54 protein-coding genes (2 of these 54 running past the window's edge) are annotated in these 55429 nt (G+C 65.2%); 21 read left to right on the forward strand and 33 right to left on the reverse strand.

The features are described 5' to 3' along the window. Nucleotides 1–171, forward strand: the 3' end of a protein-coding gene (locus QA639_RS38085) for a hypothetical protein (RefSeq protein WP_028334760.1). Its footprint begins 600 nt before the window's first position; 171 of the gene's 771 nt are visible here — the last part of the coding sequence; its start codon lies beyond the left edge, outside the window; the stop codon is at nucleotides 169–171. Nucleotides 172–177: 6 nt separating this feature from the next. Here QA639_RS38085 and QA639_RS38090 read toward each other — a convergent pair whose 3' ends face one another. The 4 genes from QA639_RS38090 to QA639_RS38105 form a co-directional block, all read right to left on the reverse strand. Further along, nucleotides 178–984: an SDR family NAD(P)-dependent oxidoreductase gene (locus QA639_RS38090; protein WP_028334759.1), complete on the reverse strand. Its 807-nt coding sequence runs from the start codon at nucleotides 982–984 to the stop codon at nucleotides 178–180. A gap of 94 nt (nucleotides 985–1078) precedes the next feature. Beyond that, the gene (locus tag QA639_RS38095) at nucleotides 1079–1492 is read right to left on the reverse strand and encodes a DUF1850 domain-containing protein (RefSeq protein WP_157345822.1); all 414 of its coding nucleotides are present in this window, start codon (nucleotides 1490–1492) and stop codon (nucleotides 1079–1081) included. Continuing rightward, complete coding sequence (locus QA639_RS38100) at nucleotides 1453–3561, reverse strand: TRAP transporter permease (RefSeq protein ID WP_283088684.1); 2109 nt, start codon at nucleotides 3559–3561, stop codon at nucleotides 1453–1455. Before QA639_RS38100 ends, QA639_RS38095 begins: the two co-directional genes overlap by 40 nt. A gap of 178 nt (nucleotides 3562–3739) precedes the next feature. Continuing rightward, a complete protein-coding gene (locus QA639_RS38105; protein WP_157345818.1) occupies nucleotides 3740–4687 on the reverse strand; it encodes a TAXI family TRAP transporter solute-binding subunit in 948 nt (315 codons plus the stop codon). A 147-nt stretch (nucleotides 4688–4834) separates the two neighbouring features. On the opposite strand from QA639_RS38105, the gene QA639_RS38110 reads away from it, so the two are divergent. Further along, nucleotides 4835–6121, forward strand: coding sequence for an MFS transporter (locus QA639_RS38110; RefSeq protein ID WP_283088685.1), 1287 nt, complete (start codon nucleotides 4835–4837; stop codon nucleotides 6119–6121). A 360-nt stretch (nucleotides 6122–6481) separates the two neighbouring features. Further along, nucleotides 6482–7696, forward strand: a complete 1215-nt coding sequence (locus QA639_RS38115; protein ID WP_283088686.1) for an EAL domain-containing response regulator — start codon at nucleotides 6482–6484, stop codon at nucleotides 7694–7696. Between the two features lie 12 nt (nucleotides 7697–7708). On the opposite strand, the gene QA639_RS38120 is transcribed toward QA639_RS38115, so the two are convergent. Continuing rightward, the gene (locus tag QA639_RS38120; RefSeq protein ID WP_283088687.1) at nucleotides 7709–8611 is read right to left on the reverse strand and encodes an HpcH/HpaI aldolase/citrate lyase family protein; all 903 of its coding nucleotides are present in this window, start codon (nucleotides 8609–8611) and stop codon (nucleotides 7709–7711) included. A 19-nt stretch (nucleotides 8612–8630) separates the two neighbouring features. Beyond that, nucleotides 8631–9110 (reverse strand): hypothetical protein, encoded by a 480-nt coding sequence (locus tag QA639_RS38125; RefSeq protein WP_028334752.1) that lies wholly within the window; start codon nucleotides 9108–9110, stop codon nucleotides 8631–8633. A 204-nt stretch (nucleotides 9111–9314) separates the two neighbouring features. Between QA639_RS38125 and QA639_RS38130 the strand changes: the two genes are divergently transcribed. Next, nucleotides 9315–9614 (forward strand): hypothetical protein, encoded by a 300-nt coding sequence (locus tag QA639_RS38130; protein ID WP_028334751.1) that lies wholly within the window; start codon nucleotides 9315–9317, stop codon nucleotides 9612–9614. A gap of 119 nt (nucleotides 9615–9733) precedes the next feature. Here QA639_RS38130 and QA639_RS38135 read toward each other — a convergent pair whose 3' ends face one another. Next, nucleotides 9734–10936 carry a hypothetical protein gene (locus QA639_RS38135; RefSeq protein ID WP_283088688.1) on the reverse strand — a complete coding sequence of 401 codons (1203 nt, stop codon included), beginning with the start codon at nucleotides 10934–10936 and terminating at the stop codon, nucleotides 9734–9736. 130 nt (nucleotides 10937–11066) lie between these two features. Here QA639_RS38135 and QA639_RS38140 point away from each other — a divergent pair, with 130 nt between their 5' ends. After that, the gene (locus QA639_RS38140) at nucleotides 11067–11300 is read left to right on the forward strand and encodes a hypothetical protein (protein ID WP_283088689.1); all 234 of its coding nucleotides are present in this window, start codon (nucleotides 11067–11069) and stop codon (nucleotides 11298–11300) included. A gap of 15 nt (nucleotides 11301–11315) precedes the next feature. Here the strand turns inward: QA639_RS38140 and QA639_RS38145 are convergent, their stop codons facing one another. Beyond that, nucleotides 11316–11945, reverse strand: a complete 630-nt coding sequence (locus QA639_RS38145) for an NUDIX hydrolase (RefSeq protein ID WP_028334749.1) — start codon at nucleotides 11943–11945, stop codon at nucleotides 11316–11318. Between the two features lie 92 nt (nucleotides 11946–12037). On the opposite strand from QA639_RS38145, the gene QA639_RS38150 reads away from it, so the two are divergent. The 3 genes from QA639_RS38150 to QA639_RS38160 all read left to right on the forward strand — a co-directional run bounded on the left by QA639_RS38150 (nucleotide 12038) and on the right by QA639_RS38160 (nucleotide 13896). Continuing rightward, the gene (locus QA639_RS38150; protein ID WP_028334748.1) at nucleotides 12038–12463 is read left to right on the forward strand and encodes a PaaI family thioesterase; all 426 of its coding nucleotides are present in this window, start codon (nucleotides 12038–12040) and stop codon (nucleotides 12461–12463) included. 102 nt (nucleotides 12464–12565) lie between these two features. Beyond that, nucleotides 12566–13576: an aldo/keto reductase gene (locus tag QA639_RS38155; RefSeq protein ID WP_050387233.1), complete on the forward strand. Its 1011-nt coding sequence runs from the start codon at nucleotides 12566–12568 to the stop codon at nucleotides 13574–13576. 119 nt (nucleotides 13577–13695) lie between these two features. Then, nucleotides 13696–13896: a hypothetical protein gene (locus QA639_RS38160; protein WP_050387232.1), complete on the forward strand. Its 201-nt coding sequence runs from the start codon at nucleotides 13696–13698 to the stop codon at nucleotides 13894–13896. A gap of 99 nt (nucleotides 13897–13995) precedes the next feature. Here the strand turns inward: QA639_RS38160 and katG are convergent, their stop codons facing one another. After that, nucleotides 13996–16161 carry a catalase/peroxidase HPI gene (katG, locus tag QA639_RS38165; RefSeq protein WP_283088690.1) on the reverse strand — a complete coding sequence of 722 codons (2166 nt, stop codon included), beginning with the start codon at nucleotides 16159–16161 and terminating at the stop codon, nucleotides 13996–13998. Nucleotides 16162–16279: 118 nt separating this feature from the next. Here katG and QA639_RS38170 point away from each other — a divergent pair, with 118 nt between their 5' ends. Beyond that, on the forward strand, nucleotides 16280–17236 hold the full coding sequence (locus tag QA639_RS38170; protein WP_050387230.1) for a hydrogen peroxide-inducible genes activator: 957 nt from the start codon (nucleotides 16280–16282) through the stop codon (nucleotides 17234–17236). A gap of 367 nt (nucleotides 17237–17603) precedes the next feature. Here QA639_RS38170 and galU read toward each other — a convergent pair whose 3' ends face one another. Next, complete coding sequence (galU, locus tag QA639_RS38175; RefSeq protein ID WP_028334743.1) at nucleotides 17604–18479, reverse strand: UTP--glucose-1-phosphate uridylyltransferase GalU; 876 nt, start codon at nucleotides 18477–18479, stop codon at nucleotides 17604–17606. 223 nt (nucleotides 18480–18702) lie between these two features. Here galU and QA639_RS38180 point away from each other — a divergent pair, with 223 nt between their 5' ends. Both QA639_RS38180 and QA639_RS38185 read left to right on the forward strand, forming a co-directional pair. After that, nucleotides 18703–20082: a lytic murein transglycosylase gene (locus QA639_RS38180; RefSeq protein ID WP_283088691.1), complete on the forward strand. Its 1380-nt coding sequence runs from the start codon at nucleotides 18703–18705 to the stop codon at nucleotides 20080–20082. 308 nt (nucleotides 20083–20390) lie between these two features. Beyond that, nucleotides 20391–22112, forward strand: coding sequence for an SGNH/GDSL hydrolase family protein (locus QA639_RS38185; protein WP_157345797.1), 1722 nt, complete (start codon nucleotides 20391–20393; stop codon nucleotides 22110–22112). Nucleotides 22113–22275: 163 nt separating this feature from the next. Here the strand turns inward: QA639_RS38185 and QA639_RS38190 are convergent, their stop codons facing one another. Next, on the reverse strand, nucleotides 22276–22653 hold the full coding sequence (locus tag QA639_RS38190) for a CsbD family protein (RefSeq protein WP_050387227.1): 378 nt from the start codon (nucleotides 22651–22653) through the stop codon (nucleotides 22276–22278). 59 nt (nucleotides 22654–22712) lie between these two features. Continuing rightward, nucleotides 22713–23447, reverse strand: coding sequence for an SDR family NAD(P)-dependent oxidoreductase (locus QA639_RS38195; RefSeq protein ID WP_050387296.1), 735 nt, complete (start codon nucleotides 23445–23447; stop codon nucleotides 22713–22715). A gap of 181 nt (nucleotides 23448–23628) precedes the next feature. Here QA639_RS38195 and QA639_RS38200 point away from each other — a divergent pair, with 181 nt between their 5' ends. Both QA639_RS38200 and QA639_RS38205 read left to right on the forward strand, forming a co-directional pair. Next, nucleotides 23629–24408 carry an SDR family NAD(P)-dependent oxidoreductase gene (locus tag QA639_RS38200; RefSeq protein WP_050387226.1) on the forward strand — a complete coding sequence of 260 codons (780 nt, stop codon included), beginning with the start codon at nucleotides 23629–23631 and terminating at the stop codon, nucleotides 24406–24408. A gap of 101 nt (nucleotides 24409–24509) precedes the next feature. Then, complete coding sequence (locus QA639_RS38205; protein ID WP_028334737.1) at nucleotides 24510–25397, forward strand: TauD/TfdA dioxygenase family protein; 888 nt, start codon at nucleotides 24510–24512, stop codon at nucleotides 25395–25397. 229 nt (nucleotides 25398–25626) lie between these two features. Here QA639_RS38205 and QA639_RS38210 read toward each other — a convergent pair whose 3' ends face one another. Then, complete coding sequence (locus tag QA639_RS38210) at nucleotides 25627–26286, reverse strand: YqgE/AlgH family protein (RefSeq protein ID WP_028334736.1); 660 nt, start codon at nucleotides 26284–26286, stop codon at nucleotides 25627–25629. 136 nt (nucleotides 26287–26422) lie between these two features. Here QA639_RS38210 and QA639_RS38215 point away from each other — a divergent pair, with 136 nt between their 5' ends. Both QA639_RS38215 and QA639_RS38220 read left to right on the forward strand, forming a co-directional pair. Beyond that, on the forward strand, nucleotides 26423–27262 hold the full coding sequence (locus QA639_RS38215) for a protein-disulfide reductase DsbD domain-containing protein (RefSeq protein WP_028334735.1): 840 nt from the start codon (nucleotides 26423–26425) through the stop codon (nucleotides 27260–27262). A gap of 179 nt (nucleotides 27263–27441) precedes the next feature. Further along, entirely contained in the window at nucleotides 27442–28833 is a 1392-nt protein-coding gene (locus QA639_RS38220; protein WP_028334734.1) for an oligosaccharide flippase family protein, read from the forward strand. Nucleotides 28834–28916: 83 nt separating this feature from the next. Here the strand turns inward: QA639_RS38220 and QA639_RS38225 are convergent, their stop codons facing one another. The 14 genes from QA639_RS38225 to cysG form a co-directional block, all read right to left on the reverse strand. Continuing rightward, nucleotides 28917–30098: an MFS transporter gene (locus tag QA639_RS38225; RefSeq protein WP_283088692.1), complete on the reverse strand. Its 1182-nt coding sequence runs from the start codon at nucleotides 30096–30098 to the stop codon at nucleotides 28917–28919. Nucleotides 30099–30122: 24 nt separating this feature from the next. Beyond that, nucleotides 30123–31514, reverse strand: a complete 1392-nt coding sequence (locus QA639_RS38230; RefSeq protein ID WP_283088693.1) for an FAD-binding oxidoreductase — start codon at nucleotides 31512–31514, stop codon at nucleotides 30123–30125. 276 nt (nucleotides 31515–31790) lie between these two features. After that, nucleotides 31791–32579, reverse strand: a complete 789-nt coding sequence (locus QA639_RS38235) for a 3-hydroxybutyrate dehydrogenase (RefSeq protein WP_283088694.1) — start codon at nucleotides 32577–32579, stop codon at nucleotides 31791–31793. A gap of 12 nt (nucleotides 32580–32591) precedes the next feature. After that, entirely contained in the window at nucleotides 32592–33761 is a 1170-nt protein-coding gene (locus tag QA639_RS38240) for a DUF3734 domain-containing protein (protein ID WP_283088695.1), read from the reverse strand. 164 nt (nucleotides 33762–33925) lie between these two features. Beyond that, a complete protein-coding gene (locus tag QA639_RS38245) occupies nucleotides 33926–34423 on the reverse strand; it encodes a CAP domain-containing protein (protein ID WP_028334729.1) in 498 nt (165 codons plus the stop codon). A 422-nt stretch (nucleotides 34424–34845) separates the two neighbouring features. Next, on the reverse strand, nucleotides 34846–35895 hold the full coding sequence (locus QA639_RS38250; protein ID WP_283088696.1) for a sulfate/molybdate ABC transporter ATP-binding protein: 1050 nt from the start codon (nucleotides 35893–35895) through the stop codon (nucleotides 34846–34848). Further along, nucleotides 35885–36847 (reverse strand): sulfate ABC transporter permease subunit CysW, encoded by a 963-nt coding sequence (cysW, locus tag QA639_RS38255; protein WP_198400214.1) that lies wholly within the window; start codon nucleotides 36845–36847, stop codon nucleotides 35885–35887. Before cysW ends, QA639_RS38250 begins: the two co-directional genes overlap by 11 nt. 9 nt (nucleotides 36848–36856) lie before the next feature. Then, nucleotides 36857–37642 (reverse strand): sulfate ABC transporter permease subunit CysT, encoded by a 786-nt coding sequence (cysT, locus tag QA639_RS38260; RefSeq protein WP_038377548.1) that lies wholly within the window; start codon nucleotides 37640–37642, stop codon nucleotides 36857–36859. A gap of 71 nt (nucleotides 37643–37713) precedes the next feature. Then, nucleotides 37714–38703 (reverse strand): sulfate ABC transporter substrate-binding protein, encoded by a 990-nt coding sequence (locus QA639_RS38265; protein WP_028334725.1) that lies wholly within the window; start codon nucleotides 38701–38703, stop codon nucleotides 37714–37716. A 230-nt stretch (nucleotides 38704–38933) separates the two neighbouring features. Then, nucleotides 38934–39662: a phosphoadenylyl-sulfate reductase gene (locus QA639_RS38270; RefSeq protein WP_028334724.1), complete on the reverse strand. Its 729-nt coding sequence runs from the start codon at nucleotides 39660–39662 to the stop codon at nucleotides 38934–38936. Further along, nucleotides 39659–40174, reverse strand: a complete 516-nt coding sequence (locus tag QA639_RS38275; protein WP_028334723.1) for a DUF934 domain-containing protein — start codon at nucleotides 40172–40174, stop codon at nucleotides 39659–39661. Before QA639_RS38275 ends, QA639_RS38270 begins: the two co-directional genes overlap by 4 nt. Next, nucleotides 40161–41816 (reverse strand): nitrite/sulfite reductase, encoded by a 1656-nt coding sequence (locus QA639_RS38280; protein WP_283088697.1) that lies wholly within the window; start codon nucleotides 41814–41816, stop codon nucleotides 40161–40163. Before QA639_RS38280 ends, QA639_RS38275 begins: the two co-directional genes overlap by 14 nt. A 12-nt stretch (nucleotides 41817–41828) precedes the next feature. Then, nucleotides 41829–42146, reverse strand: a complete 318-nt coding sequence (locus QA639_RS38285; RefSeq protein WP_028334721.1) for a DUF2849 domain-containing protein — start codon at nucleotides 42144–42146, stop codon at nucleotides 41829–41831. Next, nucleotides 42143–43594 carry a siroheme synthase CysG gene (gene cysG / locus QA639_RS38290; protein WP_283088698.1) on the reverse strand — a complete coding sequence of 484 codons (1452 nt, stop codon included), beginning with the start codon at nucleotides 43592–43594 and terminating at the stop codon, nucleotides 42143–42145. Before cysG ends, QA639_RS38285 begins: the two co-directional genes overlap by 4 nt. A 247-nt stretch (nucleotides 43595–43841) precedes the next feature. On the opposite strand from cysG, the gene cysD reads away from it, so the two are divergent. From cysD to QA639_RS38305, 3 genes are all read left to right on the forward strand, one after another. Continuing rightward, the gene (gene cysD / locus QA639_RS38295) at nucleotides 43842–44636 is read left to right on the forward strand and encodes a sulfate adenylyltransferase subunit CysD (protein WP_168858368.1); all 795 of its coding nucleotides are present in this window, start codon (nucleotides 43842–43844) and stop codon (nucleotides 44634–44636) included. A 39-nt stretch (nucleotides 44637–44675) separates the two neighbouring features. Then, nucleotides 44676–46595: an adenylyl-sulfate kinase gene (gene cysC, locus QA639_RS38300; RefSeq protein WP_028334718.1), complete on the forward strand. Its 1920-nt coding sequence runs from the start codon at nucleotides 44676–44678 to the stop codon at nucleotides 46593–46595. A 146-nt stretch (nucleotides 46596–46741) separates the two neighbouring features. After that, complete coding sequence (locus QA639_RS38305; RefSeq protein ID WP_283088699.1) at nucleotides 46742–48904, forward strand: malate synthase G; 2163 nt, start codon at nucleotides 46742–46744, stop codon at nucleotides 48902–48904. A gap of 539 nt (nucleotides 48905–49443) precedes the next feature. Here the strand turns inward: QA639_RS38305 and QA639_RS38310 are convergent. From QA639_RS38310 to QA639_RS38320, 3 genes are all read right to left on the reverse strand, one after another. After that, nucleotides 49444–49599: a Thivi_2564 family membrane protein gene (locus QA639_RS38310; RefSeq protein ID WP_016842974.1), complete on the reverse strand. Its 156-nt coding sequence runs from the start codon at nucleotides 49597–49599 to the stop codon at nucleotides 49444–49446. Nucleotides 49600–49711: 112 nt separating this feature from the next. After that, on the reverse strand, nucleotides 49712–50344 hold the full coding sequence (locus QA639_RS38315) for a DUF2865 domain-containing protein (RefSeq protein WP_028334716.1): 633 nt from the start codon (nucleotides 50342–50344) through the stop codon (nucleotides 49712–49714). Nucleotides 50345–50468: 124 nt separating this feature from the next. Further along, nucleotides 50469–51287: a L,D-transpeptidase gene (locus QA639_RS38320; protein WP_198400213.1), complete on the reverse strand. Its 819-nt coding sequence runs from the start codon at nucleotides 51285–51287 to the stop codon at nucleotides 50469–50471. 227 nt (nucleotides 51288–51514) lie between these two features. Between QA639_RS38320 and QA639_RS38325 the strand changes: the two genes are divergently transcribed. The 3 genes from QA639_RS38325 to QA639_RS38335 all read left to right on the forward strand — a co-directional run bounded on the left by QA639_RS38325 (nucleotide 51515) and on the right by QA639_RS38335 (nucleotide 53717). Continuing rightward, nucleotides 51515–52627: an AI-2E family transporter gene (locus QA639_RS38325; RefSeq protein WP_283088700.1), complete on the forward strand. Its 1113-nt coding sequence runs from the start codon at nucleotides 51515–51517 to the stop codon at nucleotides 52625–52627. A gap of 112 nt (nucleotides 52628–52739) precedes the next feature. Continuing rightward, nucleotides 52740–53111, forward strand: a complete 372-nt coding sequence (locus QA639_RS38330) for an ElaB/YgaM/YqjD family protein (RefSeq protein WP_016842979.1) — start codon at nucleotides 52740–52742, stop codon at nucleotides 53109–53111. A gap of 165 nt (nucleotides 53112–53276) precedes the next feature. Beyond that, the gene (locus tag QA639_RS38335) at nucleotides 53277–53717 is read left to right on the forward strand and encodes a hypothetical protein (RefSeq protein ID WP_157345777.1); all 441 of its coding nucleotides are present in this window, start codon (nucleotides 53277–53279) and stop codon (nucleotides 53715–53717) included. 181 nt (nucleotides 53718–53898) lie between these two features. Here QA639_RS38335 and QA639_RS38340 read toward each other — a convergent pair whose 3' ends face one another. The 3 genes from QA639_RS38340 to QA639_RS38350 all read right to left on the reverse strand — a co-directional run. Beyond that, nucleotides 53899–54291: a hypothetical protein gene (locus QA639_RS38340; RefSeq protein WP_028334712.1), complete on the reverse strand. Its 393-nt coding sequence runs from the start codon at nucleotides 54289–54291 to the stop codon at nucleotides 53899–53901. Nucleotides 54292–54950: 659 nt separating this feature from the next. Beyond that, nucleotides 54951–55133 (reverse strand): hypothetical protein, encoded by a 183-nt coding sequence (locus tag QA639_RS38345; RefSeq protein ID WP_028334711.1) that lies wholly within the window; start codon nucleotides 55131–55133, stop codon nucleotides 54951–54953. A gap of 83 nt (nucleotides 55134–55216) precedes the next feature. Beyond that, on the reverse strand, nucleotides 55217–55429 hold the final stretch of the coding sequence (locus QA639_RS38350; protein WP_050387216.1) for a DMT family transporter. 714 nt of this gene lie beyond the right edge of the window; 213 of the gene's 927 nt are visible here — the last part of the coding sequence; the start codon falls outside the window, past its right edge; its stop codon occupies nucleotides 55217–55219.

The following is a 55429-nucleotide window of genomic DNA, read 5'->3' on the forward strand; positions in this document are numbered from 1 at the left end:
CTGCTGCTGGTCGTGGCGATCGTGTTCGACTGGCGCACCCGCGGCCGCCCGCACCCGGTCTATATCTATGGCGGGCTGGCACTGGTCGCGGTGAAGCTGTTGAACTGGCCGATCAGCACCTCGGCGGCCTGGCATTCCGTTGCCGGCGGCATCCTGGCGCTGGCGCAATAGCCTCCTTCACGTGCCTGACTTCGACGTGATGCCGCCGTCGACCACGAGCTCGATGCCGGTGACGTATTTCGATTCGTCCGAGGCAAGGAACAGCGCGGCATTGGCGACGTCCCAGGCGTCGCCCATATGCCCCATCGGAACCTGCGCGTCACGCGCGCGCCACATCGCCTCGACGTCGCCCTTGGCGTAGCTCTGCGCCAGCCCGGCCGAATGCGCGACCATCGGCGTCTTCATCAAGCCCGGCAGGATCGCGTTGACGCGGACATGCTTCGAGGCGAACTCGACCGCGGTCGAGCGCGTCATCTGGTTCATCGCGGCCTTGCTCGCGTTGTAGCTGACATAGGAAATGCCGACATGGCGGATCGAGGCGATCGAGGAGATGTTGATGATCGAGCCGCCGCCCTGCTTGATCATAACGGGAATGACGTGCTTCATCGACAGATAGGCGCTCTTGAGGTTGACCGCGAAGACGCGATCCCACTCGGCTTCGGCAACTTCCACCACGCTGCCGACCTCGGCGATGCCGACATTGTTGTCGAGCACGTCGATGCGGCCATAGGCCTTCAGGCAGGCCGCGACCATCGCCTCGACCTCGCCGGCGCGCGAGACATCGGCGGTGAATGCGACAGCCTTGCCGCCTTCGCCGGTGATGATGCCGACGGTCTCCTCCGCCGCGGCGCCGTTGCGATCGACGCAGAATACGCTGGCGCCCTCGCGCGCAAAGGTGACGGCGGTCGCCTTGCCATTGCCCCAGCCGGGCCCGATCGAGCCCGCGCCGACCACCATCGCAACCTTGCCCTTGAGTCGATCCATCGCCTGTTCTCCCTTGTTGTTGTCATTGTAGCCCGGATGGAGCGAAGCGTAATCCGGGGCCACTGTTCCCGGATTGCGCTTCGCTCCATCCGGGCTACGGATCGTTGCAAGCACTCATCGTCGCGACATTAGCACCGATCGGATGCCCGAAAATCTCCGATAACGTCTGGCAGTGTCCCTCCTGGCACAGGTGCCATTCGCCCGCGGCGCCGGAATTGCCGAGCACGACCTCCGGCCTTGGCACCGGCTGCGGCGACCATTGAAACCAGCCATCGACAAGGCGCGCCTCCGGCGGCGGCTCCATGCCGGCGCCCGTGCCCTTGACGCGCGCCTGTTGCAGCGTGAGCCCGGCCGGCGTGACCAGCCAGTCCTCCTGCCAGGCGCTCTTCTCGATCGAATGCGTCCAGGCGAGCGTGAAGGCCGCGATCGACAGCGCCTTCACGACTCCCGCGGAAGCGAGGCAGAGGCTCAAGCCGCCGCCACCGCATTGCGCGGACGCTGCCGCCATTGCCACAGCACGACAGCGGCGGCGAGCGTGAAGCCCGCCGTATCCGAGAACGGGAAATCGCCGAGCAGGCAGAGCGCGGCGCCGAACGCGACCAGGATCTCGATGAAGGTCAGCCGCGTGAACAGGAAGCCGATCGCGACGATGCCGAACAACGCGATGGCCACCAGCGCCTTGAAGGTCGCCAGCGCCACCGCGCCGTAGAAGCCGAGCTGCGCCTGCATCGGGTCCCCGGCCTGCAGCATCAGCGCCGGCGAATAGACGAAGATGAACGGAATGACGTAGCCGGCAAGCGCGATCCGCATCGCCTCCCAGCCGATCTTGTCCGGGTTCTCCTTGGCGATCGGCGCCGCCGCCAGGGCCGCGAGCGCGACCGGCGGCGAGAGGTCGGCCATGATGCCGTAGTAGAACGCAAACATGTGGCTTGCGATCAGCGGCACGCCGAGCTTGGCGAGCGCAGGAGCGGCCAGCGCCGCGGTGATGATGTAGGTCGGGATCGTCGGGATGCCGGTGCCGAGCAGGATCGACAGCAGCATGGTCATGATCAGCGCCAGGAACAGGCTCTTGGCGCCGAGCCCGATGATCCAGCTGCCGAAGATGGTGCCGACGCCGGTCTGCGTCATCATGCCGATGATGGTGCCGACGATGGCGCAGGCCATGCCGACGGTCAGCGCCGACTTGGCGCTGTCGGCGAGCGAGTCGCGGCAGGCTTTCAGCGTGGCGCGGCCGCCGCGGGTGATCGCCGCGATCACGATCAAGCCGGCGACGACGCTCGCGACCGGAACGATCTCGATACCGTGGCGCGACACCGCGGCAACCACCAGCGCGAGGCCGATCCAGAAGATGTAGCGCACGACGGTGTTGGAGAAGCCGAGCGTGATGCTGGCGCCGAGGATCAGCGCGACCGTGAGCGCAAGGCCCATGCTGCCGGCATAGAGCGGCGTGAAGCCCTCGAACAGCATGTAGACCAGCGCCGCGAGCGGCAGCACCAGGTACCAGCGCGCCACCAGCGCCTTCCAGGCGCTCGGGATCTCCGAGCGCTTCATGCCGACAAGGCCGTGCTTGCCGGCTTCCAGATGCACCATCCAGAATGCCGAGGCGAAGTAGAGGATCGCCGGGATCACCGCGGCCTTGACGATCTCCGAATAGGGCACGCCGAGCGTCTCGGCCATGATGAAGGCGACCGCGCCCATCACCGGCGGCATGATCTGCCCGCCCATCGATGCGGTGGCCTCGACGCCGGCGGCAAACGCCCGGCGATAGCCGAACTTGATCATCAGGGGGATCGTGAACTGGCCGACGGTGACGACGTTGGCGACGCCCGAGCCCGAGATCGTGCCCATCATGCCCGAAGCGAACACCGCGACCTTGGCGGGGCCGCCGCGGGTGCGGCCGAACAGGCCGAGCGAGACGTCGGTGAACAGCTGGATCATGCCGGCGCGTTCCAGGAACGAGCCGAACAGGATGAACAGGAAGATGTAGGTCGCCGAGACGTAGATCGGCACGCCGTAGAAGCCCTCGGTGCCGAACGAGAGATGGGTGACGATCTGGTCGAAGTCATAGCCGCGGTGATTGAACGGCGACGGCAGATATTGACCGAAGAACCAGTAGAGCAGACAGGCGCCGCACATCAGCGGCAGCGCCGCCCCCATCAGCCGCCGCGTGCCCTCGAAGATCAGGACCGCGAGCAGCGTGCCGACCGCGAGGTCCATGTTGGTCGGGTCGCCGTCACGGGCGATCAGGTCGGCATAGAAGATCCACTGGTAGAGCCCGCAGAGGAAGCCGGCCGCGCCGACAATCCAGCTCACCGCGCGGCCGAAATCGGTCTTGGCTGTGAAATTGCCGATCAGGCCGAAGGTCAGGAGGATCAGGAAGCCGACATGAACGCCGCGCACCACCTGGCTCGGCAGGTAGTTGAAGGCCGCGACATAGAGCTGGAACACCGCAAAGGCGAGACCGATGGCGTAAGCCAGATGCCCCCAGGCGCCCGGGCCGAAGCCTTCCGGAAAGCCATGCTCGAAATTGTCGAATTCGACCTTGATGGGCTGCTCGCCCTCAACCTGCTGCTGCATCGAATTAAGTCCCCCCGCCGTGCCAACGGCGCTTATAGCGCCCCACCGCACGTCATGCGCGGGCTCGACCCGCGCATCCATCGAAAAATCAACGCCTTTGCAAAGATGGATGGCCGGGTCGTCCCCGATCAAGTCGGGGACGGGCGCCGGCCATGACACCCTCGAAGCGTAACTGGCCTTACTTGATCAGGCCCTTCTCCTTGTAATAGCGGATCGCGCCGGGATGTAGCGGCACCGGGCTGCCGGTCGCGGCGGCCTCGAGCTTGATCTCCTTGCCCGCGGCGTGGGCGTTGGCGAGTTCCGGGAGCGATTCGTAGACCAGCTTGGTCATCTGATAGGCGAGATCGTCCGACACCGCGCTCGAGGTCACGAGGTAATTCACGACCGCGGCCGTCGGCACGTCCTTGTCCTGGCCGGTATAGGTGTTGGCCGGGATGATCACGGAGACGAAGGGCGGGCCGATCTTGTCGACGGTCTCCTTCGGCACGGCGACCACGGTGATCTCGCTCGAGGTCGAGAGGTCCTTCAGCGAGGCGACGCCGAGGCCGGCGGACTGCAGCGTGGCGTTGAGCTGGCGGTTCTTCATCAGATCCACCGATTCGGCGAACGGCAGGTACTCGACCTTGCCGAGATCCTTGTAGCTCATGCCGGCGGCCGCGAGGATCGCGCGCGAGTTGAGCTCGGTGCCCGACTTCGGCGCGCCGACCGACAGGCTCTTGCCCTTGAGATCGGCCAGCGTCTTGATGCCGCTCTCGGCGGTCGCGACGATCTGGATGTAGTTCGGATAGATCGCGCCGATGGTGCGCAGCTTGTCGAGCTTGTTCTTGAAACCGGCCTCGGCGTCGCCTTCCCAGGCGGCTTTGAGCGAATCGCCGAGCGTGAAGGCGATCTCGCCGCGGCCCTGCTGCAGCAGCACCAGATTCTCGACCGAGGCCTTGGTCGCCTGCACCTGAGTTTTCACGCCGGGGATCTTGTCGCCGTAGATCTTCCCCATCGCGACGCCGAGCGGATAGTAGACGCCGGAAGTGCCGCCGGTGAGCACGTTAATGAACTGCTCGGCCTGTGCGGCAGGCGCGGACAAAACGCTGGCTGCCACCATCGCGGCAGCCATCAACTTGGAATTCATGAGTATTATTCTCCCCTTAAGCCGGCCGGAAATTGGCCGGACACCCCCGCCGGGTCAACCCATCCAAATGACGCATGCGCGACGGAAATCCCCGATAGCAACACTACTTTACCTGCGCGGGAACTCGCCGCCTGCGGGAGGGTTGAGATGCGCAATCTCGCCGCGAGGTATGACTTGCAGCCATCCGGGACGACCGTTGGGCGGGCGCTCGATGCGTTGAACTTCTTCCTCGCCGACGTGCGGGACGGGCTCGGCCCCTATCTGGCGATCTACCTCCTGACCGAACGGCAGTGGGACGAGGCCTCGATCGGCTCGGTGATGTCGATCGCGGCCATCGCCGGAATCATCGCCCAGACCCCCGCCGGCGCCCTGATCGACCGCAGCCGCGCCAAGCGCGGATTGATGATCGCCGCCGCCATTGCCGTGACCGCCGCGTGCCTCCTGCTCCCGCTGCTCGACCGGTTTGAACTGGTTGCCGCGACCCAGGCGCTGGCGGCCGCCGCCGGTTCGGTGTTCGCGCCGGCGATCGCCGCGGTGACGCTTGGCATTGTCGGACCCCAGACCTTCGCGGCGCGGACCGGCCGCAACGAAGCCTTCAATCACGCCGGCAACGCGGTGGCCGCCGCGATCGCCGGCGGCACCGCCTACTGGTTCGGTCCAGTGGTGGTGTTCTGGCTGCTCGCGGCAATGGCCCTCGCCAGCATCGCCGCGACGCTGTCGATCCCACCCGCCGCCATCGATCACCAGGTTGCGCGCGGCCTCGACGATATCGTCGAAGGGCACCGCACACCGCATGACCGGCCATCCGGCTTTCGCGTGCTGCTGACCAGCAAGCCGCTGCTGATCTTCGCGGTGTCGACCGTGATCTTTCACTTTGCCAATGCGGCAATGCTGCCGCTGGTCGGGCAGAAGCTCGCACTGGTCAATCGCAACCTCGGAACATCGCTGATGTCGGTCTGCATCATCGCGGCGCAGGTGGTGATGGCGCCGGTCGCCATGCTGGTCGGACGCAAGGCAAACGTCTGGGGCCGCAAGCCGATCTTCGCGATCGCGCTCGCGGTGCTGGCGATCCGTGGCGCACTCTATCCGTTGTCGGACAATCCGTACTGGCTGGTGTCGGTGCAATTGCTCGACGGCATCGGCGCCGGAATATTCGGGGCGTTGTTCCCGCTCGTGGTTGCCGATCTCACGGACGGTACCGGGCATTTCAATGTCAGCCAGGGCGCGATCGCCACGGCAACCAGCCTCGGCGGAGCGCTGAGCACGGTTGTCGCTGGATTCATTGCTGTCCACGCCGGTTACAGTGCCGCATTCCTGCTCCTTGCAGCCGTCGCTTGCGCCGGGTTGATCGGCTACTGCACGTTGATGCCGGAGACGTTGCGAGCGGCAGCGGCAACGTCACGCACATCTGCATTGGCGTCAGAAAACGGATGATCTGATTCGCGGTCGCGCTCGATGAGTCGCCCAGCGTGATGCGATCTGATGTCCGACAATGACGCAGTTGCGCGTCGGCGTCGACGCGTCAACACAGTCATTAACGCCGTCTCTCGATGACACACGCGCACAGAGTTTCTGCCGATGCGCAAAGTCGGACGCGATCGCGCTCATGAATGTCGGATGACGCATTTGTTGCACGTGTAACAGCGGTGAGACGTCGCGATTCCACGGTCATTTGAATCGAATTGAATCCTTTAAGGTTAGCGAGGCAATCAATGTATGAACCAGAAATTTCCATGATTGCCGCCGCTCTAGGATGTACGAGTCAAGCCGGGGTAACTACGGATAAGGCGGGGCATGAATCACATCAGTCACATCGGACACGCACGAGCCGGCTGGTTCGGACATCGCAAGCTGACCCCACGCGCATGCATTGCGGACAGCAAAAAGCACCTTCGGACCTTCCTCGCCGAGGCGCTGGAAGACCTCGGCTTCATCACCAGTGAATGCAGCCAGGCCTTGGAACTCGACACCGTTCTGGACGCGGAACGGCCCGATCTCCTGGTGCTCGGCGTGTCCGTGGACGGCATCGAAGTCAGTAAAATTCTCGAGACTTTGGTGAGAAAGGACTATGGCGGCAAGGTCCTCGTCATCGGGCAGCCGGACTCGATCATCGTCAAGGCGGTCCGGCAAATCGGCGATGAGTACGGCATCGCCATGCTGCCGGCGCTGTCGACGCCGTTCAGCGCCGGAACCCTTCGCGACAGTCTTGCGTCATTGATGCCGCTTGAACCCGCGCCGAGCCCGGCGGTGGACGTGCCCGAAGCGCTGAAGGCCGGCTGGCTCGAGCTGTGGTACCAGCAGAAAATTCATCTCCGGACGCTGGTGCCGAGCGGCGCCGAGGCGCTGATCCGGATGCGCCATCCGGCCTGGGGCGTCGTGCCGCCGGCCTACTTCATCCCGGACGAAAGCGATCCGCATTTTCATGCACTGTCCGAATTCGTGATCGAACGCGCAATCGAGGACTGGCGCTATCTCCTCGAGCAGACCGGGCCGGTCAATCTCTCGATCAACCTGCCGATCTCCTTCCTCGCCGACGATCGTGCCGTGCGCGAGCTCTGTTACCGGATGCCGGATCATGCGGCCTTCGCCGGCCTCTTGATCGAGATCGACAGCACCGACGTGGTCGATAATCTGGACCTGGCGATCGATGTCGCCCGGCGCGTTCGACTGCACAATATCGGCATCTCGATCGACAATGTCGGCGCGAACTGGCCGTCTTTGCTGGGACTGCCGAACTTTCCGTTCGTCCAGCTCAAGGTCGACCATCAATTCGTCACCGGCTGCGCGGATCAACGCCTGAAGCAGACGGTGTGCCGGCGTGTCGTGGAGCTGGCCCACGACAACGACGCGCAGGTCGTGGCCCAGGGGGTCGAGACGCGCGCGGACTTTCTCGCCGCGCACGAGATGGATTTCGATCAGGTCCAGGGCTACCTGTTCGGCAAGCCGATGGGCGTCAAGAAGTTCGCCCGCTCACGCATGCATTTCTCGGAGAAGGAGCCGGCCTCCTGAGGCGCGGCGTCGTCAGGCTCGAACGTCGCGATCGATCGCGCGCAGCGCTTCGCCGCGCGCGATCAGGCGTTTTGCATTGGAATAGGTCGGGACTTCGAGCAACGAGCCGTCAAGTTCGACGCGCCCAAAGCCCTTTGTCCGCGCCGCTTCGAACGCCGCGACGATCTTGCCCGCTTGGCGCATCTCCTCCTCGCTCGGCGTCAGGACGCCGTTGACGATCGAGGCATGCGCGGGATCGACCAGGCTCTTTGCGGTGTAACCCAGCCGCCGCGCCCAGATCGTGTCGCGTTCGACGCCTTCAGCGTCGCTCCAGGTGTAGGGACAATCGACCGCGACGACATCAGCGGCACGACATTCGACGATGAAGCGCTGCCGCGCGTAAGCCAGCTCCAGGCCATCGCTGCCGCGCTCGGCACCAAGATCGGCGGCGAGGTCTTCGGAGGCCATCAGGCAGCCGATGACGCGCCGGCTCGCCATGGCGATCGCACCGGTCTGCACCAGACCGCGCGCGAACTCGATATTCGGCAGCAGCGACGTCGATCCCTCGGCGATACCGTAGTCGCGCTCGAACCGCGTCACCGCCTCGTCGAGCCTGACGACATGGTGCGGCTCGGCGACCTTCGGCAGCGCGACGATATCCGGACGTCCGCGCATCACGGCGGCGAGATCGTCCATGCCGTCCTGGTCCAGCGGATTGACGCGGACCGCGACCATCACGCCCTGGTCGCGCCAGGCCGCGTAGAGCTCGGCGGCCAGGGCCCGCGCCTTCGGCCGCAGCGGCGGCGGGGTAAAATCCTCGAGCTCGTGGATCAGCACGTCGGCGCCGCTGGCGGCCGCGTGCTGCAGCACGTCCTCGTTGGCGCCTTCGAGAAACAGCCAGGAGCGGCACAGCGGGGCCGGACGCAGCTTGCGCATCACGCTATCAGCGCCGCCGTCACTGGAACGTCATGTCGAGGCATTTCGAGATGTCGGAGCCGAGGCCGGACGAGATGGTGATGCAGCCGCGGATCTTCTGGGTGTTGACGTCGTTCGCCCAGATCGCATAGCCGCCCGGACCGAAGAACGAGTTGGTGTTCGGCGGCTCGGTCTCGGTGGCGTCAAAGGTGTAATTGCCGTCGGTCTCGAAGATGCGCGGCTTTTTGGTGCAGCCGCCGTCGGCCTGCACGTTGATGACCTCCTTGTTGTCCCGCGTCAGCGCCAGCGAGACCTGGCAGCGGAAGTATTCCGAGGTCTTGGCGTTGAACAGATAGGCGTAGGACTTGCAGGTCGCGGTATTGAGCTTGCCGGCGGACAGGCCGCGGCTGCAGGAGATCCGCTGGTTGTTGGAGAGCCTGAACTCGTCCGCCTGCGCGACTGACGCCAGCGTCATGAACGACAGAGCGACACCGATTCCGATCTTCATGACGTGGTTCATCCTGATCATCCCAAGGTAGTGTTTCCGGCAATCAAAGCGTTTGTAAACGGTAACGCGAAAATAGTCGCCAAGCTTGATGCGGGAAATCACAAAGTCCCCGATCCGCGAGCGGTCGCGCCGATTGTCGTATTGACGCGCGAACATCGTTCGTGATTTGTTCAAAAAACGTGGGGACGACGCCGTTTTCTCGGCCGGAGGTGGATCATGACGCATTTTTTGACCAAGACTTTTATTGCGACTGCGGCGTTTGCCGCGATGACGACCTGCACATTCGCGCAGGAGGCTGCGCCCTGGGAGCTGAAGTCCGACATGGGCTACGCCTATGACAAGGACGGCAAGACCTGGTCCTACAAGATGGGCACCAACAATGCCGGCACGCTGCTGAAGGGCGCCAAGAAGGTGCCGAAGGGGACGCTGTTCTTCATCGGCCAGAACGGCCAGCTCTACATGCGCTCCGGGCCCTATCTCGAGGGCGACGGCAAGTTCAAGTTCGGCTCGAACTAGAGCGTTTTCGAGCGAAGTGGACGCCGGTTCGCGTTAAGAAAACGCGTCAAGAGAAGGGTCCAGGGCTCCGGTTCTGATTCGATCAGAGCCGGAAATACCCTGACGGTTTTCGGCAGGCATCAGAACGCCGCGGCCAATTCCTTCGCGCCCGGCTTGTTGCTGTTGAAGTCCATCCGCTCGTTGGTGACGGCAAGCAGCCTGGCCACCGTGTTGTGGCGGATGGCGACCGGGTTGCGCTCGTAGCCGGAGCGCTGGAAGAAGTTCGAAGTCGGCACCTGCTCGCGCATCGCCTGCGGCATGGTCACCATGTCGAGCCCGGTGCCGTCGCCGGTCAGGTTCATCATTTCGAGCTCGGCCGCGGTCAGCGGCCGGCTGTAGCCCTTGTTGCGGGCGAAGATCACCGAGGTCAGCAGCTTGTGGGTCTGCAGCATCGGGCCGACATCGATGTCGAGCACCATGGCGTGGCACGCCCAGCCCTGCGGCGTATCGGCGAGGCGCTGATGCGCCGACCAGTCGTCGGGCACGGTGCGCGTGAACGCGACCATCTTCTTCAGCACCGCGAGCTTGTGCTCCATCGCCTTGCGCGCGGGCCCCTGCGTCCTCGCAACCCGCTCGGTCAGATCCCGCACGAATTCATGGCCCTGCTCGGCCAATAGCTCGACGGTGTTGGTGGTGAGCAGCTGGTTGTAGCCCATCGCGGTAGAGATGGCGCGCTTGCCGCCGTGCTCGATGCCCGCCTGCACGTCGTAGTTGCCGGTGCCGCCGGTCTCGAACGAATAGACCCGCACCGCCTGCTCCGGCGTCAACCCCGCGGCGCGCGCGTAGCGGGCATAGGCGCGCTTGAACTCGACCTCGCTGGCCGGCCGCTGCGGCGTGAACTGGAAGTGTTCGCCGGCCGCCCTGACCAGATCCGAGGCCACCGGGAGCGTCTTGGGCGGACGCGGCGGCTTGCCTTCCTCCTCTTCCGGAGCCGGATTGACCGGCCGCTTCGGCCCCTCATAGACCGGCGGCTGCTGCAGCACGTAATCGTCCAGCGAGAGCTGCACGCGGTCGCGCCGCTTGGCGTTGCGGCCGCGCCTCTTCTCGGCGATCGCGTTCCAATAGGCGCTCGCATCCTGCTCGAAGGCGGCGCGCGCCTCCTGATATTCCTGCAGCTTGCGGCGATATTCCATGATCGCCTGCGGCGATGCCTGCGCCATCGCATTGGCGACGGAAGGCGGCAACGCCCCGGCCTCGCCGGCAAATACGGACGGCGCGCCGGCGACGAGCGCGAGCGCGAGCGCGAAAAATCCAGGGCACAGACGAATCAATTGCGGGCGCATGGCCTCGTTGTAGCAAGCACGGCCGCGAAGTCAGCCCGGAATTGTCCGGATCGCAGCGGCCGGATGCCGCGATCAATGCAGAATATTCGCCACAATGCGGTGTTCTCCGACGAAAGCCTTGGAGAAAGCCTTGGAGATTGCGATGAGAATGGCACTCTGGCTCGCCGCCGCCTGCGCGTTGACGCTCGCTGCACCGGCGCGCGCCGAGCGTCCGGACTGCGGATCGTTTCCGGATACGCGTTCACGCTTCACCTGTTACGAGAATGTGTCGCGGGCGCCTCCGGAACCCGAGGCCGCGGCGCATTCGCCTGGTGCGCAGGGGAAATCAATGAAGATGAACGCCCGCAAGCGGCATCACAAATAGCGGCATCGTTGCGGCCTACTTCCACGCGAATACCGGCTGCTCCAGTTCGGCGACGCGGGTGCTGCGGCCGGCCAGCACCTCGCGGAATTGATAGATCAGTGCGGCAGTCGGCGCATGGATCTGCTGGCCACCGAGCCGGAAGCGGATCACGCGGCGCGAGCTCTCCGGGATCGTGACGAAGCTGAACGCATCATCGGGCTCGATCGCATCGAGGCCGATGCGATGGACGGAGGCGACCTCGTCCGGGTTCGGCGTGATCGCCGCATGCGCGCCGGCCCAGACCACGACCGGCGTGATCAGATAGCCCGACCGCGTCGGATAATCGTCAAGCATGCCGAGCACGTCGCGCTCCGACAACGCGAGCCCGAGCTCCTCATGCAGTTCGCGCAGCGCGGCCTCGGCCTGCGTCTCGCCGGCATCGCAGCGCCCGCCCGGCAGCGCCCATTGCGCGCTGTGGGCGCGCAGGCGCGCGCTGCGGCGGGTCAGCAGAAACGCCGTGCCGCTGCCGTCGTCGCCTTCGGTCAGCGCGATCGCGACCGCCGCGCGCTTCAGCGTCGGCGCGGCGTCCGCGGGCGCCAGGCGAGCGAATGCGGCACAGAGCTCTGCGATATTCCGCCGGGTGGCATCGTCAAATGTGCGGGCCATTGACCTTGACTACAACACAACAGCGTTTGATGAAATGACTGCGACCACATGCCTCCTGCGATCAATCATCAGCAAGCAACGGACCCCACCTCATGACGGCCAAGGCCGCGGACAAACTCAAATCCGACGGCTGGAAGATTGCCGAAACCACGGGATTCCTGACGTTGATCGGCCCGTTGTGGGAACGGTTGAAGGACGGCGCGCTTGAACTCGCGCTGATCACCGAGGACAAGCACCACAATCGCCGCGGCCTGGTGCAGGGCGGGGTGATCATGACCTTCGCCGATCGCGCCTGCGGCATGGCCGCACGCTTCGTCTCGGGCAAGCCGACGCTTGCGACCGTGCAGCTCGACACCCATTTCGTCGAGGCCGGCAAGATCGGCGAGATCCTGACGACGCGGCCGCGCGTGGTACGCTCGACCCGCAGCCTGATCTTCATCACGGCCGAGGTGACTGTCGACAAGCGCTGTATCGCGATGGCCAACGGCGTGTTCAAGATCCTGAAGAACGACAGCTGATCCTGTCATTCCGGGGCATCGCGCAGCGATGAACCCGGAATCTCGAGATTCCGGGTTCGATGCCGGCGCATCGCCCCGGAATGACACCGGAGGGAGTGCCAGATGCAATATCGCCAGCTTGGCCGCAGCGGCCTGAAGGTCTCGCCGATTTGCCTCGGCACCATGATGTTCGGCGGACCGACCGACGAGGCGACCTCGGCGCGGATCGTGGCGAAGGCGCGCGAGGCCGGCATCAACTTCATCGACAGCGCCGACGCCTATAATGGCGGCAAGTCCGAGGAGGTCGTGGGGCGCGCGATCTCCAACAGCAGGTCGAACTGGGTGCTTGCCACCAAGCTCGCCAATCCGATCGGCGACGATCCCAACCACGGCGGGCTGTCGCGTCGCTGGGTGTTCCAGGCCGCCGACGAGAGCCTGAAGCGGCTCGGCACCGACTACATCGACGTCTACTATCTGCACAAGGAAGACCACGCGACGCCGCTCGACGAGACGGTGCGCGCGATGGGCGACCTGATCCGCGCCGGCAAGGTGCGCTATTTCGGCGTCTCCAACTACCGCGCCTGGCGCGTCGCCGAGATTTGCAACATCTGCGACCGGCTCGGCATCGACCGTCCGGTCGCGAGCCAGCCCTATTACAATGCGATGAACCGGATGCCGGAGGTCGAGCATTTCCCGGCCTGCGCCTATTACGGGCTCGGCATCGTGCCCTATAGCCCACTGGCGCGCGGCGTGCTCACCGGCAAATACGCACCCGACGCGGCGCCGCCCGCGGACACACGTGCGGGGCGCAACGACAAGCGCATGATGCAGACCGAGTGGCGGCCGGAATCGCTCGAGCTCGCGCAGGAGATCAAACGCCACGCCGAGAGCAAAGGCATCACCGCCGGGCAGTTCGCGGTGTCCTGGGTGCTGAACTCGTCGTTCGTCAGTGCCGTCATCGCGGGGCCGCGCACCGAAGCGCAATGGGACGATTACATCCGCGCGCTCGACTACCGCTTCACCGCCGAGGACGAAGCCCTGATCGACCGCCTCGTCGTCACCGGCCATCCCTCGACGCCGGGCTTCAACGACCCCGCCTATCCGATCGAGGGACGCCGGGCGCGGACCGGATAGCATCGCAGCGTCGGCGCTCGTCTCGGCAACGCCGAAGTTACGTTTCGTAGCTTCCGAATTGCGCAAGCGTCGCGCAGGCTGCAGCATCAGGGCATGGAAATGCTGATGCTGGTGCTGCAATGACGGCATCCAATGTACTGGACTGGATCGTGGCCCTCCTCGTCTGCTGGGCGAGCCTGACCGCAATCTTCGAACCTTCGCGCGGTGCCTCGCAGTGCGACGTGCCCACCGCGACAAGCAGCGCGCCGCAAGTCGCACTGGCGGCCCCGACGCAGGCGGAGTTCGAGGAGATCATCCGCGACATGAAGCTGCATGATTGAACGGGATCGGCAAACCGCGAAAACCTTCCTCATCGTACTCCAAATGAAACAGGGCGGCGCCGAAGCGCCGCCCTGCCCTGATTGCCGTTTGCTCGCCGCTTACTTCACGAGGTCGAAGCGGTCGGCGTTCATCACCTTGGTCCAGGCCGCGACGAACTCCTTCACGAACTGCTCCTTGGAGTCGGACTGGCCGTAGACCTCGGCGAACGCCCGCAGCTGCGAGTGCGAGCCGAAGATCAGATCGACGCGGGTGCCGGTCCACTTCACCGCCTTGGTCTTGCGGTCGCGGCCCTCATAGACGCCCTGGCCGGCATCGCTCCACACCGTGCCCATGTCGAGCAGGTTGAGGAAGAAGTCGTTGGTGAGCGTCCCCGGCTTGCCGGTGAAGACGCCGTGCTTGGACTTCTTCGCATTGGCGCCGAGCACGCGCAGGCCGCCGACGAGGACCGTCAATTCCGGTCCGGTCAACCGCAGGAGCTGTGCACGGTCGACCAAGGCCTCTTCCGGCTGCAGGAACTGATGCTTGCCGCCGATATAGTTGCGGAAGCCGTCAGCCCGCGGCTCGAGCGGAGCGAACGATTCGACATCGGTCTGTTCCTGCGTCGCATCGGTGCGGCCCGGCGTGAAGGGGACCTTCACACTGGTGCCGCCGTCCTTGGCCGCCTTCTCGATCGCGGCCGCGCCGCCGAGTACGATCAGATCGGCCAGCGAGACCTTCTTGCCGAACTCCTTCTGGATGGCTTCGAGTTTGCTCAGCACGCCCTTGAGCTGCGCCGGCTCGTTGACATCCCAGTCCTTCTGCGGCGCAAGGCGGATGCGTGCACCATTGGCACCGCCGCGCTTGTCGGAGCCGCGGAACGTCGAGGCCGAGGCCCAAGCGGTCGACACCAGCTCGGACACCGACAGACCCGAGGCGAGGATCTTCGCCTTGAGCGCCTCGATATCCTTGTCGTCGATCACGGCGTGATCGAGCGCCGGCACCGGGTCCTGCCAGATCAGCGTCTCCTTCGGCACCAGCGGGCCGAGGTAGCGCTGGATCGGACCCATGTCGCGGTGCGTGAGCTTGAACCAGGCGCGGGCGAAGGCGTCCGCGAACTGATCCGGATGCTCATAGAACCGGCGCGAGATCTTCTCATAGGCCGGATCGAAGCGCAGCGACAGGTCGGTGGTCAGCATCGTCGGGACATGCTTCTTCGACGGATCGAACGCGTCCGGAATGACGGCGTCCGCACCCTTTGCCGTCCACTGCTTCGCACCGGCCGGGCTCTTCGTCAGCTCCCATTCGTACTTGAACAGGTTCTCGAAGAAGTGGTTGCTCCACTTGGTCGGGGTCTGGGTCCAGGTGACCTCGGGACCGCCGGTGATCGCGTCAGCGCCGACGCCGGTGCCGAACTTGCTCTTCCAGCCGAGACCCTGTTCCTCGATCGCGCCACCTTCCGGCTCCGGACCGATCAACGACGGATCGCCCGCACCGTGGGTCTTGCCGAAGGTGTGGCCACCGGCGATCAGCGCGACGGTCTCCTCGTCGTTCATCGCCATGCGGAAGAACGTCTCGCGGATGTCCTTCGCGGCGGCGACCGGGTCCGGATTGCCATTCGGGCCTTCCGGGTTGACGTAGATCAGGCCCATCTGCACCGCGCCGAGCGGCTCGGAGAGCTGGCGCTCGCCGCTGTAGCGCTCGTCACCGAGCCAGGTGCCTTCCGGACCCCAGTACAGCTCTTCCGGCTCCCACACGTCGGCGCGGCCACCCGCAAAACCGAACGTCTTGAAGCCCATCGATTCCAGCGCAACGTTGCCGGCGAGGACCATCAGATCGGCCCACGAGATCTTGCGGCCGTACTTCTGCTTGATCGGCCAGAGCAGCCGGCGCGCCTTGTCGAGGTTGGCGTTGTCCGGCCAGCTGTTGAGCGGGGCAAAACGCTGCTGACCGGCACCGGCGCCGCCGCGACCGTCGGTGATCCGATAGGTGCCCGCCGAGTGCCAGGCCATGCGGATCATCAGGCCGCCGTAATGGCCGAAGTCGGCCGGCCACCATTCTTGCGACGTCGTCATCAGGGCGGTGAGGTCCTTGATCACGGCGTTGAGATCGAGGCTCTTGAATTCCTTGGCGTAGTCGAAGCCTTTGCCCATCGGATCGGACAGGCTGGAGTTCCGATGCAGCACCTGAACGTCGAGCGTCTCCGGCCACCAGTCACGATTCGTGTGCCCGCGAGGTCCGCCCGTGAATGGGCATTTGCCCGCGCCTTCGTCGGTTTTTGCGTCCATGTTTCTTCTCCGAGGTGATGGATTCTGGAATGTGCTGGAGCTCTTCCAAGAACGATTCTACGCGTCCCAATCCATCAGGTGAAATTGACTTTAATGATCGCGGCAATAAGATAATCTGATGATAAATGTCACACTCCGGCAACTCAGATATTTCGATGCGCTGGCGCGCCATGGGCATTTCGGACGTGCCGCGGAGGCCTGTTCGGTATCGCAGCCGGCGCTGTCGATGCAGATCCGCGAAATGGAACAGGCGGTCGGCGGCGTGCTGATCGAACGCAATGCGCGGCAGGTGACGCTGACGGCGTTTGGCGAGGACCTGCTGCGCCGCGTGCGCGACATCCTGCGCTCGGTCGACGAGCTCGGCGACTTCGCGCGCGCCTCGCGCGACAAGCTTGCCGGGCGGCTGCGGGTCGGCATGATCCCGACCGTTGCGCCATATCTGCTGCCGAAGGTGATCGAGAACCTGGCGCGGCTGCATCCCGAGCTCGACATCCATGTCCGCGAGACGCTGACGCCGAAGCTGATCAAGGAAGTCGCCGAGGGCCGGCTCGACACCGCGATCGTGGCGCTGCCGGTATCGGAACCGTCGCTGACCGAGGTCGCGCTGTTCTCGGAAAACTTCCTGCTGGTGCGGCCGGGCGAGGACGCCAAGACGCCGGTGCCGAGCGCCGAGATGCTGCGCGAGATGCGGCTCTTGCTGCTCGAGGAAGGCCACTGCTTCCGTGACCAGGCGCTGTCGTTCTGCAACATGCAGTCCTCGCCGCCGCGCGAGGTGCTGGACGCGAGCTCGCTGTCGACGCTGGTGCAGATGGTCGGCGCCGGCATCGGCGTCACTTTGATCCCCGAGATGGCCGTGACGGTGGAGACGCGCTCGGCGCCGGTCACGGTCTCGCGCTTCAAGCATCCGCAGCCCTCGCGCACCATCGGCATGGTCTGGCGCAAGACCTCTCCGCTCGCCGCGCAGCTCCAGCAGATCTCCGAAGTCGTCAGCCTCGCCGCCCGCGCCCTACGCGCGCCGAAGCAGGATGGCGCCAAGGAGCCGGCGAAACGCGCCGGGCGAAGGAAGGTGGCGTGATCTCGCGCGTTGAGGCGTGGTCGACGCGCGATGCTGACCACACCCACAAGTGTCGTCCCTGCGAAAGCAGGGACCCATACTCTGCGGCGTGTGTTGTGAGAGGGGCTCGTCGTTCCAATAGCGCGAGCCAATCGGCATTGGTGGTTATGGGTCCCTGCTTTCGCAGGGACGACAGCAAGTTTGTTGCACGGCCGGTGACTCACACATCCGCGTTCTCGCGAAATGAATCGTCCGATTCCGTAGCCCGGATTACCGAAGGCGTAATCCGGCGCACGCTGCGGTGACACGTGACGGCGGATTACGCAGCGCTAATCCGCCCTACGAAACTGCCGTTCCGGCGCGCGTAGCACGGCGAAAGACGCGCCCCCTACTTCTCCAGGTACTTCTTCATCTCGGCAATCAGGCCGTCGCGCAGTTCGGGGCGCTTGAGGCCGAAGGCGATGTTGGCGCGGAGGAAGCCGGGCTTGGAGCCGCAATCGTGGCGCTCGCCCTCGAACTCGACGCCGTAGAACTTCTGCGTCTTCGCAAGACCGATCATCGCATCGGTGAGCTGGATCTCGCCGCCGGCGCCGCGCTCCTGCGTGGCCAGGATGTTGAAGATCTCCGGCTGCAGGATGTAGCGGCCGGTGATCGACAGGTTGGACGGCGCGGTGCCCTGCGGCGGCTTCTCGACCATGCGGTCGACCTCGAAGATGTTGCCGGTGCGTTTGCCGACGCTGCAGATGCCGTATTGATGGGTGAGTTCGTCGGGCACCGCCTCGACCGCGATCAGGTTCGACTTGTCACCAAGCCTGCTCGCGGCGTCGATCATCTGCTTGAGGCAGCCCGGCGTGTTCAGCACCAGCTCGTCCGGCAGCACCACCGCGAACGGCTCGTTGCCGATGATATCGCGCGCGCACCACACCGCGTGGCCGAGCCCGAGCGGCGCCTGCTGCCGGGTGAAGCTCATCGCGCCGGCCTCCGGCTGGTTCTGCGCCAGGATATCCTGTTCGGTCTTCTTGCCGCGCTGCGCCAGCGTGGTGTCGAGCTCGAACATGCGGTCGAAGTGATCCTCGATGACACCCTTGTTGCGGCCGGTGACGAACACGAAATGCTCGATGCCGGCTTCCCGGGCCTCGTCGACCACGTACTGGATCAGGGGCTTGTCGACGATCGTCAGCATCTCCTTCGGCATCGCCTTGGTGGCGGGCAGCACGCGGGTACCGAGACCGGCGACGGGGAATACGGCTTTGCGGATCTTCATGGGATTATCGGAAGCCTTGAAATGGGTGGGACGGCGGCACGAAATGAATCATGCCTTTGGTACCCCGTTTTGCAGCCGCCAACAAAGGCGGATGTGTGGTGCGGCTTAATTCCGCCGTTCCCGTCAGCCAATGCAGGCCGCAACAAAATCTCGCCCTTGTTAAGTTATTGGAAACCGTGCCGGGGCCTTCTGGAACAGCACGATTTTGACAGGCACACGACAAATGCGCGCGATGGGAACATCAAGGACCAAGCTTTTCGGCGCGAGCCTGATCGCGCTGGCCCTGCTGCTGCCCGGCAGCACGCAAGCCCAGTCGGCGGGCAACGGCCTGACCAACCTGATCGACAGCATCTTTTCCGGACCGAACGCGACGCCGCCGCAGGCCGCAACCGGACAGGACGGCGCGGCACCGCCGTGGAGCGGTGAAGACGGCGCCTCCGGCCATCCGCTGATGACCGCAGCGGCGATCCGCCAGGCCGCGTCGGACTTCCCGAACTGCGTCGCAGCGATGTGGCCAGATGCCGCACGGCGCAACATCACCCAAGAGAATTTCGAGCGCTTCACCGCCGGCCTGACGCCCGATCTGCGCATCATGGATCTGATGGATTCGCAGCCGGAGTTCACCAAGGCGATCTGGGATTATCTCGACATCCTGGTCAGCGACACCAGGCTCGCCAAGGGCCGCGAGATCCTTGCGAAATACAAGCCGCAGTTCGACGCCACCGAGAAGGCCTATGGCGTCGACCGCTACATCATCGCGGCGATCTGGGGCATCGAGTCGAACTACTCGACCCAGATGGGCGATCGCAACGTGGTGCAGTCGACCGCGACGCTCGCCTGCATCGGCCGCCGTCAGGCCTATTTCAAGGACGAGTTCCTGTCGGCGCTGGAAATCCTCAACCGCGGCGATCTCAGGCCCGAGCAGATGCGCGGCTCCTGGGCCGGCGCCTTCGGCCCGACCCAGTTCATGCCGACCGCGTTCAAGCGCTATGCCGTCGATGGCGACGGCGACGGCCGCCGCGACGTCGTCGACAATCCGAGCGACCTGATCGCCTCGACCGCCAACAATTTGAAGAAGGACGGCTGGCAGACCGGCGCGAGCTGGGGCTACGAGATCGTGCTGCCGCAAGGCCTCAATTACATGCTGGCCGACCGCGCCAAGGCGATGCCGCTGTCGCAGTGGGAACATCTCGGCGTCAAGCGGCCGGGCGGCCAGCCGTTCCCGCGGCCGTCCGACAAGGCCTATCTGCTGGCGCCGGCGGGCGCCGAGGGGCCGGGCTTTCTGATGCTGCAGAATTTCCGGGTGATCATGAAGTACAACCCGGCGGAGGCCTATGCGCTCGCCATCGGCCATTTCGCCGACCGCCTGCGCGGCGGCCAGCCCTTCGCGCAGCCCTGGCCGCGCCAGGAGCGGGTGCTGTCGCGCGCCGAGCGGCTGGAACTGCAGCAATTGCTGGCCCAGCGCGGCTTCTACAAGGGCACGCCCGACGGCCAGTTCGGCGGCCAGACCCGCGAGGCGCTGCGCGGCTTCCAGGTGTCGATCGGGGCACCGGCCGACGGCTTTGCCACCGCCGAGGTGCTGGAGCGGCTCAGGGGGCGGTAGGGCTGAAGCCGCAGGCTGCCCCGTAGCCCGGAAATCCGGGGTTCTCGCCGTGCGGTTGGTCTGGTCCCGGATTACGCTTCGCTCCATCCGGGCTACGGCTCTCCCTCCCCCGCAAGCGGGAGAGGGGGCACGGTTCCGTCGCCGCGACGGCTAGGCCCTCCACCCCGAAAGTAACCGTGAAATCCGATATTTGCCGCCAGCCTTGACGGCGGCCGGAGGCACCCGATTTATGGTGGAAAAGCTGCCCGCTTGCGGCCCGATTCCGCTAGTATGCTCACGTACTTCCAGATCATTTGCGACCGAACGCGATGCGAGAGCCAAAGTCCTTTTTGCGCATATTCACCGAAGCCGGTCCGCTGGTCGCGCTGACGGTGGCGCTTGCGCTGTTGATCGGCATCGCCCAGCCCGCCTCGGCGCAATTCTTCGGCTTCCCCGGCTTCGGCGGCGGACCGCCGCAACCACAGCGCCGCGCTCCGCCGCAGCACGGCGGTGGCGGCTGGTTCGGCGGTGATTTCTTCGCGCCGTTCCAGCAGCAGCAGCCCCAATCATCGCAGCCGCAGCGGCCGCGCGAGGATTTTTCGCGCGCTCCGGCGCCGGCCAAGCGCGAGGCCGCCGCGGAGCGCAACGTGCTCGTCATCGGCGACGCCATGGCCGACTGGCTCGGCTATGGCCTGGAGGATGCCTATTCCGACCAGCCCGACATGGGCGTGATCCGCAAGCACAAGACGGTCTCCGGCCTGATCCGCTATCAGCCCAAGGGCGACCCGGCGGATTGGGCCGCGGCCGCGAAGGGCATTCTCGCCACCGAGAACCCCGACGCCATCGTCGTGATGCTCGGCCTCAACGATCGCACCGCGATCCGCGAATCTGTCGTGGAGAAGAAGGTCGACAAGAAGGACGAGAAGAAGGACGCGCGCGGCAAGCCGGAGGCCAAGCCCGGCGACAAGCCCGATGCCGCCGCCAAGAATGACGGCAAGGCTGAGGCCAAGCCCGCCGATCCCGAGTTACCGGCCGACGACGCCGACAACGATCAGCAGGCCGCGCCGGAAAAGACTGCGCGCTCGCCCAACGGCCTCTATGAATTCCGCGACGACCGCTGGGTCGAGCTCTACGGCAAGAAGATCGAGGAGCTGATCAACGTGCTGAAGAGCAAGGGCGTGCCGGTGCTGTGGGTCGGCCTGCCCGCGATCCGCGGCCAGAAGGGCACGTCGGACATGCTGTTCCTCGACGCGCTCTATCGCGACGGCGCCGGCAAGGCCGGCATCACCTATGTCGACGTCTGGGACGGTTTTGTCGACGAGGCCGGCCGCTTCATGCAGAAGGGTCCGGACTTCGAAGGCCAGCCCCGCAAGCTGCGTACCGATGACGGCGTGTTCTTCACCAAGGCCGGCGCGCGCAAGCTCGCGCATTATGTCGAGCGCGAGGTGACGCGTCTGCTCGCGGTGCGCTCCGGGCCGATCGCGCTGCCCAGCGAACCGGCGACGCCGGATACCAGTGCCGAGCCCGGCAAGCCCGCACCGCGGCCGCTGGCGGGCCCGGTGCTGCCGCTGGTCGCCTCCACGGTCGGCACCGATCAATTGCTCGGCGGACCGGGCTCGCGGCCCGCCGCCGTCGATGCGCTCGCCGCGCGCACGCTGGTGAAGGGCGAGGCGCTGGCGCCGCCTGCCGGCCGCGCCGATGATTTCGTCTGGCCGCGCCGCGAGATGGGCCGCGAGCAAGCCAAGGGCGATGTGCCGGTTGCCGCGACCACGCCGGCCGCGCCGGCGGGCGGGCCGGCCAATCCGCCGCCCTCGACCACGGCGATCGCGCCCGACGGCTCGATCATCACCGCGCCGAAGCCGCCAAGGCGCGCGTTCCGTCCGGCCCAGACCCAGGCCCAGCCGCAACAACAGCAGCCGCAGACACAGCCCTGGCTGCGCGATCTGTTCGGGTTCGGCGCGCCGCAGCAGCGCCCGCTGGTCGCTCCGCCGCCGCGCCCGCCGCGCGGTGTCGGACAGCGGGCCGCGGTGCCGGGGAATCCGTGGCAGTAGGCGGCGCGCACGCGCGACAAGCCAGCTGATGGCTGGAAATTTGCGGGAAACTTGCACGGCGGGTCAGGCGAAGCCGTAACCCGCCGTGTCTTGCGCGGCGTCTCGCACGGCGAGAGGGCGGGTTACGCTATCGCCAACCCGCCCAGCGATTTCATCGTGTGGCTCAACCGTAATAGCGCCAGCGCGACGGCGGCGGGCGGCGCGGCTGGCGCGTCATCAGGAGCGCGAGCGCAAAGCCGATGCCGCCGGCGATCAGCAGAGATCCCAGCGGGTTCTCCTGCACCGCATGCGCCATCGCCTTCTGTCCGCTGCGAACGGTCTCGCCGCGATGCTCATAGGCGTCCTTGGCGTAGTTGACCGCAGTGTCGGCGGCGTCGCGCGCGGCATCCTTGGCCTGGCCGTAGAGATCCTGCACCGAGCCCGCGGCTTCACGCGCGCGGCCCGAGGCCTGGGTCTGCGCATCGCCGGTCGCGTCGCCCACAGCGCCTTCGGCCTTGCCCGCGAACTCCTTCGCCGTTCCGAAAATCCGATCCTTGTCCATCGTCACGCTCCCTGATCTGTCCGGGAGCTAACCGGGAAACGGCGCGCAGGTTCCTGCGGTTACAGGATCAGCCCACCGTCGACGACGATGGTCTGGCCGACGATGTAGGACGCGAGCGGCGAGGCCAGGAACAGCGCGGCGCCGGCCATGTCGGCGGGCGTGCCGAGACGCTTCAGCGGAATGCGCTCGAGCGCGCCTTCGAGACGCTTCGGATTTGCCGTCGTCGCCTTGGTCATCTTGGTGTCGACGAGGCCGGGCGCGATGCCGTTGACGCGGATGCCGTTCTCCGCCCAGGCCTCGCCGAGCGTGCGCGTCAGCCCGACGGCGCCGGTCTTCGAGGCGTTGTAGGCCGGATTGCCCATGGTGGAATGATAGGCCGCGGTCGAGCTCACGATGATCAGCGAGCCCTTGCTCTCGCTCAGCATCGCCTGGAATTTGGTGGCGCACGCCATCAGGCTCATCAGGTTGACCTCGAGCACCTTGCGAAACCCCTCCATCTCGAATTCCCCACGGCGGTAAATCACCGCGCCCTGCGCCAGCACCAGCACGTCGAGCCGGTCGAACGACGGCGTGAAGGCCTCGATCGCCTGCGGGTTGCTGACATCGAGCTGCGCGTAGGCGAGGCCCTCGAGATGCGAGCCTTCCTCGGTCGAATAGTCGCTCGCCTGCGCGCGGGTGCCGCAGATCGCGACGCGCGCGCCCTTGGCGCGGAACGCCTGCGCGATGCCGTTGCCGATGCCGCTGGAGCCGCCGACCACCAATATCTGCTTGCCGCCGAAATCGAGCTCGTTCATCGCGCGTTCCTCTCTCGTGCTGTTGTCTTGATTGAGCATGATCCTTCTCGAAAAGCCAACCGGGAAACTTGCGTTAACGCGCTGCGCGCATGCCGATATGGGATCAGTGGTTTGACGTATCTTGCGATCGGTGCCAGCGTTGCCGTCTCTCACAACGCAAAAAATCAACGGGGGGTCCGTCATGTCCGAATACAAGCAGCTCAGCCGTTCGGTGAAGGGCCTCACCGTTCTCGTCACCGGCGCCGCCAGCGGCATGGGCCGCGCCACCGCGCGGGTGTTTGCCGATGAAGGCGCCAATGTTGCGGTCACCGACCTCACCGAAGAAGGCACGCAGACGGTGGCGAAGGAGATTTCGTCAGGCGGCGGCTCGGCGAAGGCCTGGACGCTCGACGTCAGCGATCGCGACGCCATCACCAAGGTCGTCAACGACGTCGCCGCGCATTTCGGCGGGCTCGACATCATCGTCAACAATGCCGGCATCTCGGTGCGGGTGCCGATCGACGATCCCGCTTATGAGGACGCCTGGGCCAAGGGCATCGCTGTGATGCTGACGGCGCATCCGCGCATCATCCGCGCCGCACTGCCATACCTGCGCAAGTCGCGCTCGCCGCGCATCGTCAACATCGCCTCGACCGAGGCGCTCGGCGCGACCGCGCTGCACAGCCCCTACTCCGCGGCCAAGGGCGGCGTCACCAGCCTGACCCGCTCGCTCGCGGTGGAACTGGGACGCGAGGGCATCACCGTGAACTGCATTTGCCCGGGCCCGATCCGCACCGCCATCACCGACCGCATCTCCGAGGAGCACAAGACGCTCTACGCCAAGCGCCGCACCGCGCTTGCCCGTTACGGCGATCCGGAAGAGGTAGCGCACATGACGCTGAGCCTGTGCCTGCCCGCCGCATCGTTCCTGACCGGCGCCGTGATTCCGGTCGACGGCGGGTTGATGGCGCGGAATGCCTGACCCGCGCACGGCCCGCGAGCGTTGACAGCGCGCGCGCGGCGAGTAGCCTTCTCGTCAAACGAAGCGGGAAAACCGCCCGCGACAGACGGGGAGATACGCCAATGACGGTCCTGATCCGGCAGCTTCACAAGCATTTCGTCGGCGAGGTTTCCGGCGTCGATCTGCGCAAGCCGCTGACGAAGCAGGAAGCGATCGACATCGAGGCCGGCATGGACAAATACGCCGTGCTCGTGTTCCACGGCCAGGACATCTCCGACGAGCAGCAGATGGCATTCGCGCTGAATTTCGGCGAGCGCGAAGATGCGCGCGGCGGCACGGTGACGAAGAAGCAGGACTACCGTCTCTCCTCCGGGCTGAACGACGTCAGCAATCTCGGCAAGGACGGCAAGCCGCTGCCGAAGGATCACCGCACCCATCTGTTCAATCTCGGCAACTGCCTGTGGCATTCCGACAGCTCGTTCCGGCCGATCCCGGCGAAATTCTCGCTGCTGTCGGCGCGCGTGGTGAACCCGAAGGGCGGCAACACCGAATTCGCCGACATGCGCGCCGCCTATGACGCGCTCGACGACGAGTTCAAGGCCGAGATCGAGGACATGATCTGCGAGCACTCGCTGATGTATTCGCGCGGCTCGCTCGGCTTCCTCGACTACACCGAAGACGAGAAGCAGATGTTCAAGCCGGTGCTGCAGCGCCTGGTGCGCACGCATCCGGTGCACGGCCGCAAGTCGCTGTATCTGTCGTCGCACGCCGGCGCCATCAGGGGCATGAGCATGCCGGAGGCGCGGCTGTTGCTGCGCGACCTCACCGAGCACGCGACGCAGCCCGAATTCGTCTATGTGCACAAATGGACGGTGCACGACCTCGTGATGTGGGACAACCGCCAGACCGTGCACCGCGTCCGCCGCTACGACCAGTCGCAGCCCCGCGACATGCGCCGCGCCACGGTCGCGGGCACCCAGCCGACGGTCGCGCAGGAAGCGGCGGAGTAGCGGTCGCGATGGCTGTCGTAGCCAAACCACCGCTGTCGTAGTCGAACCCACAGCTGTCGTCCCGGGCAAGCGTAAGCGCGACCCGGGACCCATAACCACAGGGCGCTGTTGTTGCACGACGCTGTGGCCCCAGCGCGGCGCCGCAATTGCATGCGGTGGTTATGGGCCCCTGCTTTCGCAGGGACGACACCGTGAATGTGGACGGATCGTCGACGACCTCAGCGACAGCCTACGCGTGGCCGGCGTCGTTCGAGAGCATGCCGGCCTCGATGCCGATCTTGCGCAAGGCGCGCGCGTATTTCTCGTCGACGTCGGTACCGAAGATCAATTCCGGATCGGCGTCGCAATGCAGCCAGCCATTGTGCTGGATCTCGTTCTCGAGCTGGCCCGGCGCCCAGCCGGCATAGCCGAGCGCGAGGATCGCGTGCTTCGGCCCGGCGCCCTTAGCGATCGCCTTCAGGATATCGACGGTCGCGGTGAGCGAGATGCCGTCGTCGATGTTGAGTGTCGCATCCTGAATGTAGAAGTCGCTGGAATGCAGCACGAAGCCGCGGCCGGTGTCGACCGGGCCGCCCTTCATCACCTTCATCATCTCGGCATTCTCGGGCAGCTGGATCTGGTCCGACTTCTCGATGATGTCGAGCTGCACCAGCAGCCCGGGAAAATCGATGCTGCCGGCGGGACGGTTGACGATGATACCCATCGCGCCCTCGGAGGAATGCGCGCACATGTAGATCACGGAGCGTTCGAAGCGCGGGTCGTTCATGACAGGCATCGCGATCAGCATCTGGCCGTCGAGATAGCCACCTTCGGCGGCATGGGCGCCGACGGCCGGGTTTCTGCCGGCGGTGGTCTTGCGAGTCTTGCCTGTTTTGCCTTCAGGGCGCATCCGCAAAGGCCTTTCCTGCTGATTTGGCATCCTGATATCGGGTGGCGGTTCTGTCAATCAACCATCGACCGCCGTGCGGCGATGCATCACAAGCAATTCAATGGTTTGCACCGAAAGTTACAGGTAAAGACGTCTCATGATCGTCATAGTTCCCTTGCGTGCCGCATTTGGCGTTGCCACCCTGTTTTCCGTCGCATGTATGGCAACGGAGGTCCGCGCCGACGACGCCTCGCCGTGGCAACAGGACACGCATTCGGCGGTGCGGCTGCTCGCCGGATCGCGCAGCGGCGCGGTGCTGCTTGGCGGCATTGCGTTCCAGTTGCAGGACGGCTGGAAGACCTATTGGCGGACGCCCGGCGATTCCGGCGTGCCGCCGCGGTTCGATTTCTCCAGGTCGGATAACGTCGAGGCGGTCACCGTGATGTGGCCGGCGCCGCGGCAATTCGACGACGGCGCCGGCGGCACCTCGCTCGGCTACAAGCACCAGGTGGTGCTGCCGCTGCGCATCGTGGCGAAGAATCCCGACAAGCCGCTGGTGCTGCGCGCCGACATCAACTACGCGGTGTGCGAGAAGCTGTGCGTGCCGGTGGAGGCGAAGGCCGAGCTGGCGTTCGCGAGCGTCGCATCGACCGAGGACGCCGCGCTGTCGGAAGCACTCAACGCGGTGCCGAAGCCCGCCAATATCGGCGACCCGATCCCGTTTTCGATCCGCGACGTCAAGCGCGACGGCAAGAACAACGTGCTGGTCGATGTCGCCGCGCCCGAGAGCAAGGACCTCAGCCTGTTCGTCGAGGGGCCGACGCCCGACTGGGCGCTGCCGGTGCCCAAGCTCGTTGCGCAGGCGCCGCCGGGCGTGAAGCGCTTTTCTTTCGAGCTCGACGGCCTGCCGCCCGGCGCCAAGGCCGACGGCGCCGCGCTGAAGCTGACGCTGGTCGGCGGCGACAAAAGCTACGAATTCAATATCAATTTGAATTGAGCCGTAGGTCATTCCGGGGCGATGCAGCGCATCGAACCCGGAATCTCGAGCTCCCGGGTTCAGTGCTTCGCACTGCCCCGGGACGACCCCGAAGGGGTGCGTCACCCAACCCAATCTTAACGTTTCGTTGATAGATCGGAGGCCATTGCCGCCACGCGGCGCTTTAGGAATTTTCCGCCTTGGCTGTGATGGAGACACAATCCGCAACCTCTGCGCCATCGGGTCGGGCCGCACGCCTGCGCAGCCTCGCCGCGCGCGCGCTCGGCGGCACCAAGGAGGCGTCAGTCACCAAGCGCCTCGCCGGCATGATCTTCGCCATCCGCGTCATCAGCGCCGGCATCGCCTATCTCGCGCAGATCCTGCTGGCGCGCTGGATGAGCGGCTCGGATTACGGCATCTATGTCTATGTCTGGACCTGGGTGCTGCTGCTCGGCAGCACCATGGATTTCGGCATCGCGCCCTCCGCCCAGAAGATCATTCCGGAATACCGCGCGCGCGGCGACCTCGCGGCGCTGCGCGGCTTCCTCTCAGGCGGCCGCTGGGTGGTGCTTGCGACGTCCAGCGTGGTCGCGCTGCTGCTGGCCGGCGTAATCCACCTCGCCTCGCCCTGGATCGATCCCAACGCGGTGGTGCCGCTCTATATCGGCTGCCTGACGCTGCCGCCCTTCGTCGTCGCCAACACCCAGGACGGCATCTCCCGCGCGCATGACTGGATGCAGCTCGGCCTGATGCCGCAGTTCATCGTGCGGCAGGGGCTGATCATCGCGCTGACCGCCGGCGCGCTGGCGCTTGGCCTCAATCTCGGCGCCACCGCGGCGATGATCGCGAGCGCGGCCGCGGTGTACATCGCGGCGATCGGCCAGATGGTCGTGCTCAACCGCCGCCTCACCGCCCATCTCGGGGTGGGCGAGAAGAGCTACGACGTCAAGGGCTGGTTCGCGATCTCGCTGCCGATCATGCTGGTCGAGAGCTTCTATCTGCTGCTCGGCTACACCGATGTGCTGATGCTGCAGCAGTTCCGCTCGTCCGAGGAGGTCGGCATCTATTTCGCCGTGGTGAAGACGCTGGCGCTGGTGTCGTTCGTGCACTACGCGATGGCGGCGACCACGGCGCACCGCTTCGCCGAATACAACGCGCTCGGCGACAAGGACCGGCTGTCGGCCTATGTCGCGCACACCATCAGCTGGACGTTCTGGCCCTCGCTGTTCGCAACCGTTGCCCTGCTGGCGTTCGGCAAGCCGCTGCTGTGGCTGTTCGGCCCGAAATTCGTCGACGGCTACAGCATCATGTTCGTCGCCGCGATCGGCCTCGTGGTCCGCTCGGCAATCGGGCCGGTGGAGCGGCTGTTGAACATGCTCGGCCACCAGAGCATCTGCGCGACCGCCTATGCGGTGTCGTTCCTGATGAATGTCGGGCTCTGCATCGCCCTCGTCCCGCGCTACGGCGGCATGGGCGCCGCGGCCTCGACCTCGCTGTCGCTGACCTTCGAGACGATCCTCTTGTTCTATGTCGTGCGCTCGCGCCTCGGCCTGCACGTGCTGGCATTCGGCAAGCGGCGGCCGGCGTCATAGGATTGCGCCGGACGGGGCATAGTGCGATGCATGACTGTCGCCGGACCGAGGAACCTGCCTGACCGCGTTCAGCCTTGCGCCCGTCAGGCGCGCCTGATGTCCGCCCGCTCCCAATGGTGGCCGGCAACCATGCGGCGGAAGAACCCCAGAACGGCCGGGCAAGCCAGGAGCACGGCGGCGCCGAAGTCGAGCGCCGCGCTCGCGGAGCCGACCGCGGTGGAGAGCTTTCCTCCGATCGCAGGTCCAGCCAGCATGCCGGCGTAAAAGACGGTGTAGAATATTCCCATTCCGATCGGCCGCGTCTTCTGCTCGAGCACGCGCGCAGGCAGGCTCATGATCGGACCGGCAGGCAGGCCGCAGAGGATTCCAAGAGCAATGACGACGGGAAGCACCGTGCCGCTGCGCGACAGGAGCAGTGTCAGGAGCGCGAAGGCGATGCAGCCCGTGACCAGGATGACCTCGCCGCGCTTGGTCCGATCGGCGAGGAAGCCGCCCAACGGCACCGAAAGGGCGGCGAGCCAGAGCACGATACTGATGGTTGATCCGGCTGCGGCGCCGGACCAGCCCTGCTCGACCAGCATCGACGGACCGAAACTGAAGATCATCGCAAAACCGATGTTGTAGAGACACCAGATCAGCCCGGCGGCAATCACGGCGCAGATCGTGTCGGCGGTCAGGCTGCTGCCCTCGCCTTCAACCGCGACGGCCGCATCCGGCGCGCGATAAACCAGAGCGATGAGGCCGAGACCGATCAGGATCACCCCGGCGACGGCAAGATTGACGGCATGGAGTCCGAGCGTGGCTCCGATTGCCGGCAACAGCATGAGAGCGACTGCGATGCCGGCCGGCCACGAGTTGATGAAAATAGCCATCGCGGTGGCGATTTCCCGGCCGACAAACCAGTCCGCGACCATCTTGGTCATCAGAACGTTCAGGAGGACGCCGCCGATGCCGGCAGTCAGTCGGCCCGCGATCTGCACGCTCCACGACGTTGACGTGGTCATCTGCAGTTCGCCTGCCAGCATCATCAGGAGACCGGCAAGGACCACCACCTTATCGCCGTAGCGGCGGCCGATCGCGCCGCCAGGCAAGGCAAGCAAGGCGCCCGGCGCAAAGTAGAGCCCGATCAGAACGCCGATATCGGCCAGGCTCGCGCCGAGACCCTGGCTGAGCTGCGGTGCGATGGCCGCGACGCTCTGAAACTGAAAGGCGATGGTGGCACGAGCGACGAACAGAGCAGCAAGAATGGTCCAGCGGCTTCGCATTTGGATTTTCTCCGATGCCCAGAACTATGTCGTCGGCTTGATGTTCTGGTTCAGGCGGAAGAAATTCGTCGGATCGTATTTGTTCTTGAGCGCGACGAGGCGTCCGTAATTTTCACCATAGGCGTCGCGCACCCGGTCTTCGCCCTCATCCCCCAGGTTGTTGGCATAGACGCCGCCGGTCGAATAGGGCCTGACGGCACTCCACAGCTCGCGTGCCCAATGCATGTTCGCCTCGTCACCGGCCGGATCGTCCCAGATCGCAACCGGAAAGCAGTCGAATGCCGCATCGCGGTTTGCGTAAGGCGAGCTCGATACCGGAACCCGTGCAATTGCGCCGCCGACATGCTGGAGAACCAGCAAGGACGCGGTGTTGGGGGCTCTCGCATAAGCGTCGAGCAGCGCGTCGATCGCGCCGGCACCGATCTCACGCAGGAACTGCGCCTTCCAGTAATAGCGACGTCCCCGCGGAAACAGGGCATCGCCGCCCGACTGAATCTCGAGATAGGGAACGGTTGCGAGGCGCGTCTCAACGGGCGAGCCGAACTTGACGATCGGCGAAAGGGCGCGCTCACCGTCATGATGCGAGCCGACGTAACAACCGGAGATATTGAAAAACCGCTCGCCCGACGGCAGCGTCACAAGGGCCGCGTCGACGTTGACCTCATCGGCAGCGTTGCGGGCGAATTCGTCGTAGAACTGCATGGCCTCGCGCGCCTGATCGTAAGGATAAAGCGTCGACGCCACGGGCAACGACGTGCTGATCGGATGCAACTGGTATTCGAACGCAGTCGCGATGCCGAAATTGCCGCCGCCTCCTTTCAAGCCCCAGAGCAGATCGGGGTGTTCGGCCGCGCTGGCCCTTAAAACCTGTCCCTCGGCTGTCACCACTTCGGCGGCAATCAGGTTGTCGCAGGTCAACCCGTATTTTCGCCCGAGCTTGCCGAAGCCGCCGCCAAGCGTGAGCCCGGCGATGCCGGTGTCGCTGTTGACCCCCATGGTGGTCGCCAGGCCGTGCGCCTGCGTGGCACGATCGAATTCGCCGAGATCGAGGCCGGCCTCCGCGCGCGCGGTGCGGCTGACCGGATCGACATCGATGCGTTTCATCCGCGACAGGTCGATGACCATGCCGCCGTCACAGACTGAGAGGCCGGCGACATTGTGGCCTCCGCTGCGAACGGCCACCGGGAACGTGCGGGACCTCGCGAACGTCACCGCCTCGACCACATCCTGGGTATCCACGCAGTAGGCGATCATGGCCGGCCGCCTGTCGACGGCGCCGTTCCAGACCTTGCGCGCCTCGTCGTAACCGGCGCTCCCGGCGAGGACCACCTCCCCCTTGAGCTGTAGCTGCGAGCTGGGCCGAAGCTCGGAATGCGGTTCGCCCATCACCTCGTTATTAGCCTGCCGCTGCTCCATCCGATTTGCTCCTCGCCAGGAATGCCCATGCCATCATCCCACGGCGGGCCAAATCGTCCTGAATCCGATCGGAAAAAGTTGCAAAATTTCGCCAAAAGCGATGGCTCCAGGCGATGGCGACGATCTGCAAGGTCGGTCCATTTCGTCTCGAGGCAGACGCCAACACGCGCACGGCCGGCGATGTCGTCCGCCCTGGCTTGCAGCCCCAAAGCAAAAGCCGGCCCTGATCCAATCAGGGCCGGCTTGTTCCTTAGGCCGCCAAATCCCGCCGGAAAATTACTCCGCGGTCCAGCCGCCGTCGATCGAGTAGTTGGAGCCGGTGATCTGCGCGGCGTCGTCGCTGCACAGGAACAGCGCGAGCGCCGCCACCTGCTCCGAGGTCACGAACTCCTTGGTCGGCTGCGCGGCGAGCAGCACGTCCTTGATGACCTGCTCCTTGGTCACGTTGCGCGCCTTCATGGTCTCCGGGATCTGGTGCTCGACCAGCGGGGTCCAGACATAGCCCGGGCTGATGCAGTTGCAGGTGATCTTGTGCTGCGCAAGCTCCAGCGCCACCGTCTTGGTGAGGCCGGCGATGCCGTGCTTGGCCGAGACATAGGCCGACTTGAACGGCGAAGCGACCAGCGAGTGCGCCGAGGCGGTGTTGATGATGCGGCCCCAGCCGCGCTTCTTCATGCCGGGCACCGCGGCGCGGATGCCGTAGAACGCGGACGACAGATTGATCGCGATGATCGCTTCCCACTTCTCCGGCGGGAATTCCTCGATCGGCGCAACAAACTGGATGCCGGCATTGTTGACGAGGATATCGACCGAACCGAAGGTCTTCTCGCCGAGCGCAATCATGTCGGCGATCTCGGTCGGCTTGGTCATGTCGGCCGGCGAGTGCACGGCCTTGACCTTGAAGTCGGTCTCGATGCCCGAACGCTCCTTCTCGATATCGGCCGGAACGCCCATGCCGTTGAGAACGATATTGGCGCCAGCACCGGCGAAGGCGCGCGCATAAGCCAATCCGATGCCGCTGGTCGAGCCGGTTACAACGGCGGTCTTGCCTGTCAACGTACCCATTATCGGTCGCTCCTATTTGCTTGCGGGGGGCGTGGGTTCATCCCCCGTGAGGTCGTAAGTCACCATGGTCTCCCCGGACTGCGGCCGTTCTAGCCATTCTTTGTGACGCATCGACAAATGCACGTCGCGGACGCCCGCGCCCCAGTGCTCGACCATCGCAACGTGGGAGAAGTCGTAGTCCTTCGAGGAGCTCTCGTAGTTCTTGCTCTTGTAGATCAGGTGAACCACCGTGACGGTGTTCTCCTTGGACGCCTTGCGCAGCAGTTCGACCGACGGATCGTTCTTCAGGTAATCGGGCAGCTTGCCGATCAGGTCGCGCACCGCCATGCGGGCGTTGTGGATCTGCCTGTTCTTGTCGGTGTTCATCCGCGTCCGGCTGGAATAGCGGATATCCTTCTCGCGCTCGGCGGCCTCCAGCAACGTCTCCGGCAACGGCCCGCGCGCGCTGAACAGATCGACCTGGAAGATCAGCAGATCGCGGTTGATCTCCTCGTCGAGCACGAAGTCGAGCGGGGTGTTGGAGGCAATGCCGCCGTCCCAGTAATGCTCGCCCTCGATGACGACGGACGGAAAGCCCGGCGGCAGCGCGCCCGAGGCCATGATGTGTTCGGGGCCTATCTTCTTGCCGACCTTCCTGAACTCGTAATTGTCGAAGTAGCGGAAATTGCCCGAGGTGACGCTGACCGCGCCGACCGACAGGCGCGTCTTGAGATCGTTGATGCGGTCGAAATCAACCAGGCGCTCCAGCGTCTTTTTCAGGGGCCCGGTGTCGTAATAGCTCAGCGATTGCGAGCTGCCGGGCGGCCACAGCGGCGCCGGCGGAATCCGCGGCGTGAAGAAGCCGGGCACGCCGAAGGTCGCGATGATGGCGGCAGAGGTCTCGTTGAACAGCGAGCGGGCGCGGTCATGATTGGAGACCGGATTCCACGGCACCGGCGCCGACACCATCTCCCAGAATTCCTTCAGCCGCGGCACGCGCTTGGCCGGCTCGTTGCCGGCGATGATCGCGGCATTGATGGCGCCGATCGAGATGCCGGCGATCCATTCCGGCTCGAAGCCTGCGTGACAGAGCGCCTGAAAGGCGCCGGCCTGATAGGAGCCGAGCGCGCCGCCGCCCTGAAGAACCAGCACGCGCTGCGCTTGCGCCGGCGTCAAGGCCGGCGCGGAATCCGAAGTATCCATTCGTAACCGTTGGGTCAGGAAATGACTTGGGGCGCACCGTGGCGGCTGTTTACCGCGGCGTCAATCAACGAGATGAAGGGCGCTATTGTTTGAGCATGATCTTCTCGGAAAACCGCCTCACACTTTTCCGGATCATGCTCTGGATCACGCGGAATTTATCGAAATCAGGTTGCCGCCAAAATGAGCGTCCAGAACACCTTGTACTTGGTGTTGGGAGCATAGACCGCCGCGATGCCCATTTTTGTGACACCGCTCTTCAGCATATTGGCCTTGTGCGGCGGTGAATCGCGCCATCCCGAGAAGGCTTCGGCAAGCGTGTGATAGCCGGCCGAGATGTTCTCGACCGCCACCGTCGCAGGATAGCCCCCGGCCTGCAGCCGCTTGCCGAGCGGGGCCTTCACGTCGTGGTCCATCTTGTTGCGGGCGGCCATCGCCTGCGATTGCTGCTCGGCGAGCTTGGTCAGGTCCGGATCCACCACGACGGTGCCAAGGCCGTTGTTCTGGCGATACTGCGAAAACATGATCGCGGCCGCCTGGCTATCCAGGACAGCGCCGGGTTGGGCCATGTTGAGATACATGGTCGGTTCTTCCGGGATTTTGGTGTCCGTGCCGCAGCCGGCAAGCAGCAGAAGCCCGAACAGGGCGACCGTCGTCCGTTTCACTGTAAGAAAACCCCCAAAGATTGGCCCGCCGTTGTTGCATACCAACCGTGGCTGAATGGTGAACAGGGGCTAACTTTTGGCCACACAAAACGCCGTCATTCCGGGGCGATGCGGTAGCATCGAACCCGGAATCCCGAGATTCCAGGCTCGATCCTGCGGACCGCCCCGGAATGACAGGTGAGATTGTTGGCCTGATAGCCCCGATGCAGCGGAGCGCAATCCGGGGCAGCCTATCCGCGGAGCGAAGTCCCGGATTTCGCCGCGCTGCATCCAAGCGCGTTCCCTTCCCCCTGAAAGGGGGAAGGTCGGGATGGGGGTCCGGTCACAGGCTGCGCTGCAAGTGGAGAGACCAGATCCCCACCCGCTTTGGCTCTGGCGAGCCAGGCGGACCTTCCCTTTTCAAGGGGAGGTTTGCGTGGCCGCTACTCCTGGGCGGCAAAGATCCGGTAGCGGCGGGGCTGCAGCGAGACGATTTCGCCGGCCTGGAGCTCGCGGTCGCGGGGGGCGTCGATCTCGATCACGGTCTTGCCCTCGCACCCCGACAGGGCCACCTCGGCACGCTGGATCGGACCGAACGAACGGACATGCCGGATGGCGCCTTCCAGGGCGCCGGTTCCGGCCGGGCCGACCGCCATGTCGTGGCGGCGGACGAACAGTTTTGCCGCGCCCGACGCCGCGCCCAACGCCGGAATGTTCAGGGGACGGCCGTCCAGCCGTACCGCATCGCCGGCCACGTCGACCGGCAGCACGATGGATTCGCCGATAAAGCCATGCACGAAGGCGGTCGCCGGATTGTCATAGACCTCGCCGGGCGAACCGATCTGCTCGATCTTGCCCTTGTCCATCACCACGACGCGGTTGGCGACTTCGAGCGCTTCTTCCTGGTCATGAGTCACGAAGATCGAGGTGACGTGGATCTCGTTGTGCAGCGAGCGCAGCCATTGCCTGAGCTCCTTGCGCACCTTGGCATCGAGCGCGCCGAACGGCTCGTCGAGCAAGAGGATCCGCGGCTCGATCGCGAGCGCGCGCGCCAGCGCGATGCGCTGGCGCTGGCCGCCGGACAATTGGCTGGGATAGCGGTTGGCCAGCCAATCGAGCTGCACCAGGTCGAGCAGGTTCTTGACGCGGGCGCGGATCGTCGCTTCGTCCTTGCGGATCGCGCGCGGCTGCACGCGCAGGCCGAAGGCGACGTTCTCGAACACCGTCATGTGGCGGAACAGCGCGTAGTGCTGGAACACGAAGCCGACCTGGCGCTCGCTGGCGCCGCGAGAGAGCGCATTCTCGCCGTCGATCGCGACCTCGCCCGAGTCGGGCCAGTCCAGGCCCGCGATGATGCGCAGCAGCGTCGTCTTGCCGGAGCCGGACGGACCGAGCAGGGCCAGCAACTCGCCGTCGGCGACCTTGAGGTCGACATTGTCGAGCGCGGCAAAGCTGCCGAACGTCTTTACGATATTCTTGACTTCAATCGCCATCGGGCACCTCTGCCTCGTCGAGCCGCCGCTCGAGAACGGTTTTCGCCACCAGGGTGATCAGCGCCAGCATCGCGAGCAGCGATGCGATCGCGAACGAGGCGACGAACTGGTATTCGTTGTAGAGAATTTCGACCAGCAGCGGCATCGTGTTGGTCTCGCCGCGGATGTGGCCGGAGACGACCGACACCGCGCCGAACTCGCCCATCGCGCGCGCGTTGCAGAGCAGGACGCCGTACAGCAGGCCCCATTTGATGTTGGGCAGCGTGACGCGGAAGAAGGTCTGCAGGCCGGAGGCGCCGAGCGAGATCGCCGCCTCCTCTTCCTGGGTGCCCTGCTCCTGCATCAGCGGGATCAGCGCGCGCGCCACGAAGGGAAAAGTGACGAAGATCGTCGCCAGCGCGATGCCGGGCACCGCGAACAGGATGTGGACATTGTGGGCCTGCAGCCATGGCCCGAAATAGCCCTGCGCGCCGAACAGCAGCACGAAGACCAGGCCCGAGATCACCGGCGAGACCGAGAACGGCAGGTCGATCAGCGTGATCAGGAAGGTCTTGCCGGTGAATTCGAACTTCGAGATCGCCCAGGCCGCGATCACGCCGAACACGAGGTTGAGTGTGACCGAGATCGCGGCGATCAAGAGCGTCAGTTTGATGGCGGCGAGCGCCTCAGGCTCCGCCAGCGCCGCGAGATAGGCGCCGATCCCCTTCGAAAAGGCCGACGCAAACACCACGACCAGCGGCAGCACGACGAAGATGCTGAGGAAGGCGATCGCGAGCGCGATGATGATGAAGCGGATCGGGCCGGGCTCAGTGCGCAAATTGCGCTGCGCCGTCCCCGGCTCCGCGCGACCGATCTCGAGCCGCGGCGCCGGGGCCGCGACGCTGACATCGGTCGCGGGTGCGTAGGTCCGCAGTTGCGTGGTCGAGGTCACCAATCCCGTCTGCATCGACATCGCAAGACCTCAATGCACGGGGATGCGGGCTTGCGCCCAGCGTTGCAGCCGGTTGATCAGGAAGATGATCAGGAACGAGGCCACCAGCATCACGACCGCGATCGCGGTGGCATCGGCATAGCGGAATTCGGACAGCCGGATCACGATCAACAGCGGCGCGATCTCGGAGACATTGGGCAGATTGCCGGCGATGAAGATCACCGAGCCGTATTCACCGATGGCGCGGGCGAAGGCCAGCGCGAAGCCGGTGAGCAGCGCCGGGATCAGGCTCGGCAGGATCACGCGAAACACCGTGTGCCAGCGATTGGCGCCCAGGCTCGCCGCCGCTTCCTCGATCTCGGGATCGAGATCGATCAGCACCGGCTGCACCGTGCGCACCACGAAGGGAATGCCGATGAAGATCATCGCGATGAAGATGCCGATCGGCGTGAACGCGACCTTGATGCCGAGCTCGGCGAGCGGCGCGCCGAGCCAGCCCTTCTGCGCGAACAGCTGCGTCAGCGCGACGCCTGCCACCGCCGTCGGCAAGGCAAACGGAATATCGACGATGGCGTCGAACAGCCGCCGGCCCGGAAAACGGTAGCGCACCAGCGCCCAGACGATGACGGTGCCCATCACCAGATTGACGCAGGCGGCCGCAAACGAAAGCCCAAACGAAATCTTCAGGGCATTCAGGGTGCGGCGGCTGGTGATGATGCCCCAGAACTGGTCGAGGCTCAGCTCGAACGTCTTGAGGAACAGCGCGGCCAGCGGAATCAGGATGATAACGGAGAGCCATGTCAGGGTCAGTCCCATGGTGAGACCGAACCCCGGCAGGGTACTGCGCCGTGCAACCGCTGTGCTCACATATCCCCCTGATAATCCGATCAGTTCTTGTAGATCTGATCGAAGATGCCGCCCTCGGCGAAGTGCTCCTTCTGGGCCTTGGTCCAACCACCAAAAACGTCGTCGATGGTGAAAAGTTCAACCTTGGCGAAGGATTTTTCGTACTCCTTGGCGATCTCGGGATCGCGCGGCCGGTAGGAGTTGCGCGCGGCGATCTCCTGGCCTTCCTTGGTGTACCAGTACTTCAGATAGGCCTCGGCGACGGCGCGGGTGCCCTTCTTGTCGGCGACCTTGTCGACCACGGCGACCGGCGGCTCGGCCAGGATCGACTGCGCCGGGGCCACGATCTCGAACTTGTCCGCGCCGAATTCGCGAAGCGCCAGAAAGGCCTCGTTCTCCCACGCGAGCAGCACGTCGCCGACGCCGCGCTCGACGAAGGTCACGGTCGAGCCGCGCGCGCCGGTGTCGAGCACCGGCACGTTCTGATAGAGATCGGCGACGAACTTCTTCGCCTTGTCGGCCGAGCCGAACTTCTTCTGCGCGTAGCCCCAGGCGGCGAGATAATTCCAGCGCGCGCCGCCCGAGGTCTTCGGGTTCGGCGTGATGACGCTGACGCCGGATTTAATCAAATCGTCCCAATCCTTGATGCCCTTGGGATTGCCCTTGCGCACCAGGAACACGATGGTCGAGGTGTAGGGCGAGGCGTTGAGCGGCAGCCGCTTCTGCCAGTCGGCCGCGATCAGGCCCTTGCCCGCGATCGCATCGATGTCATAGGCGAGCGCCAGCGTGACGACATCGGCCTGCAATCCGTCGATCACCGAGCGCGCCTGCGAGCCCGAGCCGCCATGCGACTGCTTGATCTCGACGCTCTTGCCGGTTTCCTTCTGATAGGCCGCGGCGAACGCCTTGTTGAAATCGACATAGAGCTCGCGGGTCGGATCGTACGACACGTTCAGCAGCGAATAGTCGGCCGCAAAGGCCGAGCTCGCCCACAACAATCCCGCGACCAGCGGCAGGATACGACGGATCATTTCGCTCTCCATTCAACCTGAGAAATGTCAGGGAACACGCAAGACATAACTCACGGTGAAGTGGTCTTAAGTCAACGAAACCGGTTTTCTTTGTTTTCGGCAGCGCAGCGCGCTTGTGCTACGAAGTCGCCGCACTGCGAAGGCTTTGTCGCGTCGCCAAATCGCAATGAACCGTCATCGCGATCTGGCGCCTCGCGCAAACGCTTCGCGTTTGTCGCTAGGATCAGGTTCTACGACATCTTCATCGTATGGATGCCGCATTCCGTCTTGGCCCGGCCGCGCCAGCGGCCGTCGCGCGCATCCTCGCCGGCAGCGGACCGGCTGCTGCAAGGCATACACCCGACCGACTGATATCCCGATGCGACAAGTGGATGCGGCGGCAGCTTGCCGAGCGTGTAGATCGCCTCGATCTCCTCGCGCGAGACGTTGGCGAACGGATTGAACTTCAGCCTGACCCCGTCATCCTCGACAACCGGGATGTCGGCGCGGGCACCGCCCTGGAAACGCTTGCGGCCGTTGATCCAGCCGGCGAACGGCTTCAGCGCGCGCGCCAGCGGCTCGACCTTGCGAATGCGGCAGCAGGCGTCGGGATCGCTGAACCACAGCTCGCGGTCCGGATCCTGGCGCGACAGCGCTTCCTCATCGGGCTTGATCGAGCGCACGTCGGTGAGGCCGAGCGCGGCTATCAAAGTGTCACGATAAGCCAGCGTCTCCTCGAACAGCCAGCCGGTATCGAGGAACACCACCGGGATCGCCGGATCGACATCCGCCATCACCTTGAGCAGCGCGGCGGACTCGGTGCCGAACGACGACACCAGCGCCACTTTCTCGCGGCCGAGCGTCCTGACCGCGGCCGCGATCACCTCGGCGGGCGAGGCCGTGCGCAGCGCGCGATCGAGCGCATCGGCCGCGGGCAGTGCGGCCGGCCCCACTGCGAGCTCTGGTGCAAGCGTGCTCACTGGCCGGCGCTCTCCGAATGACGCAGCTGCATGCGGCGGTTGAGTGCGGTGACGCGGCCGTCGCCGGTCGGCTGGTAGAACACCGAATAGCGCTTCATGGTCGCGGCGAAGGCGTCGGCGTCGGCGTCCTTCTTCACCTCGAAGGCGTCGAAGCCGGCGCGCGTCATGAACACGAACTGGTCGCGCAGGATCTGGCCGGTGGCGCGCAGCTCGCCGTCATAGCCGTAACGCTCGCGCAGCAGGCGCGCCTGGCTGTAGGCGCGGCCGTCGCGGAAGGTCGGAAACACCAGCGCGACCGAGGCCAGCCGATCGAGATGCGGCACGAGATCGTCGAGGTTGCGGTTGTTCGGCCAGATCACGCCGGTCTTGCCGGGACGGCGCAGCAGCGCCTCCGGATCGGCGAGAAAGCGCTCGGCGCTCACCAGCACCGCGCCGTCGCCCGGCAGCTCGGCGCCGTCGGCGACATGCACGAACAGATCGGTGGTGATTCTTCCCTGCTTAACGAGTGGCATAGACCCGCTCCCTGATAGGCTCGACGCCCAGACGCTTCACCGTATCGACGAACAATTCTTCGGGACGGTCGCGCAGCGCGAGATAGGCTTCGACAATGTCTTCGATCACGTCGGCGACTTCCGCATAGGGAACGGCCGGGCCGATCAGCGTGCCCAACTGCGCGTTCTCGTCGGCGCGGCCGCCGATCGTGATCTGGTAGAATTCCTCGCCGTTCTTCTCGACGCCGAGAATGCCGATGTGGCCGACATGGTGATGGCCGCAGGCATTGATGCAGCCGGAGATGTTGATGTGCAGCCGCCCGATCAGGTCGGCGGTGTCGTGGTTGGCGAAGCGCCGCGTCAGCTCCTGCGCGATCGGGATCGAGCGCGCGTTGGCCAGCGAGCAGTAGTCCAGCCCCGGGCACGCGATGATGTCGGTGACGAGGTTGACGTTCGGCGTCGCGAGACCGAGGCGATCGAGCGCCTTGAACAGCTGCGGCAGGTCGCACTTGGCGACGTGCGGCAGCGCGAGGTTCTGCTCGTGGCCGACGCGGATCTCGCCAAACGAGTATTTGTCGGCAAGGTCGGCGACCGCGTCCATCTGCTCCGCGGTGGCGTCGCCCGGAGGCCCACCGACCGGCTTCAGCGACAGCGTCACGATCGAATAGCCCTGCACCTTGTGCGGCGCGACCGAGTTCTTGCGCCAGCGCTCGAACAGCGGATCATGCGCGGCCTGCTTCAGCTCGTCCGGCATGTGCGGCAGCTTCTCGTAAGGCGGATAGGAGAAGCGCGAGCGGACCTCCTCGATGGCGGCGTGATCGAGCGTCAGCCCGACATCGCCCATCGCCTTCCACTCCTCCTCGACTTCCCTGGCGAACTTCTCGATGCCGAGCTCGTGCACCAGGATCTTGATGCGCGCCTTGTAGATGTTGTCGCGGCGGCCGTACTGGTTGTAGACGCGCAGGATCGCCTCGACATAGCTCAGGATGTCGCGGCCGTGGACGAACGGCTTGATGGTCTTGGCGATGAACGGGGTGCGGCCGAGGCCGCCGCCGATCAGCACCTCGAAACCGGTCTCGCCGTCGGCATTCTTGTGCAGCCGCAACCCGATGTCGTGGATCTTGATCGCGGCGCGATCGTGCTCGGATGCCGTGATCGCGATCTTGAACTTGCGCGGCAGGAACGAGAATTCCGGATGCAGCGTGGTGTGCTGGCGCAGGATCTCCGACCAGATGCGCGGATCCTCGATCTCACCGGGCGCGACGCCGGCCCACTGGTCCGAGGTGACGTTACGCATGTTGTTGCCGGAGGTCTGCATCGCGTGGATGCCGACCTCGGCGAGGTCGGACAGCGCGTCGGGCAGCTCGGCGAGCTTGATCCAGTTGAACTGGATGTTCTGCCGCGTCGTGAAGTGGCCGTAGCCGCGATCGTAGCGGCGCGCCACATGAGCGAGCCGGCGCAGCTGCTTCGACGACAGCGTGCCGTAGGGGATCGCGACGCGGAACATGTAGGCGTGCAGCTGCAGGTACACGCCGTTCTGCAAGCGCAGGATCTTGAATTCGTCCTCGGTGAGCTCGCCGGAAAGGCGGCGCTTCACCTGGTCGCGGAATTCCGAAACACGCTCGTTGATCAGCGTGCGGTCGAGTTCGTCATATGCATACATGATGGATGAGCCTTACGCCGGCACCTGAAGATCGATCGTGACGCCCTTGGCGCGGATGTGTTCGCGAAGATTGCCCGGCTTGAGCTTGCCCCCGTCCTTGAGCTCGACCGGCGCGATGTAGGGGCCGACCGCGCCGACATCGTCGGCGGTGGCTTCGGCCAAAAGCGCGCGCGCATCGTCGGAGGTGCTGACGACAGCGGAATCGGACAGTTCCGTGGACCAGCCTTGCTTGGCGGTTCGGTACACCACGGCACCATCCCAGGTGCGGTTGGCGGTCACCACCGAGGGGCCCGTGATCCTGATTTTCTTCTGTTCAAGCGGAGAGGTCATTCGGCAGCTTTCAGCAGTTCGGAGAACATCTGGTTGGAGAAGAGTTGGGTGACGTTGGACCGGCTCCACGGCGCGGAATGCGCGACCACGTCGCCGATGATGAGAATGGCGGGACCGCCATCGACCTGTTTGACGAGCTCGGGCAGCCGCGCCAGCGTGCCGACCGCGGCCTTGGCATCCGGCCGGGTCACGCGCGCGAACACGCCGACCGGCGTCTCCGGCGAGCGGCCCGCGGCAAGCATGCCTTCGCGGATCGAGGGCGCCGCGGTCATGCCCATATAGACGACGACGGTCATCTTCTTGTCTGTCAGCACCGACCAGTCGACGACTTCGGCATCGCGCGCCTTGTGCGCAGTGAGGAAGGTGATGCGCAGCGCCTCGTGTCTGAAGGTCAGCGGCACTTCGAATTGCGCGGCCGCGCCCAGACCGGCGGAGACGCCCGGAATGATGGAGTAAGCGACGCCGGCGTCGCGCAGCGCCTCGATTTCCTCGCCGCCGCGGCCGAAGATAAAGGGATCGCCGCCCTTCAGCCGCACCGCGCGCTGGCCGGACTGCGCGGCCTCGATCATCAGTGCATTGATGGCGTCCTGGCCGATGCCGGGCTTGCCGACACGGCGGCCGACCGGGATCCGCGTGGCATCGCGCCGGATGCGGTCGAGAATTTCGGACGACACCAATTCGTCATAGAACACGACGTCGGCGTCCTGCAGCGCGCGCAACGCCTTCACCGTGAGCAGGTCCGGATCGCCGGGACCGGCGCCGACCAGCGTCACGTGACCAATGGCTTTGCCTGCCGCGCTCGCGCCGGCGAAGGTGGCGGGATCGGTGATCGCGTTCAGCGCCTGCTCGGCCTCGTCCCTGCGGCCGGCCAGCACCAGCGCGCCGATCGGGCCGTCGACGATGCGCTCCCAGAAGCGGCGGCGCAGCGGAAACTCCTCGATGCGGGCGTGGATCGATTTGCGGACGCCGCCGATGAAGCCGGCGAGATCGCCGATCCGCGCCGGCAGCACCGCCTCGATCTTCTCGCGGATGCGGCGCGCCACCACTGGCGACGTGCCGCCGGTGCCGACCGCGACCACGACATCGCCGCGATCGACGATCGCCGGCATGATGAAGGTGGAGTGCACGAGGTCGTCCATCACGTTGACCGGCAGGCCGATCGCCTTGGCGCGCACCGACATCGCAACACCGATCTCGCCTGCGCCGGCACAGAGGACCGCGATGACATCGGAGAGGTCGGCGGCGAGCGGATCGCCTTCGGCGCGCTCGATCCGCGCGGCGTCCTCCGCGGCGAGACCGGCAATGTCGTGATCGCCGTCAGTCGCGTACCAGCGAACCGCGGCGCCGGCGGCTGCAAGCAGCCGCAATTTGGCGCGCACAAGGTCGCCCGCTCCAACGAGCAGCACCTTGCCGCTTTGCAGATCCAGAAACACCGGCAGATATCGCATCAGACACTCGCTTCCCCAACTTGGGGGTTGACTGAAATTATTTTCTATTTATCTCTCGATCAAGGCCAGCAAAGAGAAAATTATTTCTTCTCTATTGCAGCGCAACTTTAGAATTTTCAACTCCACAGGCCAAGGCCAAGAGATGCATCTTCTCGACAACGAATCCGTCGCCGCCAGGACGCGGTCCGCAGCGCTTAGCAATGCATCTTCCGTGCCGGGGATTCCCGCCAATCAGGCGCCTCCGTCGATGGATCATCTCGACGAACTGGAGGCGCAGAGCATCTACATCCTGCGTGAGGCGTTCGCGCGGCTGAAGAAGCTCGCGTTGCTGTGGTCGCTCGGCAAGGATTCCAACGTGATGATCTGGCTGGCGCGCAAGGCGTTCTTCGGCCGCGTCCCGTTCCCGGCATTGCACGTCGACACCGGCAAGAAATTTCCGGAGATGTACGCGTTCCGCGACCGCTTCGGAAAGGAATGGGACCTCGACCTGCGCGTCGAGCCCTGCCCGCCGATCGACAGCGTCGACCCGACCCTGCCGCCGGCCGCACGCTCCGCCGCGCGCAAGACCGAGGGCCTGAAGCTTGCGCTCAACAAATTCGGCTTTGACGGATTGATCGCCGGCATCCGCCGCGACGAAGAGGCGACCCGCGCCAAGGAGCGCGTGTTCTCGCCGCGCGGCCTCGAGGGCGAATGGGACGTCCGCGACCAACCACCGGAATTCTGGGACCAGTTCAACGCCTCGCCGCCGCAAGGCGCTCACTTGCGCATCCATCCGATCCTGCATTGGACCGAGGCCGACATCTGGGCCTACACCAAGCGCGAGAACATCCCGATCATCCCGCTCTATCTCGCCAAGGACGGCAAGCGCTACCGCTCGCTCGGTGATGCCGACATCACCTTCCCGGTCGCCTCCACCGCGTCCAACATCGACGAGATCCTCACCGAGCTCGACGGCACCAAGATCCCGGAGCGCGCCGGCCGCGCGCTCGACCACGAGACCGAGGATGCGTTCGAGCGGCTGCGCGTCGCCGGCTATCTCTGATCAAATCCAAGCAACACCAAGCTTCGTGCGAGCGTTCCGATGAACATGATCCTTCCCACCGCCTCGATCTCGGCAACGCCCAACGGCACGACGCGGCCGCAGGTGCGCATCGTCATCGTCGGCCATGTCGATCACGGCAAGTCGACGCTGGTCGGGCGCCTGCTGCATGAGACCGGCAGCCTGCCCGACGGCAAGCTGGAAATGCTGAAGGCGGTGAGCGCGCGGCGCGGCATGCCGTTCGAATGGTCGTTCCTGCTCGATGCGCTGCAGACCGAGCGCGACCAGGGCATCACCATCGACACCACCCAGATCCGGTTCCGCACCCGTTCGCGCGACGTCGTGCTGATCGACGCGCCCGGCCACGCAGAGTTCTTGCGCAACATGATCACCGGCGCCTCGCAGGCCGACGGCGCGGTGCTGATCATCGATGCGCTGGAAGGCGTGCGCGACCAGACCAGGCGGCACGGCTATCTCCTGCATCTGCTGGGCGTGAAGCAGGTCGCGGTCGTGGTCAACAAGATGGACCGCGTCGAATTCAGCGCCGATCGCTTCAAGGAGATCAGCGACGAGATTTCCGCGCATCTGATCGGCCTCGGCGTAACGCCCACGGCGGTGATCCCGATCTCGGCGCGCGACGGCGATGGTGTTGCCGAGCGCACGGCGCGGATCGACTGGTACAAGGGACCGACCGTGGTCGAGGCGCTCGATGCGCTCGAGCCGGCACGCCCGCTGGCCGAGCTGCCGCTGCGGCTGCCGGTGCAGGCGATCTACAAGTTCGACGACCGCCGCATCGTGGCGGGCCGCATCGAGTCCGGCAGCCTGAAGGCCGGCGACGAGATCGTGATCATGCCGACCGGCAAGATCGCCAAGATCAAGACTGTCGAGAGCTGGCCGGTAACGCCGGTGAACGCCCCGCAGGGCGCCGGCCGCTCAGTCGGCATCACGCTCGACCGCGAGCTGTTCCTCGAGCGCGGCGACATCATCGGACATTCCGGGCAAAGCCCGCGCGACACCCGCCGCATCCGCGCGCGGATCTTCTGGCTGCATGACAAGCCGCTGACCAAGGGCGAGCAGATCCTGATCCGGCTCGGCACCAAGGAAAGCCGCGCCACCGTCGTCGCGATCGAGAAGGCGGTCGATCCCGGCGCGCTGTCCAACGAAGAGAACATCGCGATCGCGCGCAACCATGTCGGCGAGATCGACATCTCGCTGGCGCAGCCGGTTGCAACCGATCCCTACACCGACAATCCGCGCACCGGCCGCCTCGTGATCGAGGTCAACGGCCGCATCGCCGGCGGCGGACTCGTGCTGTCGGTCGACGCCGGCCGGCCGGCGGTGCCGGTCGACATCGTGCCGGTGGAGTCCGCGCTGCGGCCGGACGAGCGCTCGGCGCGCTACCACCACAACGGCGCAGTGATCTGGCTGACCGGCCTGCCCGGCTCGGGCAAGTCGACCTTGGCGCGGGCGCTGGAGCGGCGCCTGTTCGGCAATGGCGGCTCGCCGATCCTGCTCGATGGCGACACGCTGCGTGCCGGGCTGAACGGCGATCTCGGCTTCTCGCCGCAGGACCGCGCTGAAAACATCCGCCGCCTCGCCGAAGTCGCGACCCATCTGGCGCGCAACGGCCATATCGCCATCGTCGCGGCGGTGTCGCCGTCGACCGCCGACCGTGCGGCAGCTCGCCGCATCGCCGATAGCGCGTTCCGCGAGATCTATGTCGCAACGCCGGCCGAGGTTTGCGAGACCCGCGATCCCAAGGGCCATTACGCCAAGGCGCGCTCCGGCGGATTGCCGTCCTTCACCGGCATCACCAATGACTACCAGCCGCCGACCGGCAATGAATTGACCATCGACACCTCGAACCGCTCGGTCAGCGATGCCACCGACGAGATCGAGCGGATGCTGGCCACGACCGGCATCCTGTTCGACGAACTGACCGACCTCGCGGCGAATATCTAGGCGGCGCAGCCCCCTCCTCTGGGGGGCCTTCTCAGAACCGGGACTTTAGGGCTAAAAGGGCCGTGAACGCGGCCCTTTGGCGCGTTTTTTGCTGATTTCTCTCGAAAACAGCCCCTAAACGCCCCATTTCTTTGAGAAAGCCCATCATGACTCGTGTCGATGCCCATGGATTGAAGATCGCCCCTGTCCTGTTCGATTTCATCGCCAAGGAGGCGACGCCGAAAACCGGGATCGCCCCGGATGCGTTCTGGGCCGGACTTGCCGCCATCATCCAGAAGCTCGGACCGAAGAACCGCGAGCTGCTCGCAGTCCGCGACACGCTGCAGGCCAAGATCGACGACTGGCATCGCGCCAACAAGGGCAAGGCGTTCGACATCAACGCCTACACCGCGTTCCTCAAGGACATCGGCTACCTGCTGCCCGAGCCCGCGACCCACAAGGTCGAAACCGCCAATGTCGATGAGGAAATCGGCAAGATCTGCGGCCCGCAGCTGGTGGTGCCGCTCACCAACGCCCGCTACGCGCTGAACGCCGCCAACGCGCGCTGGGGTTCGCTGTACGACGCGTTCTACGGCACCGACGCGATCCCGCACGATCCGAGCGAGAGCGGCAAGGGCTACAACAAGGCCCGCGGCGACAAGGTGATCGCGAAGGCGAAGGCGTTCCTCGACGCCGCCGTGCCGCTTGCGACCGGAAGCCACACCGACGTGACCTCCTACGCCGTGATCGCGGGCCAGCTCTCGGTCAAGCTGAAGAGCGGCAACTCGACCGCGCTGAAGAATGCCGCCCAGTTCGCCGGCTATCAGGGCGACGCCGCCCAGCCTTTCGCGATCCTGCTCGTCAACAACGGCATGCATGTCGAGGTCAAGATCGACCGCAACAACGCGATCGGAAAGGATGACCCGGCCGGCGTCGCCGACATGATCCTGGAATCGGCGGTCTCCACCATTCTCGACATGGAGGACTCGGTCGCTGCCGTCGACGCCGAGGATAAGGTGCTGGTCTATCGCAACACCCTCGGCCTGATGAACGGCACGTTGTCGGCCGATTTCGAGAAGGGCGGCAAGACGCTGACCCGCTCGCTCAATGCCGACCGCGTCTACAAGAAGCCCGACGGCAGCGAGCTGAAGCTGCACGGCCGCAGCCTGCTCTTGATGCGCAATGTCGGCCACCACATGTTCACCGACGCCGTGCTCGACGCCAAGGGTGAGGAGATCCCGGAAGGCATCCTGGATGCCGCGGTCGCCGGCCTGCTCGCGATCCACGACCTCAAGGGCAATTCCAAGGTCAGGAACAGCCGCACCGGCTCGGCCTATATCGTCAAGCCGAAGATGCACGGCCCCGACGAGGTGACGCTCACCTGCGACCTGTTCGCCGAGGTCGAGAAGATGCTCGGCCTGCCGGAGAACACGCTGAAGGTCGGCATCATGGACGAGGAGCGCCGCACCACGGTCAACCTCAAGGCCTGCATCCAGCGCGCCTCCAAGCGCATCATGTTCATCAACACCGGCTTCCTCGACCGCACCGGCGACGAGATCCACACCTCGATGGAAGCGGGTCCGATGATCCGCAAGAACGACATGAAGGCCCAGCCGTGGATCAAGGCCTATGAGGACTGGAACGTCGACAACGGCCTGATCGATGGCCTGCCTGGCCATGCCCAGATCGGCAAGGGCATGTGGGCTGCCCCGGACAAGATGGCCGACATGCTGGTGCAGAAGATCGGCCATCCGCAGGCCGGCGCCACCACCGCGTGGGTGCCGTCGCCGACCGCAGCCACGCTGCACGCGCTGCACTATCACCAGGTCAACGTGATCGCCCGGCAGCAGGAGCTCGCCAAGGGCGGGCCGCGCGCCAAGCTCTCCGACATCCTCACCATTCCGGTGTCGCAGTCGAACTGGGCGCCCGACGACGTGAAGCAGGAGATCGACAACAACTGCCAGGGCATCCTGGGCTACGTCGTGCGCTGGATCGACCAGGGCGTCGGCTGCTCCAAGGTGCCCGACATCCACGATGTCGGCCTGATGGAGGACCGCGCCACGCTCCGCATCTCGAGCCAGCACCTCGCGAACTGGCTGCATCAGGGCGTCATCACCAAGGACCAGGTGATGGAGTCGCTGAAGCGCATGGCTGTCGTCGTCGACAAGCAGAACGCCGGCGATTCGCTCTACAAGCCGATGGCGCCCGCGTTCGATGGCACCGCCTTCAAGGCCGCCTGCGACCTGATCTTCGAGGGCCGCACGCAGCCGAACGGCTATACCGAATACATCCTCACCGCGCGCCGCCGCGAGGCCAAGGCCGCCGGCTGATCTGCAAGCGATCGCAACGACATGCAAAAGCCCCGGCGATAAGCCGGGGCTTTTTTTGTCGGCGCCGCGAGTGACGCCGGGAAGAGCCGGACGCGATCGCCTGCCGTCGCAAGGGCGCACTGCCAAAAATATCGAAAACAACCCCATGCAAAGTAGCCGGCGGATACGGCAACTTGACTCGTCGGGCAAATCAGCTCCATATTTCCATTATCCAGAAATCGTGAAGGCCGCGGGGCTGATCCGCGATCGCTGCGACAAGCAAGAGCCCCGACGATGAGCCGGGGCTTTTTTGTTGGCAGTCCGCTACAGCATCCACATCATTGCGAGCGTCAGCGAAGCAATCCACCCCTCCCGTATGCGGACAGGTGGATTGCTTCGTCGCGTAGCCTGTCAACGGGCCGCGCTTCGCGCGGACCGTTGGCTCCTCGCAATGACGAACCTAAAGCGCGATGAGATTAGGTTGAATCGTCATCGCGCCTTAGCTCTTTGTTTGAGCATGATCTTTCGGAAAACCGCTTCGCACTTTTCCGGATCATGCCTTAGAACACCGCCAAATACTTCAGCAGCGAGACGATGCCGATGATGATGACGACGGCGCGCGCGATCTGCTTGGCGCGGCCGTCGAGCGGCAGCATGTTGATGAGATAAAGAACGAGAATAACGACAAGGAAGGTGACGAGTACGCCGACGAGCATGCGAGGCCCCCTGATGGCATCGGTGAATCTGCTGTTCGCCCTTTGCTAACGTGCAGGAGGCAGGCCGGTTCCGCGCCAGGAACCGAAAGCCGCCGATCATGAGTGGTCGACCCTACTCGCGCGCCACCACCGCCGGCCGGCCATATTTGGCGCGGATGCGATCCGGCGCCGGCGTGAAGTTGAGCTGCGCGCCGCGCCGGTCCGGACGGCTCACCGACATCAGCCCGTTCTTGCCGGCAACGATGTCGCCCTTGCGCAAGGTCGGATCGTCCTCGATTTTCACCGCGGCGAGGCCGACAGTGTCCTTGCCGTTGCAGGTGCAGCCCGAGACCATCTCGTCGCGATAGCGGAACGCGTTCGGCAGCTCGGAATACGGTTTGCCGTCTTCCGTCGCGGCGTTGTCGATATTGCCGCCATAGACCACTTCGGTCGCGCTCGCCGGACAGAAGCTGTTGCAGCTTTCCGCCTTGCTCTGGTTGCCGGTCGCAGCGAGCGGGAAATAGCGGCCGTCGCAGGTCCGCACGCAATAGGCCTGGCCGACGTCATAGCGAGGACGGCGCTCGACCCGCGGCGCCATCGGCGCCGGGCCGTCGTCGAACGGCATCCGGATCACCGGCGGGCGGCCATGCATGAAGCCGCCGAACAGTTGCGAGAAGAAGTCCTGGGCCTGCGCTGCAGGCGCAAGGGACAGGCCGAGCAATGCCGCCGTGCCGAACGCGCAGCGCCTTACGTGCCGTTTCACCATCACCGACCTCGGTACCATGCCGATTCCTAGAGCCCCGTTCCGATTGAATCGGAACGAGGCCCTAGATTCTTGTTCTGACGCGTTTTCTTCACGCGAACCGGTATCCACTTCGCTCGAAAACGCTCTAGTACAACGAGGAAGCCGTCGGGATGTTCATCGCCTGACGCCCGGAAGGCAGCGTCGCCGCCGCAGGGCGCGGCCGCGCCGCGGCCGGCCGGACCGAGATCTGCGTCGTGGTCGGGCCGATCTCGCGCGCGGCGAGGTGCGGCGCGTTCTTCGGCAGCACCACGACCCTGGTGCCGACATCGACCCGGCTGAACAGGTCGGAGACGTCTTCATTGGTCAGGCGGATGCAGCCGGACGAGACGAACTTGCCGATCGTCGAGGGATCGTTGGTGCCGTGGATGCGGTATTCGCTCGAGCCGAGATACATCGCGCGCGCACCGAGCGGGTTGCCCGGGCCGCCGGCCATGAAGCGCGGCAGATAGGGCTGGCGCTTGATCATCTCGGCCGGCGGATGCCAGTCCGGCCATTCGGCCTTGCGGCTGATGGTCTGTGTGCCGGCCCAAGTGAACCCCTCGCGGCCGACGCCAACGCCGTAGCGGATCGCCCGGCCGCCACCGAGCACGTAATAGAGTGCGGTGTTGCCAGTATCGATGATGATGGTGCCGGGCGCCTCGGTCGTGTTGAGCGCGACGGTGGTCCGGCGCAGCCGCTCCGGCAGCGCGCCGTCCTCGGCGACGCCAGCCGAGGGGTCGTTCATCACCTCGTCGGCGGGAAATGCGCCCGGTTGAGTCGACGCATAGCCGAGCGCGGAAGAGCGGACCTGGGCGCTGGCCGACGTGGTGACGACAAACGGCGTCGCAAACAGGACGCTGGCGAAGGCAAGGGTGTGCGCGGCGCGCGACGCAAGCCGGCGGCTGGAAACAGACTGCTGTGTCATGTGCTGCCCCTGGACGGGATGCGCATCGTGGTGATGCGATGCCGGGCCAACGCGCATGGCCGCGAGTCGGTTCCGACGCGAATCGTCGCGAAGCCGCGATTGTCAACCCGTGACGTTTCACGAACCCGCGATGGAACTTCCTCCGTATCGGCCAGTTGTCACCGCGCAATTCGACGCGCGGGGCGACCACGCGACGGGTTTGTTCGTCCTCACGCGGGAGGAGTTCGGTGCGCGCCTTTCCGAGTGAAGACCTGCTTGGCAAAGCGCCCGAAGGCACGCCAGTCCCCGACAGCAAGATCGAGCTGCCGCCGGTTGTCAGCCGCGCCGAGGCCGTCGCTTTCGCATTGATGGCCCTGCTGGTTATCGTCATTGTCGCGGTGCTCTATTTCGCACGCGCCTTCTTCCTCCCGATCACCATGGCCTTCATCGTCGGCACCATGCTGTCGCCGGCGGCGAGCATGCTCGAACGCCATCGGATCCCGCGCGCGCTCGGCGCGGTCGTCATCGTGATCGCGGTCGGCGCCGCCGTCAGCTTCATGGTCGGGCTCATTGCCTCGCCGGTGATGGAGTGGAGCTCGCGGCTGCCCGAACTCGGCGCGATCCTGAAGGAGAAACTGCATGTGTTCGACCGGCCGCTCGCGCTGTGGCAGGAATTGCAGTCCATGGTCGGCGGCTCCGATACGCTGGCCACGCTCCAGCTGCCGAAATTCGAGTGGGTGCAGCCGACGCTGGAATTCCTGTCACCGACCTTCGCCGAATTCCTGCTGTTCATCGCGACCCTGATCCTGTTCATCGCAAGCTGGAAGGATCTGCGGCGCGCACTGGTGATGGCCTTCAGCGAACGCACGGCGCGGCTGCGCACGCTGCGCATCCTCAACGAGGTCGAGACCCATCTCGGCAATTATCTTCTGATGGTGACCATGATCAATGTCGGCGTCGGCATCGTCACCGGCGCGATCTGCGCGGCAACGGGCATGCCGAACCCGGCCGGGCTCGGCGCGCTCGCCGCGACGCTGAACTTCGTTCCGATCATCGGGCCGATCGCGATGTTCGTCGTGCTGGTCGCGGTCGGCATCATCGCCTCGCCGACCATCGGCGCCGGGCTGATCGCGCCGGCCTGCTTTACCGTCGTGACCTTCATGGAAGGACATTTCGTCACGCCGACGATCGTCGGCCGCAGGCTGTCGCTGAACGCGCTCGCGGTTTTCCTGGCGCTGGCGTTCTGGACCTGGCTGTGGGGCCCGATGGGCGCCTTCCTGTCGTCGCCGCTCCTGATCGTGGCGCTGATCGTCAAGGAGCATTTGATGCCGGTCAATTCGCCGCAGCTGCCGGAAGACTAGCAAGGCGTTCTCAAGCGAAGCCGGCGCCGCTTGAAGCCCGGTTTCACGGCTGGAACCATGCACCGCGCGGCGCGTTTTTGTTCCAGCACGCAAGTTCTCCGGGAGCTTTTCGATGTCGAGCACGGACAGCGCATTTGGGATCAAGAACATGACGGACAAAGCGACCTACGAACGCCTTGAAAAGGATGTCACCGCCGTGAAGAACGATATCGCCGCCCTCACCGAACAGATCACCGACGCGCTGAACTCGTTTGCCAACAACGCGGGCAAGCAGGCCCGCCGCCGCTACAAGGATGCGCGCGCCAGTGCGGAAGATACACTCGACGACATGTCGGAGCGCGGCAGCGCGATGATGGGCGCGGCGCAGGATGCCGCATCCTCGATCGAGGAATCGCTGGAGGATATGATCACACAGCGGCCGCTGGCGACGGTCGGCCTTGCGCTCGGTCTCGGCTTCCTGATCGGCGTCACCTGGCGCCGCTAGGCAATCTGCGGTCTCCGGGGATGAGCCCCATGGTGGCGATCACGCGGAAACCACCCCTCTGGATGCGATGGCGGCGCTGGCGCGCCGCCGCTGCGTTTGTCGATGCGCTCTTCAGGGCAAGGCTCAAGGCAAGATTCAAGGCAAGATTCAGGGCAGGGCTGGTCGATGCTTCAGCGGCTGATCAATGACGTCAAGGATTCCACCGGCAACGTGCTGCGGCTGACGTCGCTGGCCGCGGCCACCGCGATCGCGCTGTTCATCACCATCGGCTTCCTGTGCGCCGCCGCCTTCGTCTACGTACTGCAGCACTACGGGCCGGTGGAAGCATGCCTCGCCGGCGCCGCGCTGTTCCTTGTCGTCACGCTGATCGCCGCCAGCGTCTACATCGTGCGCAGGCGCGAGATGCGCCGCCGCGCCGAGAAGGCGGCAAAGGCCGCCGCGGCCAATGTGTTTGCCGATCCGGTGGTGGTCGCCACCGGCCTGCAGATCGTGCGGGCCATCGGGGCGAAGCGGCTGATCCCGATCCTGGCGATCGGCGGCCTCGCGCTTGGCCTGATGGCAAGCCGCAGCGCCGCCAGCAGCAGCGAGGCGGACGAGGAGGAATAGCCCTCTCGTTTGCAAGATTAGCGCGAAACCAGCACCGACAACCATCGTCGTCGCCCGGCTTGACCGGACGATCCAGTATTCCAGAGACAGCTGTATTAAGCGAATAGGCCGCGGCATACGGGATCGCCCGCTTTCGCGGGCGATGACAGCGTTTGCTTGTTGCGATAGCGCTTCGCCCTGCTCAGGTCACGCAGCGGCCGGGCTGCAGCAGCTTGGCCACTTCGGTCAGTACGCTGACCACGGGCTCGCAGGCCACCTTGCGGGTGTCGCCGGGCCGTGCCCGAGCGGGCACTGCCGGGCGATGGCGCGCCTCTTCCTTGGCCACGGGGACGCGGACCAGCACCGACGTATCGGGAAGCCGCTCGACCTTCAGCGCAACGGTCCGGCTCGGCAGGCCGGTGACTGGAATCGCGGCACGGTCGGTCTTGGCGGCGCGATTGACGGCGCTCTCCGGCGCCAGTGCGGTGGTGACCTGCTGGCGGCCGATGAGATCGTGGCCGGATGCCAGCTGGACGGCGCCAAGCGTCAACCCAGCCGCCAGCGTAGCGAAAATTCCCATCTGAATCTTTGACATGGTGATGTCCCTCGCCCCATGGAAATTCGCTCGACGATCCCTTGGCGATCCCGGACACAACGCGAACGAAACCCGCGGGGTTCTCGCGTCCGGCCATCACTTAACCGTGTACGAAAATATTTTCGCTTGTACGGAACGACTCAGGGGGTCTGCGAGTCTTTGGAAGAGCCGGTTATTCCCCCTGCCCCATTGACCGGCGACGTAGGGCGCGACCGTGGTGATGCCGGTCGCGCCCTGCTCTTTTTCTGGTGTGCCGCAAACGATGCGTCAGCCGGCCTGTCGCTCACCGGTCCGAAAACCTGAAACCAAAGGCCCGGCCCCCCCCCCACTCGCGAGAGGACCGTCCGCGTCAGGCATTATCGTTCGATGGCATGTCCTGGGATCGAACAACCGTCACTTCACGGCATGACGGGCAACGACCGACGTGAAACTTGATTCCGGTTGTCTGGTCGTCGACGAGCATCAATTCGCTCAAGGGCTCACCGCATTTGCAGGTGACCGTTCTCTGATCGGCAAAGTACATCTGACGTCCTCCATAAGCCTGGAGATTTCTCGTCTTCGGGGCGAGCTCGTTTGCGCCGTGCTCGCCCCCTCGCTTCCGCTCCTTCTCGGTCGGTCAGATCCGGACCATCCGGATTGGTTGGTGTGACTCCAAGCGCTTATTTCGAAGCGGATTTCGCCTTCCGTGACTCCGCGGCTTCGCGCGCCTGCCGCTCGGCCTTGAGGCGCTGGAAGTTGTCGTAGAACGCCTTCTCGTTGGCGCGATGCTCCTTCATCGCCTGCGATGCGTCTTGCTGACGCTGCGCATCACGGTCCTTGCGCTGCTGGGGAGTAAGATTCATGCGACCTCCGACTAAGCTCTTGAATCAACGCTGGATTCAACGCACGAGCCCGGAAATGGTTGCACCTTGGGAAGGAACCGGATCTATTTGCGCAGGCTCGCCCAGACGCCGCCCAGGATCAAAAGGCCGCCGACCAGATGGATCAGCTTCGGCGGCTCGCCGAGGATGATCCAGGACAGCAGCGCGCTCGCGATCGGTGCGACGTAGAGCACCAGCGAGCTCCGCACCGAGCCGAATCTCGCGCCGAGCCAGGCGAAGCCGGCATAGGCAATCAGGCCGGGCACGAGGCCGGCGAA

The sequence above is a fragment of the Bradyrhizobium pachyrhizi genome, assembly GCF_029714545.1.
In the GTDB taxonomy this organism is placed as follows: Bacteria; Pseudomonadota; Alphaproteobacteria; order Rhizobiales; family Xanthobacteraceae; genus Bradyrhizobium; species Bradyrhizobium pachyrhizi.

What these genes read in the sequence shown, in the direction of transcription:
- cysD (WP_168858368.1), top strand. Translation starts at nt 43,842, where the DNA reads ATGGATCATCTCGACGAACTGGAGGCGCAGAGCATCTACATCCTGCGT.
- QA639_RS38335 (WP_157345777.1), top strand. Translation starts at nt 53,277, where the DNA reads ATGCTTCAGCGGCTGATCAATGACGTCAAGGATTCCACCGGCAACGTG.
- QA639_RS38090 (WP_028334759.1), bottom strand. Translation starts at nt 984, where the DNA reads ATGGATCGACTCAAGGGCAAGGTTGCGATGGTGGTCGGCGCGGGCTCG.
- QA639_RS38105 (WP_157345818.1), bottom strand. Translation starts at nt 4,687, where the DNA reads ATGAATTCCAAGTTGATGGCTGCCGCGATGGTGGCAGCCAGCGTTTTG.
- cysC (WP_028334718.1), top strand. Translation starts at nt 44,676, where the DNA reads ATGAACATGATCCTTCCCACCGCCTCGATCTCGGCAACGCCCAACGGC.
- QA639_RS38100 (WP_283088684.1), bottom strand. Translation starts at nt 3,561, where the DNA reads ATGCAGCAGCAGGTTGAGGGCGAGCAGCCCATCAAGGTCGAATTCGAC.
- QA639_RS38315 (WP_028334716.1), bottom strand. Translation starts at nt 50,344, where the DNA reads ATGGTGAAACGGCACGTAAGGCGCTGCGCGTTCGGCACGGCGGCATTG.
- QA639_RS38305 (WP_283088699.1), top strand. Translation starts at nt 46,742, where the DNA reads ATGACTCGTGTCGATGCCCATGGATTGAAGATCGCCCCTGTCCTGTTC.
- cysG (WP_283088698.1), bottom strand. Translation starts at nt 43,594, where the DNA reads ATGCGATATCTGCCGGTGTTTCTGGATCTGCAAAGCGGCAAGGTGCTG.
- QA639_RS38210 (WP_028334736.1), bottom strand. Translation starts at nt 26,286, where the DNA reads ATGCGCCCTGAAGGCAAAACAGGCAAGACTCGCAAGACCACCGCCGGC.
- QA639_RS38170 (WP_050387230.1), top strand. Translation starts at nt 16,280, where the DNA reads ATGATAAATGTCACACTCCGGCAACTCAGATATTTCGATGCGCTGGCG.
- QA639_RS38240 (WP_283088695.1), bottom strand. Translation starts at nt 33,761, where the DNA reads ATGGATACTTCGGATTCCGCGCCGGCCTTGACGCCGGCGCAAGCGCAG.
- QA639_RS38130 (WP_028334751.1), top strand. Translation starts at nt 9,315, where the DNA reads ATGACGCATTTTTTGACCAAGACTTTTATTGCGACTGCGGCGTTTGCC.
- galU (WP_028334743.1), bottom strand. Translation starts at nt 18,479, where the DNA reads ATGAAGATCCGCAAAGCCGTATTCCCCGTCGCCGGTCTCGGTACCCGC.
- QA639_RS38190 (WP_050387227.1), bottom strand. Translation starts at nt 22,653, where the DNA reads ATGGACAAGGATCGGATTTTCGGAACGGCGAAGGAGTTCGCGGGCAAG.
- QA639_RS38225 (WP_283088692.1), bottom strand. Translation starts at nt 30,098, where the DNA reads ATGCGAAGCCGCTGGACCATTCTTGCTGCTCTGTTCGTCGCTCGTGCC.
- QA639_RS38330 (WP_016842979.1), top strand. Translation starts at nt 52,740, where the DNA reads ATGTCGAGCACGGACAGCGCATTTGGGATCAAGAACATGACGGACAAA.
- QA639_RS38155 (WP_050387233.1), top strand. Translation starts at nt 12,566, where the DNA reads ATGCAATATCGCCAGCTTGGCCGCAGCGGCCTGAAGGTCTCGCCGATT.
- QA639_RS38160 (WP_050387232.1), top strand. Translation starts at nt 13,696, where the DNA reads ATGACGGCATCCAATGTACTGGACTGGATCGTGGCCCTCCTCGTCTGC.
- QA639_RS38345 (WP_028334711.1), bottom strand. Translation starts at nt 55,133, where the DNA reads ATGAATCTTACTCCCCAGCAGCGCAAGGACCGTGATGCGCAGCGTCAG.
- QA639_RS38340 (WP_028334712.1), bottom strand. Translation starts at nt 54,291, where the DNA reads ATGTCAAAGATTCAGATGGGAATTTTCGCTACGCTGGCGGCTGGGTTG.
- QA639_RS38285 (WP_028334721.1), bottom strand. Translation starts at nt 42,146, where the DNA reads ATGACCTCTCCGCTTGAACAGAAGAAAATCAGGATCACGGGCCCCTCG.
- QA639_RS38250 (WP_283088696.1), bottom strand. Translation starts at nt 35,895, where the DNA reads ATGGCGATTGAAGTCAAGAATATCGTAAAGACGTTCGGCAGCTTTGCC.
- QA639_RS38310 (WP_016842974.1), bottom strand. Translation starts at nt 49,599, where the DNA reads ATGCTCGTCGGCGTACTCGTCACCTTCCTTGTCGTTATTCTCGTTCTT.
- QA639_RS38215 (WP_028334735.1), top strand. Translation starts at nt 26,423, where the DNA reads ATGATCGTCATAGTTCCCTTGCGTGCCGCATTTGGCGTTGCCACCCTG.
- QA639_RS38235 (WP_283088694.1), bottom strand. Translation starts at nt 32,579, where the DNA reads ATGGGTACGTTGACAGGCAAGACCGCCGTTGTAACCGGCTCGACCAGC.
- QA639_RS38110 (WP_283088685.1), top strand. Translation starts at nt 4,835, where the DNA reads ATGCGCAATCTCGCCGCGAGGTATGACTTGCAGCCATCCGGGACGACC.
- cysT (WP_038377548.1), bottom strand. Translation starts at nt 37,642, where the DNA reads ATGGGACTGACCCTGACATGGCTCTCCGTTATCATCCTGATTCCGCTG.
- QA639_RS38145 (WP_028334749.1), bottom strand. Translation starts at nt 11,945, where the DNA reads ATGGCCCGCACATTTGACGATGCCACCCGGCGGAATATCGCAGAGCTC.
- QA639_RS38195 (WP_050387296.1), bottom strand. Translation starts at nt 23,447, where the DNA reads ATGAACGAGCTCGATTTCGGCGGCAAGCAGATATTGGTGGTCGGCGGC.
- QA639_RS38180 (WP_283088691.1), top strand. Translation starts at nt 18,703, where the DNA reads ATGCGCGCGATGGGAACATCAAGGACCAAGCTTTTCGGCGCGAGCCTG.
- QA639_RS38125 (WP_028334752.1), bottom strand. Translation starts at nt 9,110, where the DNA reads ATGAACCACGTCATGAAGATCGGAATCGGTGTCGCTCTGTCGTTCATG.
- QA639_RS38135 (WP_283088688.1), bottom strand. Translation starts at nt 10,936, where the DNA reads ATGCGCCCGCAATTGATTCGTCTGTGCCCTGGATTTTTCGCGCTCGCG.
- QA639_RS38205 (WP_028334737.1), top strand. Translation starts at nt 24,510, where the DNA reads ATGACGGTCCTGATCCGGCAGCTTCACAAGCATTTCGTCGGCGAGGTT.
- cysW (WP_198400214.1), bottom strand. Translation starts at nt 36,847, where the DNA reads ATGTCGATGCAGACGGGATTGGTGACCTCGACCACGCAACTGCGGACC.
- QA639_RS38275 (WP_028334723.1), bottom strand. Translation starts at nt 40,174, where the DNA reads ATGCCACTCGTTAAGCAGGGAAGAATCACCACCGATCTGTTCGTGCAT.
- QA639_RS38185 (WP_157345797.1), top strand. Translation starts at nt 20,391, where the DNA reads ATGCGAGAGCCAAAGTCCTTTTTGCGCATATTCACCGAAGCCGGTCCG.
- katG (WP_283088690.1), bottom strand. Translation starts at nt 16,161, where the DNA reads ATGGACGCAAAAACCGACGAAGGCGCGGGCAAATGCCCATTCACGGGC.
- QA639_RS38230 (WP_283088693.1), bottom strand. Translation starts at nt 31,514, where the DNA reads ATGGAGCAGCGGCAGGCTAATAACGAGGTGATGGGCGAACCGCATTCC.
- QA639_RS38150 (WP_028334748.1), top strand. Translation starts at nt 12,038, where the DNA reads ATGACGGCCAAGGCCGCGGACAAACTCAAATCCGACGGCTGGAAGATT.
- QA639_RS38265 (WP_028334725.1), bottom strand. Translation starts at nt 38,703, where the DNA reads ATGATCCGTCGTATCCTGCCGCTGGTCGCGGGATTGTTGTGGGCGAGC.
- QA639_RS38320 (WP_198400213.1), bottom strand. Translation starts at nt 51,287, where the DNA reads ATGACACAGCAGTCTGTTTCCAGCCGCCGGCTTGCGTCGCGCGCCGCG.
- QA639_RS38280 (WP_283088697.1), bottom strand. Translation starts at nt 41,816, where the DNA reads ATGTATGCATATGACGAACTCGACCGCACGCTGATCAACGAGCGTGTT.
- QA639_RS38115 (WP_283088686.1), top strand. Translation starts at nt 6,482, where the DNA reads ATGAATCACATCAGTCACATCGGACACGCACGAGCCGGCTGGTTCGGA.
- QA639_RS38095 (WP_157345822.1), bottom strand. Translation starts at nt 1,492, where the DNA reads ATGGCGGCAGCGTCCGCGCAATGCGGTGGCGGCGGCTTGAGCCTCTGC.
- QA639_RS38120 (WP_283088687.1), bottom strand. Translation starts at nt 8,611, where the DNA reads ATGCGCAAGCTGCGTCCGGCCCCGCTGTGCCGCTCCTGGCTGTTTCTC.
- QA639_RS38200 (WP_050387226.1), top strand. Translation starts at nt 23,629, where the DNA reads ATGTCCGAATACAAGCAGCTCAGCCGTTCGGTGAAGGGCCTCACCGTT.